Genomic DNA, 56,101 nt, shown 5'->3' with positions numbered 1-56,101 from the left:
GTGACGGCGCCGGTGAAGCTCGGGTTGGTCGGTGAGCACGGTGACGTCGAGGCCGAGACGGCGGGCGGCGGGGAGGAAGCCCTCGGAGACCGAATCGGTCGGGTTGAGAGCGAGCAGGTACATCCTCATGGGCGGAACCCCTTCCGGACCGGGGTGGGGGATGGCGATGCGGGGCGGGGCGGGCCTGGCGGCGGCCCGCCCCGACGGCTGGACTACTGCTTGGGGAGCTCGACGCCGGTGGCCTTGGCCACGTCGGCGAGCATGTGCCCGGCCGCCTGGACGCCGATGCCGGACATCCAGGTCTCGTCCGGGACGGTGTAGACCTTGTCGTTCTTGACGGCGGTCAGGCCCTTCCAGACGGGGTTGGACGTGACGTCCTTCTGCTTGGTCTTGTCGGGGGCGTCGGCGAGGGTGACGAAGATCAGGTCGGCGTCGGCCTTGTCGATCTCCTCCGGGCTGACGTCCATCATCGTGACCTCCGGGTCCTCGGAGGACTGGGACTCCGGGCGCCCCAGGCCGATGTCGTTCAGGACGATGCCGCTGTATGCGGACTTCTGGTAGAGGCGGGTCGGTCCGGCGACGAAGCGGACGACCGAGGCGGTGGGCATCTTGCCGTCATACTTCTTCTTGATGGCCTCGCCGAGCGCCTTGGCCTGGGCCTCGTAGCTCTTCAGCGCGTCGGCGGCCTCCTTCTCCATGCCCAGGGCCTCGGCGTGTACCGCCAGGTTCTGCTTCCAGGGGCCGCCCGTGGTCTCAGTGAAGACCGTTGGGGCGATGGCGTTGAGCTTGTCGTAGACCTTCTCGTGGCGGACCTTGGAGGAGAGGATGAGGTCCGGCTTGAGGGAGGCGATCTTCACGAGGTTCGGCTCCAGCAGCGGGCCGACGTCCGTGACGCCCTCGGTCTTGTTCTTGAGGTACTCCGGGAAGCCGCCCACGGTCTTGAAGTGCGGGGAGACCGCGCCGACCGGCTTGATGCCGAGCATCGTGACATTGTCCAGCTCGCCGGTGTCGAGCACGACGACCCGCTCGGGCTTGGCCGGGATCTCGGTGCTGCCCATCGCGTGCTCGATGGTGCGCGGGAACGCGGCGCTCTCGCCGGCCGCGGGCTTCTTCTTCGCGCCGTCCGCGGGCTTGTCGCTGCCGCAGGCGGTGAGGGCGGTGGCGCCGATGGCGGCGGCGAGGAGGGCGGTGCCGAGACGGCCGAATCCGCGCAGGATCGTTCTGGAGGACATAGGAGGGTTCTCTTTCTCGCGGGGCAGGGGATGGGGCCGGACGGGGTCAGGCGGCCCGGGCACTGGCGTGCCGCGCGGCGCTGCCCCGCGGAATGACCAGCGGGGTGCCGGTCTCCGGGTCGGGGATCACCCGGCAGTCCACGTCGAACACGGTCTTGACCAGGTCGGCGTCGAGCACCTCGGCCGGTGGCCCGGCCGCGGCGAGCTGCCCGTCTTTGAGGACCACCAGGTGGTCTGCGTAGCGGGCGGCCTGTCCGAGGTCGTGCAGCACCATCACGACGGTACGGCCGGCCTCGGAGTGCAACGCGGCGACCAGGTCGAGAACATCGAGCTGGTGCCGTAGATCAAGGAAGGTCGTGGGCTCGTCGAGCAACAGCAGATCGGTGTCCTGGGCCAGTGCCAGGGCGATCCACACGCGCTGCCGCTGACCGCCGGAGAGCCGGTCCACCGGCTGATCGCGCAGGGACGCGGTGCCGGTGCGCTCCAATGCAGCATGCACGGCGGCCTGGTCCGCGGGGGACCAGGGGCTGAGCAGCCGCTGGTGCGGGTAGCGGCCGAGCCGTACGAGCGCCTCGACGGTGATCGCCTCGGGGGTGACCGGCTGCTGGGGCAGCAGGCCCATCCGCAGGGCGAGCGAGCGGGCGGACATGCCGTGGATGTCGGCGCCGTCCAGGGTGACGGTGCCGCCGACGGGCGCGAGCAGCCGGGTCAGGCCGCGCAACAGGGTTGACTTGCCACAGGCGTTGGGGCCGACGATGGCGGTGACGGCGCCGCCGGGGATCACCAGATCGAGGCCGTCGATGATGGTCCGGTCGCCGTAGCGCAGGCCGAGGCCGTGGGTGGACAGCTCGTTCGGCTGGTTCGGCCGGCCGGGCTCTGCCTGCTGCATCGGCGCCTTCGTCTCCGCAGGCTGCGAGGTCTGCTTCATGTCCGCCTGCTGCGGGATCTGCTGAGTGGTCATATGGAGCTCCTGTTGACGGGCCGTCCCTGGCGGATCATCAGCACCAGCAGGAAGGGGGCGCCCAGCGTGGCGGTGACCGCCCCGACCGGTAGCCCCTCCACCGGCAGCAGGTGCTGGACCACCAGGTCGGAGGCGAGCAGCAGCACAGCGCCGGCCAGGCCGGTGAGCGCCAGGGTTCCGGGGGTCGGCGGGCCCGCGAGGAAGCGCACCACGTGCGGTACGGCGAGGGCGACGAAGCCGACCGGGCCGCTGATCGCGGCGGCCAGGGAGGCCAGTGCGACGGCGGTGACGAGGAGTTGGAGGCGGGCGGTGGAGGTGTTCATGCCGAGCGCGCCCGCCGATTCGTCGCCGAGGTCGAGCACGGCCAGCCGGCGGTGCAGACAGAAGGCGACGGCGAGGACCAGTAGCATGGCGCCCGCGGCGGCCCACACCTCGGTCCAGGTCCGGCCGTAGAGAGAGCCGGTGGTCCACTGCAATGCCGAGCTGGCGAGCTCGGCGGGGAAGCGTACGACCATGAAGTTCACCGCTGCTGCGAGGCCGGCCTGCACGGCGAGGCCGACCAGCACCAGCCGGGTGACGCCCAGTACGGAGCGCCAGGCGAACACCCCGAGGAGCAGGGCGGCGAACAGTCCGCCGACCAGCGCGCCGAGCGGGATGAGCAGCTGCGAGGCCCCGGCGGCCAGCAGCGACACGGCTCCGAAGGAGGCGCCGCCGGTGATGCCCATGACGTCGGGGGAAGCGAGCGGGTTGCGGAACAGCCGCTGCAGCAGGGAGCCCGCGACACTGAGCCCCGCTCCGGCGACGAGTGCCGCGGCCACCCGGGGCGCCAGGAACTCCTGGACCACGAGCACATCACCTGCGTCGCCCAGTCCGACGAGGGCGCGCAGCGCGACGGAGACGGACATCGGGATGTCGCTGGAGGTGAGCGAGACGGTGGCGAGCACGAGCAGGACGGCAACCGCGCCGCCGCAGAGCAGAGCGGTGCGCCGGCGCAGCCGGTCGGGCGTGCCCAGGGGCTTGGCAGGGGCGGACGGCGGGGTCCGCAGGGTGTCGGTCACCGCGCCTCCTTCCGGGCGAGCAGCGCCAGCAGCGGGGCGCCGAGGAAGGCGCTGACGATGCCGACCTGCAGTTCCGAGGGACGGATGACGACCCGTCCGAGGACATCAGCGGCGAGCAGCAGCAGCGGACCGGCGATCAGGCAGCCGGGCACGAGCACCCGGTGGTCGGAGCCGAGCAGCGTGCGCACCAGATGGGGGGCGGCGAGTCCGATGAAAGCGACCGGCCCGACCACGGCGACCGCCGAACCGGCGAGCAGGATCACGGCGATGCCGCCGGCCAGACGGATACGGGCCACCGGCACGCCGAGGGACTGGGCCGAATCATCGCCGATCGCGAGGGCGTTGAGCGCCGGGGAGATGGCCAGCGCGAGCACCAGGCCGATCACCAGCGTCGGCAGCACCGGCCACAGCACATCGAGGGAGCGCCCGGCCATCGAACCGGCCAGCCAGAACCGGGCCTCGTCCAGCGTTCGCTGACTGGCCAGCATCAGCGCCGCGGTCCAGGACAGCAGGACCAGTTGAAGCACGGTGCCGCCGAGCGCGAGCCGTACGGGGTCGATGTCGCCGCCGCGCCGGGCGAGGGCCTGGGCGAACAGCGCCGCGGCCGCCGCTCCGGCGAAGGCGAACCACATGTACTCGACGGGCTGGGTGAGATGGAACGCGTAGATCGCGACGACCACGGCGAAGCCCGCGCCCGCGTTGATGCCGAGGGTCGTCGGTGAGGCGAGCGGGTTGCGGGTGATGCCCTGGGCGACCGCCCCGGCCACTCCCAGTGCGGCGCCGACCGCGAGTCCGATGACGGTGCGGGGGAGGCGCAGTCCGGTGACCGCGACGGCATCCGCGCCGACGGCGTCGCCGAACAGGGCGTCGACGACGGTGGACAGCGGCACCGGCCGGGCTCCCAGGGCGAGGCTCAGTGCGGCGCACAGCGCCAGCGCGGCGATCCCGACGGCAAATAACGGGATCCGCTTGGCGGTTGTGGAAGCAGGGCCCTCTGCGAGGACGCCTGGCTGGTTCGTGGACACGAAAGTGCAGATTAGGTTAGGTGTACCTAAATTTGTCAACCGGCTGTGCACCTACTGTGACACGGAGCACTTCTTGATCAAGGGCTTCACGCATGCCACTAAGGTGAGGCTTGCCTTGGACTCGAACGTGCTGAAGGGTGCCCGCCGTGATGTGCTCCGACTCGCTCGCCGACACCTGTCGACGTCTGGTACGGATTTGCCCGGCACTGCAGGCGGACGTCGCGACCGAGGCGAGTTCTGCCGGCGGATGGACCGATGGCACGCGCCTGGCGGCCGACCCCGAAACGCTCGACGCCTTCGTCGACGCGGAGGCTGCCCGTATCGCGTCCGCACACGGTCACACCCCGCGGCGGGACGTCGCAGCCTCAAGGGCCCTGCACCACTACGTCTGGTCGGTGGCCCTGCTGATGAGCGGCGCCTGGTACCTGGAGCGACGGGTGCCGCACATCGGCCTGCGGGATGTGCGCATCGACCTCGGGACGGGAGACTTCGCCGTCTTGCCCGGCGGCTTCAGCTGCCTCCCCGACGACCCCGCCGCCACGTTCCCCGAGGTCCGCATCGTCCCCGACGAGGAGGCGCTGCGCGCCGAACTGCGGACCGTCGTCGTCGGGCACATGCGTCCCCTGCTCGCCGCTCTCGCGCCCCAACTGCGCCGCGGGCCACGGGTGATGTGGGGCATGGTCGGTGACGACCTCGTCTCCGGGATCTGGTACCTCGGCCGCATGCTCGACCAGGAGGACCGGTCGGTCCGCGCCGCGACCGAACTGCTCCCCGGGCCGGTCGCGCCGTTCCCCGGCGGCGCGGATTTCCGCCGCCTGCGCGACAGCGCCGGCCGGACGCATCCGACCCGCACCCGGCTCGGCTGCTGCCTCTACTACACGATCCGTCCGGAAGCGCCGTGTCTGACCTGCCCCCGGACATGCGACGAGGAGCGGCTCGAACGGCTCACGGCCGCGTAGTGTTGTGCGGCTGCGTCGACGAGTGGTCAGACCCGGTCCGCCACGATGAGCAGGTAGTGGAAGCTGCCCTACTTGTACGCCATCAGGAAGGGGACCTCGATTCCGGTGGTCGGTGCGGAATTCGCGCGCCGCTGCAGGTGGCGTCGCGGGCGCGGCCGACTGTGGGGCCCCGCTGTGGGGCCCCGTACATCGCTCGCAGGTGGGCCCTGACGCACCGGCGCGGCCCCGGAACGTCAGGGCCAGGTCGGCCGATCAGGTGTCGATGCCGTGATTCTGCGTAGTCCCTTCGAGTAATGCGTTACCCGTAAAGGGGCGAATCGGGACAATAAGGGATGGGTGTCGGAAGGGAGATCGACGGGAGAGTGGCGCATGCCCCTGCGGAGACGTAAGGCGCAGCCGCAGGCCCAGGCCGGGCGGGCGGCAGTGAGTGGATACGGCGCGGTGGATGGGCGCCTGCCTGTGAGCGAGCTGGCCGGACAGTTGCTGCGCAAGGCCTTTCCCGACCACTGGTCCTTTCTCCTCGGCGAGATCGTCCTTTACTCCTTTGTGGTCCTGCTCCTCACGGGTGTCTACCTCACGCTGTTCTTCGACCCGAGCATGACGGAGAGTGTCTACACCGGTTCCTATGTGCCCCTTCACGGCGAGAGGATGACGCAGGCCTACACCACCACCCTCGACATCAGCTTCGCCGTGCGTGGAGGCCTGCTGATGCGGCAGGTCCACCACTGGGCGGCTCTGGTGTTCGTCGCCGCGATCGCCGTCCATCTGCTGCGGATCTTCTTCACCGGCGCCTTCCGCAAACCGCGGGAGGCCAACTGGATCGTGGGCGTGACACTGTTCGTACTCGCGCTCCTCGAAGGATTCGCGGGTTACTCGCTGCCCGACGACCTGCTGTCCGGTACGGGCCTGAGGACGGCGGCCACCATCATGGGATCGATCCCCGTCGTCGGAACGTACCTGGAGATGTTCGTCTTCGGAGGACAGTTCCCGGGCCATTCCGTGATGCCCCGTCTGTACGCCGTGCATATCCTGCTCGTGCCTGGCCTGATCGTGGCGCTGATCACCGTTCATCTCATCCTGGTGGTCTATCTCAAACACACCCATTGGGCGGGGCAGGGGAAGACCAACAAGAACGCCGTCGGCTCACCGGCATTCCCTCACTTCACCGCGAAGACCACAGGTTTCCTCCTCATGGTGTTCGGTGTACTGACATTGCTGGGCGCCCTTGCCCAGATCAACCCCGTATGGAAATACGGCCCCTACCGCGCCGACCAGGTTTCCGGTAACGCGCAGCCGGACTGGTATGTCGGGTTCCTGGAGGGCGCGCTACGGCTGATGCCGCCATGGGAGACCATTATCGCGGGCCACACCATCATGTGGAATGTGTTCATTCCGGCGGTCGTGCTGCCAGGCGTGGTCTTCACGGTCCTGTTCCTCTACCCCTTCTTCGAGAAGTGGGTGACGGGCGACCGAGGGGAGCACCATCTGTGCGACCGGCCGCGCAACCGGCCGACCCGTACGGGGCTCGGTGTGGCGGCCATCGTCTTCTACGCCGTTCTCCTGGTCGCCGGCGGCAACGACGTCGTCGCCTTCTCGTTCAGGATTTCGGTCGAGGCCACGACCTGGATCCTCAGAATCGCGCTGATTGCCGCCCCCCTCCTGGCCTTCGCGCTGACCAAACGCCTCTGCCTCGCCCTTCAGATGCGGGACCGCGACCGGCTGACCGAGGGCGAGGAGACCGGTCAGGTGACTCAGGCGATGAACGGCGACCTCTTGGAGAGCCGCCGCGGCCTGAGCCCGACAGCCCGCTACCGCATCCTGATGCGTGATGTCCCGACGCCCCTGGAGCTCCCGGCGGAGGGCTCTATCTCGCGTCTGCGACGGCTTCGGACCGTACTGAGCGGCTGGTACTACGAGGACCTCGTGGAAATGCCGGCCACGGACGAGCAACGGTCCCGGATCGCGGAGCGGACGGTGCCGCCGGTGCCGGTCCGCGAGCGCGAGGACTGAGAACCGCCCTCAGGCCTGCGCACGTGCGTACTGGAAGACCATTCCGAACACCCCCGCCAGGACCACGCCCAGCCCGATCAGAAAGAGCCACAGACCGAACACCACACCGAGAGCGAGCAGGGCCGCCCCCGTGGCTGTCAGCGACGGCCAGACACTGCGCGGAGGAAAGAAGTCCACCGGACCGAACCGCTCATGAATGTCTCCGTCCTCGCGGTCCTCGGGGCGCAGTCCCTTCCTCCGGTAGTTGGTGGCGAAGAAGAATGTGACCAGCCACGCCATGAGGAACGAGACGGTGAGAGCCGCCGTGCCTGCCGGATCACGGGACCACACGGCGTAGAGAACATCCGTCACGAGAAAGAACCCCGCGACTACGGCGAAGAGAATGGCCTCGGTCTTCATTCGCCCGACTCCTCTTCAGTGCCCGAAGTGAAGAGGGGCCCGCCTCGGCCGAGGCCCGGCTTCTCCTTCTCCGGCGTCAGGGGATGGTTCAGGTCGAAGGCTGGCGAGTCGGAACGTACGCGGGGCAGCGCCCGGAAGTTGTGCCTCGGGGGTGGACAGGAGGTCGCCCACTCCAGGGAACGGCCGAACCCCCACGGGTCGTTCCCCTCGACCTTCGGCGCGTAACGGCTGGTGTGCCACACGTTGTACAGGAACGGCAGCGTCGACAGGCCGAGCAAAAATGAGCCGACGGATGAGATCGTATTGAGCACGGTAAAGCCGTCCGCCGCGAGATAGTCGGCGTAACGCCGGGGCATTCCTGCCTCCCCCAGCCAGTGCTGGACCAGGAAGGTCAGCTGAAATCCGATGAACAAGGTCCAGAAATGGACACGTCCGATGCGTTCATCCAGCATACGTCCGGTCAACTTGGGCCACCAGAAGTAGAAGCCGCCGAACATCGCGAAGACCACTGTGCCGAAGAGAACGTAATGGAGGTGAGCGACGATGAAGTATGAATCGGTGAGGTGGAAGTCCAGCGGGGGCGAGGCGATCAGCACCCCACTGAGGCCGCCGAGAAGAAATGTCACGAGAAAGCCGATCGCCCAGAGCATGGGTGTCTCGAACGTGATACTTCCGTGCCACATGGTGCCGATCCAGTTGAAGAACTTGACACCGGTGGGCACGGCGATGAGGAACGACATGGCGGAGAAGAAAGGCAGGAGAACGGCTCCGGTGACGAACATGTGATGGGCCCAGACAACCGCCGAGAGCATGGTGATGCTGACCGTGGCCATAACCATACCGAAATACCCGAACATCGGCTTCCGGCTGAACGCGGGAATGATCTCGCTCACCACTCCGAAGAAGGGCAACGCGACAATGTAGACCTCGGGATGGCCGAAGAACCAGAACATGTGCTGCCACAGCAGCGCCCCGCCGTTGGCAGAGTCATAGATGTGCGCCCCGAACTTCCGGTCGGCTTCGAGGGCGAGCAGCGCGGCAGCAAGCACTGGAAACGCGAGCAGCGCGAGGATCGAGGTGAAAAGAACGTTCCAGGTGAAGATCGGCATGCGGAACATGGTCATACCCGGGGCGCGCAGGCAGACGATCGTAGTGATGAAATTGACCGATGCCAGGGTCGTGCTGACCCCCGACAGCACCAGGCCCATGGTCCAGAGGTCTCCGCCGGCCCCGGGCGAGAAGACGGCATTGTTCAGCGGGGCGTAGGCGAACCAACCGAAGTGTGCCGCGCCGCCGGGCACCACGAATCCGGACACCACGATGATTCCGCCGAAGAGGAAGAGCCAGTAGGTGAGCGCGTTGAGGCGGGGAAAGGCGACGTCGGGCGCGCCGATCTGCAGCGGCATGATGGCGTTTGCGAAGCCGCCGAACATCGGTGTGGCGAACAGCAGCATCATCACGGTGCCGTGGATGGTGAACAACTGGTTGTACTGCTCTGCGCTGACGATCTGAACTCCCGGCCGGGCCAGCTCCGCTCGCATGAGCATGGCCATCACTCCGGCCAGCAGGAAGAACCCGAACGCGGTGACCATGTAGAGATTGCCGATGACCTTGTGGTCCGTGGTCGTCAGCCAACCCATGAGCCTCACACCGGCATTGATACGCCTGTTGGCCACCGGCTCGGCCGACGCGGATTCCTGCAGGTCCTGCGCCATCTGTTCTCCGTCCCTCCCTGTTGACTCGATGGTGGAGCCTGCGACCATGGACAGCCCGTAGAACCGGCGGTGACACCTCGAATTTCACCAGTTCACCGGTGCGCCGATCGGGTGTCCCAGGGGACCGCTGCGTCCCGGATGCTCGACGGCCATGAGCCGGACAAGTCGTCAGTTCTGGTGCGAGCGTCGGGCCGACCGGGCAACGGCAGCCGCCGGACGCTAATGGATGAACCGCGGAAGCCACTTTGCCCGGTAGTCGGGGTGGCCGGCATGTTCTGCGGCCATCTGCCGGACGGCGAAGCCGAGCCCCACGGCGCGGCCGGACGGAAAGTCGTACTCGGGGCGGTCAGTATCCTTGTCGGCGACCTCCGCGTACTCGTCGAGGAGAACCCTGCTCGTCTCGATGCGGCGACATGTACGCGCAGGGTCCTGGAAAGCAATGTGCTGGTCGAAGCCGTGACTCCGTACGCTGAACGCGATGCCGCCGGTCCCATCGTGGACTTCGCCGGGCACGTCGGCCAGGCACCGCCAGCTGTCTCCGCCCGCCGCTTGCGCGATCTGTTCTTCCTCGGCAAGGCGGGCCCGAATGAAGTCGATCATGTCGGAGTTCTCTGTCATCGGGGATTCGAATCCTTCACCTTCTTGGCTCCCTGCCGGGAACTGCACCTGCTGTCTGCTCAAATCCTGATCGTTCACCGAGGCTGCCGGACGACGATACCGAGCAGGAGGACCGGCATAAGGTGCACAACGTGATCACCCCTACCGCCGGATCGCGGAGGGACACCCCGGACGAGAGAAGCGAGGCGCCCATGACCGCCGTACGCGGAACATCCGTGGACATCCCCACACAGGACGGCACTGCCGACGCCTACCTGGCCCACCCCGACGACAGCAGCCCGCACCCCGCGGTCCTGGTGTACACGGACGCATTCGGACTCCGTCCACACTCGAAGAGGATGGCCGACCGTCTCGCCCAAGCCGGCTACACCGTCCTGGTTCCCAACGCTTTCTACCGCCATGGGCGAGCGCCGGTGGTCGAGCTGCCCGACCTCATCGATCCGGCCCGCCGCCCGGAGATCTTCGAGCGTCTCGGTCCGGTGATGCAGTCGCTGACACCCGATCTGGCTATGCGCGACGCCGACGCCCACTTGAGCCGGCTGGCCGCCTGTCCCCTGACCACGGGCGGGCAGGTCGCCATCACGGGCTACTGCATGGGCGTCGGCCTTGCCCTGCGCGCGGCCGGCACGTACCCGGAGCGGATCGCGGCCGTGGCCGGATTCCATGGCGGGCGTCTGGCCACCGACACTGCCGACAGCCCGCACCTGCTCGCGGACCGGATCGCCGCGGAGCTGTACTTCGGCCACGCCGACCAGGATCCCTCGCTGCCTCCCGAGCAGATCGACCGCCTCGACGAGGCCCTCACCGCAGCGGGCGTGCGCCACCACAGCGAGGTGTACACCGGGGCGCGCCACGGCTTCACCCAGGCCGACACCGCCGCATACGACAGCACAGCGGACGAACGCCACTGGACAGCACTGACGGCGCTCCTGAGCCGCACCATCTGACCGGCACGCGTTCGGATCGCGGCCACCGCAGCACGGACATACGGTCGGCAAGGGCACAGGCGCCCCACGCGGCCTCTGCGCGCGGCCCGCGCGTCACCAGCCCGTCGACGACCGGATCAAAGCGCGGGACAAGCCCGGATCGGAGCGTAGGACAAGCACGGATCGGAATGCAGGACAAGAGGAGGAAGCCGAGATGTCGGCCGAGAGCACCCCCACTGTCTCCCTAGGGCCCGACAGCGGCCTGGACCAGGTCTTTCAGCTGGCTCAGCAGCTGCGCGTGGACTCCGTTCGTGCCAGCACCGCCGTCGGCTCTGGCCACCCCACCTCCAGCCTGTCCGCCGCGGATCTGATGGCCGTCCTCATGACACGTCGACTGCGCTACGACTGGCAGAACCCGAAGAACCCGGCCAACGACCACCTGATCTTCTCCAAGGGGCACGCCTCCCCCTTGCTCTACGCGATGTTCCTCGCCGCCGGCGCGATCGACGAAGAGGAACTGATGACCACCTACCGCCGCAACGGCGCTCGTCTGCAGGGCCACCCCACTCCGGTCCTGCCCTGGGTGGACGCGGCCACCGGCTCCCTGGGCCAGGGCATCGCCTACGGCGTCGGCATCGCGCTTGCCGGACGGGACCTGGAACACCAGGCATACCGCGTGTGGGTGCTGTGCGGTGACAGCGAAATGACCGAAGGGTCGGTGTGGGAAGCCCTGGACAAGGCCGGCCGCCACCGGCTGGCCAACTTCATCGCGATCATCGATGTCAACCGTCTGGGCCAGAGAGGCCCCACGGAGCTGGGCTGGGACACCGCCACCTACGCCCGCCGCGCCGAGGCATTCGGCTGCCGCGCCTTGGTCGTCGACGGCCATGACCTCGTGGCCGTCGAACAAGCCCTGGCCGACGCGGACGACGGGCAGGCCCCCACCGTCATCGTCGCCAAGACTGTCAAGGGTCAGGGCGTCTTCGAGGTCGCGGACGCCGAGGGCTGGCACGGCAAGGCGCTGCCCGGCGATCTTGCCGCACGCGCCATCACCGAACTGGGCGGCGTCCGCCATCTCACCGTCCGCGGCCCCCAGCCGCCCGCAGCCATCCCCAGTGCCCCGACCGCTCCCGTGGAGGTGACGCTGCCGCGCTTCGAGGTCGGCGAAACCGTCGCCACCCGCGTCGCCTTCGGCAAGGCGCTCGCCGCGATCGGCACCCGGTCCGACATCGTCGCCCTGGACGCCGAGGTGGGCAACTCCACCCACGCGGAGGATTTCGGCAAGGCACACCCCGAGCGGTACTTCCAGATGTACATCGCCGAGCAGCAGATGATCGCCGGCGCGGTCGGTATGGCCGCACGCGGCTACCGCCCCTACGCCACCACCTTCGCCGCCTTCCTCACCCGAGCCCATGACTTCATCCGTATGGCGGCCGTCTCCCAGATCTCCATGAGCCTGTGCGGGACCCACTGCGGTGTCGAGATCGGCGCGGACGGCCCCTCCCAGATGGGCCTGGAAGACATCGCCATGATGCGCGCCGTCCATGGCTCCACCGTGCTCTACCCCAGCGACGCCACATCCGCTGCCGCGCTCACCGCCGCAATGGCCTACCTGGACGGCATCTCCTACCTTCGCACCACCCGGGGCGCCTACCCCGTCCTCTACGCACCCGAAGAAACCTTCCCCGTAGGCGGGTCCAAGACCCTGCGCGCGAGCGACAGCGACAAGGTCACCCTCATCGGCGCCGGCGTCACCCTCCACGAATGCCTCGCCGCCGCCGACCAGCTCGCCGCCGAGAACATCCCCGTCCGGGTTGTCGACCTGTATTCCGTCAAGCCCCTGGACCTCGACACGCTCGCCCGCGCCGCCCAGGAAACCGGCGCACTGGTCGTCGTCGAGGACCACCACCCCGAAGGCGGTATGGGCGAGGCCGTGCTGTCCGCACTCGCCGCACAGCGACTGGCCCCCGCAGTCGTCCACCTCGCCGTGCGCAACCTGCCGGGCTCAGGAACGCCCTCCGAACTCCTCGACGCCGCGGGCATCTCGCGCACCCACATCACCCGGACCGCCCACGACCTCGCCGGCCGCTGAGAACGGCCGCCGCAGGTGCGCGACAACGGCTGGGGCGCCACCGACCGTACGGGCCGCACCAGCGTCGCCGGCGTCCGGGCCGTCGGCGACATCATCGACCCGCGCGCCCAGGTCATCGCCGCCGTCGGCATGGCGTCAGCCGCCGCCTTCGCCATCAATACCGACCTGCTGGACGAGGAGATCGACTGCACCGTCGAACAGCGCCGCGCCAAGTCCGCCGCCACCCGATAGGCCATGAACCCGCAGCGCGGACTGCCCTGCCTCGCTCTCCATCCCGGCGGAGGCTCACCCTTGCGCGTCCTCCTCGACCAGCAGCCGGGCGCCGACCGAGCAGACCTGGCCGGAATGAAGGAACACGGCCATCAGCGTGAAGTCGACGGCCGTGTCGAAGTCGGCGTCGGTGAAGACGATGTTCGGGTTCTTTCCCCCCCGAGCTCCAGGGCGATCTTCTTCACGGTGGGGGCCGCCGCGGCCATGATGCGCCGCCCCGTGGCCAGGCCGCCGGTGAAGGACACCATGTCCCCCCGGGGATCCTCGGTGAGGGGCGCACCGGCCTCGGCGCCGGACCCCAGCAGCAGGTGGCCAGACCTGAGATGTACATCTCAGGTCTGACGTGCCGACCGATCTGCTTCTGGAGAAGGATGGGATCACGTCGCTTCTGATGATGCACTGGAACGCCGATCGCGTATGGCGTCGTTCCGGCAGCAGGATCTGTACGCCCACGCAAGGTGAAAGGCGTTTGATGAGCGGCAGGTTGACACGTCGGCCGGATCCCCTGGCGCAACCGGGTTTGGGAGCGTGTCGTCGACGTGACCGACGACTGCCGCAACTACCTCTTCTCGGCTCGCTCGACCCCATCCAGCTGAAGGAACCAACACAGTCATGCGCTCCACCCTCGTCATCACCAACGACTTCCCGCCGCGCCAGGGAGGCATAGAGACCTTTGTGCACGCCATGGCCACCCGCATACCAAACGACGACGTCGTGGTCTACACCTCGCGCGAGGCGGGAGACACCGCTTACGACGCAGCCCTTCCGTTCCCTGTCGTACGGGACACCAGCGGCATGCTGCTGCCGACCGGACGGGTCACCCGGAGGGCCGTTGAGTTAGCCAAAGCCCATGGTTGCGACCGGGTCTGGTTCGGGGCTGCGGCGCCGCTGGCCCTGATGGCACCGGCTTTGCGCCGCAACGGCATACGGCGCATCGTGGCGACCACCCACGGTCATGAGATCTGGTGGGCCAGGACCCCCGGTCCGAGTCGGATGATGCGCCGGATCGGGAAGGCGTGGACGTCGTCACCTACCTCGGTCAGTACACGCGTGCCCGGATCGAGCCCGCCCTCGGCCCGCGTGCGCGGATGAGCCGACTGGTGCCGGGGGTCGACGCGGAGGTGTACCGGCCCGACGAGGACGCCGGACACGAGCTGCGTACCGAACTCGGCCTGCACGGCAAGCGGGTGATCCTGTGTGTGGCCCGGCTGGTCCCGCGCAAGGGGCAGGACATGCTGATCCGGGCTCTGCCGCTGATCCGGCGGGAGGTCCCGGACGTGGTGCTCGTGGTGGTCGGCCAAGGGCCCGACGAAGCCCGGCTGCGCAAGCTGGCCCAGCGCCACGCCGAGGGCTCGGTCCGATTCGTGGGCGGAAAGTCGCACACCGAGACGCCGCAGTACTACGCCGCGGCGGATGTCTTCGCCATGCCGTGCCGCACCAGGAAGGCCGGTCTGGAGGCGGAGGGGCTCGGGATCGTGTTCCTGGAGGCGGCGGCAAGCGGTTTGCCGGTGGTCGTCGGCGACTCGGGCGGCGCTCCGGACACCTTGCTGGACGGCAGGACCGGCCGGGTCGTGGACGGCACCGACACCGCGGCGATTGCGGGTGCGGTGACCCGGATACTCCGCGACGCGGGCCAGGCCGCTGACATGGGCGCCGCAGCCCGCACGTGGGCCCGGGAATCCTGGTCCTGGGACGCGTCGGCCCGCCACCTGACGCAGCTGCTGAACCCCGAGACCATCCCTGCGGTCGTACCGACGCAGCAGTAGGCAGGAAAGCCGCGAGACACGACACAGGGCGTGGATGCGACAATCGACCTGCGGGATCAGCTACGCGCGATGTGACGTCAATTCTCCACGATGGGAGTGCAGTTGCTGGAGCCAGTCGAGCCGCGCCGGACGCATCGGGTTTTGGCCGATGCGGGCCCTCTTCGTTCCGCCACAGGGAAGGGCCAGGTGGGCCAGGGCATGACCCCTGCCCCTGCGTTCCGCGGATCCGCCGTCTGCCCGAGCCCGGTCGCCGACCCGTCCCTGCGTCTCTTCCTCTTCCACCACGCCGGTGGCTCACATCTCCTCTACCGGGACTGGGCAGCGGAGTTCCCGCCGGACTGGGAGCTGTGTCTGCTCAACGCACCCGGGCGTGCGCACCGGCGCGATCAGCCCGCGGTCGACTGCGTCGACGACCTGGTCGACCACTTCCACCAAGAGCTGCTGCCGCTTTTCGACCGGCCGTTCGCCTTCTTCGGGCACAGCATGGGCGGTCTGACCGCTTATGAACTGACCCTGACGCTCGTCGCACGGGGCGGACCGCTGCCGGCCTGGCTAGGGCTCTCCGCCTTCGGGCCGCCCAGGGGCGCGGAGCATCGGCTCCGCCCAGGACGGCACGAGAGCTCCGACGCCGAACTGCGCGAATGGCTGCGGTCGGTCGGCGGCACCCCGGCAGAGCTGCTCGACGACGACGATCTGTGGCAGATGTTCGAACCCGTCTTCCGTAGCGATTTCAAGCTTGTCGACACCTGGGCCCGCGCCCCCGCCACCGGCTCACTGCCGCTGCCTCTCACCGTCTTCGGCGGCGAGCAGGACCCCGTGGTGGAGCCCGCAAGGCTCAAGGCGTGGGCCGACCACTCCCCGCACCTTCAGGGAGTCCACCTCTATCCCGGCGGCCACTTCTATCTGCACGAGCACCGTGCTGCCCTGACCCGCACCGTCATCGCGTCAGTGCGCGCGGCCCGCGCCACAGCCCACTCCCGCACCGCCAAAGAGCGCATCATCACGGGGCCTGGCGCCTCGTAATTCTTCGATCAGAGCTGAAGCTCACCGTTCCGGACAACCACTCGTCCACCGGCGACCACGAGTTGCCGACGTGGAGAGCGGACGAGGGCGTCCTGGACGTTCTCGGCGTTCATGAGCTGTGGCACGGTACGCATGCGGATCGCCCTCGCCGACGACGCAGGTCGGAACCGGGGCATGCCCAGGGACCTTTGAGGAGCCTCGCCAATGGCATTCAGTGTGCAGGCGGTGTACCTGGGCCTGCGGTCGGGTCACCGCTCGACAGGGGGCGCGCAACGGCCACAACTGCCCCTGACAGGGGCGCCCTTGTCATCGAGTGAAGGTCAGGAACGCGGTTCGCCGGACTGATCGCCGCGCGCTGCGTTCTTCTCCTTGATGCGCACCGCTTCCTTACGGACCTCGGCCTGGGTGGCGCGTTCCTGCCGGAGCCAGTCGGGGCTGTCCTTCTTCAGTGCCTCGATCTGCTCCGTGGTGAGGGCGTCCGTGATTCCGCCACGGGCGAGACCCGAGATGGAGATACCCAGCTTCGCCGCGACCACCGGCCGGGGGTGCGGGCCGTTGCGTCGCAGTTCCTGCAGCCACTCGGGCGGGTCGGACTGCAGTGCGTTCAGCTCGGTGCGCGAGACAACACCCTCCTGGAACTCGGCGGGGGTGGCCTCGAGGTACACACCCAGCTTCTTTGCCGCGGTTGCGGGCTTCATGGTCTGGGTGGTCTTGTGCGACGTCATGGTGTCAAGGGTATCGAGCGTGTGCGCCACCTTTGACCAGGGCCGGTAACCTGGCGGAGTGACAAGCTCGGAAGAAACCACTCCGTTCCGGCTCGCGTATGTCCCGGGGGTGACGCCCACCAAGTGGGTGCGGACCTGGAACGAGCGGCTGCCCGACGTCCCGCTGACCCTCATCGGGGTGCCGGCCGCCGAGGCGTCCGACGTGCTGCGGGCCGGCGGCGCCGACGCGGGTCTCGTGCGGTTGCCGACCGACAGGACTGGCCTCAGTGCGATCCCGCTCTACACCGAGACGACGGTGGTCGTGATTCCGAAGGACCACATCGTGGCGGCGGTCGAGGAGATCTCCGCAGAGGATCTCGCCGACGACATCGTGCTGCATCCGCTCGACGACACCCTCGAATGGGAGCACCGGCCGGGACGGCCCGCGATCGAGCGTCCCGCCACGACGGCGGATGCCATCGAACTCGTGGCGGCGGGAGTGGGCCTCCTCGTCGTCCCGCAGTCGATCGCCCGCCTGCACCACCGCAAGGACCTCACGTACCGGCCGGTGGCGGACGCACCCGAGTCCCGCGTCGCGCTGTCATGGCTGGAGGACGAGACCACCGACCTGGTGGAGGACTTCATCGGGATCGTCCGCGGCCGGACCGTCAACAGTTCACGGGGCCGCCCCAAGGCCCCGGCGCAGCCGAAGGGCAAACGCCCCGATGCCGGCGGCGCACGGCGGAAGCCCGCAGCCGGGAAGGCGGCGGGGAAGACAGCGGGGAAGAGCCCGCGGAGCGGTTCCGGTGGTGCCAAGGGCGGCAAGCGCGGAAAGCCCCGCCGCCGGTCGTAGCTGCGCCGCGCGCGGCGACCGGCCTGCGGGCCGAAGCCTGGGGCGGCAAGGTGCCGGCGGCCCCGCGGAGAAGGGCGACCGCTGGGGCGGCCAGGTCAGGTTGACTGACCCGAACAGGGACGGCCGTTCGGACTCCTCGTCTCCGCCCCCGGTGAGAACACCGGCGACGGCGTGGTGTGGGTGCTCTCGGCCGGCCCGGGCGGGGTCACGGCCACCGGTTCGTGGACGTACGGCGGCGGCTCGCTGAGGGCTCCGTCGCTGGACGCCGCGTGCGGGGCCACGATCGACGAGTAGTGACGAGTGGTACGGACACAGCGCACCGGGGGCCTGCCGAGAGGCTTTCCCCGGTGCGCTGGTCGTGCTCCCGGCTGGGAGCCGGGGTTCAGCGCCTGCGCACCTTCGGTTCCGGTACGAGACGCACGACACCATTGAGGAGATGGTCGATCAGGTCGTGCGAGGGCTCGTCCGTGAGGTTGGTGAGCAGCCGGGCCAAGGTGTTGAGCAGAAACGGCGACCCCATGACGTAACGGTTGAGGACCGGCTGGAAGCCCGAACGGCTGAAGACGAGGTCGGCGGCCGTGTTCCCGAGACGGTAATAGCGCCCCCAGCGGCGGTTCATTTCGACGGGGTAGCCGCGCAGCACCTGCTCCCGCCGGGGCCCCCGGGGTAGAGCGAGGGCGAGGGCGGCGGTCTCGGCCGCGACCTCGCCGGCTTCCATGGCCTGGCCGATGCCCTCGCCGTTCCAGGGGCTGATCATGCCTCCGGAGTCGCCGACGAGGAGGAGCCCGCGGGCGTAGAGGGGGTGACGGTTGAAGCCCAGGGGGAGCGCCGCGCTGCGGACGGGGCCCTCGGCGTTCTCCTCACGCAGTCCCCAGGCGTGCGGGGTACGGGCCAGCCACTGGTCCAGCGTGGTGCGCAGGTCCGCGGTGCCGTGCCGTTGGTGAGGCAGGGCACCGAGACCGACATTGACGCGGCCGTCGCCCATGGGGAAGATCCAGCCGTATCCGGGCAGGTAATGATCGCTGCCCGGGAAGCGGAGGTCGGCCCACAGCTCCAGGTACTCCTCACGGGAACGCTCCGGGCTGCGGTAGTAGCGGCGGGCGGCCGTCGCGATCTGCCTGCTCCTGTCCCGCTGCAGGCCCATGGCGAGTGCGAGGCGGGCGGAGGCACCGTCGGCGGCGATGACGATCGGCGCGTGGAAGGTCAATGGCTCCTTCGCCCCCGTGGTGGCGGTGACGCCGGTGATACGGCCGGCGCGGTCGGTCAGGGGCTGGGTCACCTTCACGCCGCTGCGCAGCCGGGCTCCGGCGGCGATGGCGTGCCGGGCCAGGATGTCGTCGAAGTCGTGTCGGCTGCGCGAGAGCCCGAAATCCGGGTATCGCCCGAGCGCGGGCCAGTCGATGTGTACCTGGTGTTCCCCGGCCACCCAGCGCATCCCGCGTGAACGCGTCCACCCCGGAGCCTTGATGTCGATGCCCATCTTGATGAGCTGGTGCACGGCGCGTGGCGTCAAGCCGTCCCCGCACACCTTCTCCCGGGGGAAGTGGGACTTCTCCAGGAGCAGGACATCGACGCCCGCCCTGGCGAGATGGAAAGCCGCGGCCGAGCCTGCCGGCCCCGCCCCCACCACGATCACCTGGGCTTCCTCGTCCGAGCCGTGGACGGGCCGGTCGTCCGGCGGGGACTGGTCTGGTGTCGTTTCCCGCATTGGGAACCCCTTCCTGTTCCTGGGACAGCCGGTGCCGTACCGAGGACGGCAGCCCTGTGCGTCATCATCGATCAAGGAGGGCGGGTGCGGAACCCGGCCCGGACATCCGGCACCCGCCTGATACGGCATCAACCGCTGTGTGAGGAACGTCGATCACGGAAGCGGCCGATGTCAACACCTCCGCAGACGACGGCTCACGAGGACGAGCGGGCGGCGCCTGTCCGCGCGCCGAGATCATCCTGATGGGTGTGGAAAAACCGCGGTGTCTTATCGACGCTCCCAGCGCGAGCGTCGGCCCTACGGAATTCCAGCACATGGCCCATGCCGAAGCCCTTGTCACGCGCCGGTACGCCGGTATGCCGAGGGGGCGAGGAGGGCTGAATCTGCCGCGACCCGCACCCGCTCGGCGTTCGCGGACAGCAGCCGGACCGCGTAGGTGCGCTCCACATGCTGGGAGAGGAGAGCACCAGCACACCGACCAGCGGCCGGCGCTCGCGGGTCTCCAGTACGGCCCGCAGCCCCTCGTCGGTGTGGGTGGGAGGCATCCGGATGCCGAGTCCGCGCACCCGCCGCCCTCCAGGGCGGGCGGCTTCTCGGCCGCGGCGGGGGAGCGCTCAGTACGGCAGCGGGCGGCCGGACGGCGTGCGCAGATCGAGAGGCGGAGGCCGCGACGGCAGCTGCGGACGGCGGACGATCTTGATGCGGCCCACTGCCACCACCCCTGTCGGTCACCGGTCATATGCCCAGTGCGTGGCCCCTTCATGCGGCTCCCCGAGGACAAGAGGCGTGCTCGACCGCCTCGTTCCTTCTTGTACGCGGCGCCGAACGGGGGTGACTGCCCGTCGGTCGCGGCATGAGAGGCGCGGGAAGACGCCATCTTCCCGTCGCACGGGGACAGCGCACGCACGCGCTCGCTATCCTCCCGGTTATGGGCCATGAGCATGACATAGATCCGGCATCCGGCGGGGCTCCGCGGAGTTACGGGTGACCGAGGGCATGGGCCCCCTGTCGGATGTCCGTACCGCAGAGGTGTGGAGAGCCTTCGGAACCCGGCTACGTCAGTGGCGCAGGCGCGCCGGGTTCACCCAGGCCCAAGTGGGCGCCCGCGTCGGGTACGACCACACCGCCATCAGCAAACTGGAGCACGGCACCCGGAGGACACCGCTGCCGCTGGCCCGCAGGCTGGACGCTCTGCTGACGGCCGGCGGCGACCTCCTCGATGCCTGCGAGGCCGCGGAGGCCGAAGGGCCGGGTGGCACGGGCGCGGAGAACGGGGGCGTACGTCCCGCAACAGCCACCGCGCGGACGGGGTCCCTGCCCGGCGAGCCCGCAAGGGGTGCCCTGCTCTCGATGCTGCCGCCGGACACCGTCCTGCCCACGAGCCTGCCCGCGTACGGACTGGTGTGTCCGGTGCACGGCGGTGACGGCTGCACCGTTCCCGCACTCGCCGATGCCATCGCCCTGCATGCGGCTTTCTGCGCCCTGGGCCCGGCCACCGTTCCGCGCCCGCCGCTGGACATCGACACCGTGCACGCCCTGACAGCGCTGCTCGCCGTCTGCCTGCGGGCCGATTAGGAGCGCGCCTGGCCGGGAGCGACCGTCGTGGTCGAGCGACCCTGCACGCGATGCTGCGCTGTGCGAGCAGGACGAGACGGAGGCACCCTGGCCGTCCGTCGCCTCCGTGCGCCTGCGGGTGGAGTCCGGCGCCGCCGCCGCGCTGCGGGACCTGGCGGCGGCGACCGGAGACCGTCGACTGGCGCTCCGCGCGGTCGTGGCGACCCGTACCGCGCTGGATCTGCTGCCGCCCGGGATGCACTCGGCGCGGATGCTGTTCCTGGTACGGATGGCCGACGCCCATGCCTGCGCCCAGGACCCGCACGCGGCGATCCCCATTGCCGGACCCGTACTGGACACCACCGAAGTGACCGCATCGACACTGCTCGGCCAGGAACTGCGCGGTTTGCACGGCAGGTTGGCGACTTGGCGCGGCGGCAGGCCCGAGATCGACGAATTCACCCGTCGGCTGGCGGCCGTCGTCCGCTGAGACACCGAAAGCGGGGCGTGTGCCTGGACGCCCCGCCCGGGTGGCTGCCTGATGGTTGATCAGCTCACGTTCAGGGTCACGTCGTCCACGACGAAGCTGGTCTGCAGATAGGCGTCCTCACTGCTGGTGAACCCGAGGGTGACCGTCTGGCCGGCGAGGTCGCCGACGTCGAAGGTCTTCTGGACGTAGGAGTCCGTGGCGTCCAGATTCGAGTACGTCGCAAGCGTCCTGGTGCCGATTTTGACGGTGAATGTGTCGTACGCGGTCGGGTCGCCCGCCGACTCGTCGGTGTCGGTGCGCAGATGGAACGACAGCTTGTACGCCGAGCAGCCCGACGGAATGGTCAGCGACTGCGAGACGCTGTCGGAGTGGGTGGCTCCCCAGCCGCCGAGCCAGGCCATGTACGCGCCGCTGCGCGCGGGCTTCTCCGACGTCCGGTTGCTGATGACGCCGTCCGTCTGGGTCCACGGCGAGACGCCTTCCTCGAAGCCCCCGTTGGCAACGACCTGTCGCGCCTGGCACGTGCCGCCGCCACCGACGACGAGCGAGTACGTAGTGCCATGGGTGGCCGTGCCGGTCCCCGTCACCGTGAGGGTGTACGTACCTGCCGCGGCCTGGGCCCCGGCGGAGACCGTCATGGTCGAGGAGGAACCCGACTGCACGGAGGCGGGGTCGAACGAGACCGTGACACCGCTCGGCTCCCCGGAGACTGCCAGCCTCACGGTCTGCGCGGAGCCGCTGGTGGTCGCCGTCGACACGGTCGCCGTGACCGAACCGCCCGGCTGGACATTGCCGGAGACCGGCTTCACTGTGACGGAGAAGTCATCGGCGGGCGCGGTGGTGCCGACGGAGGTCTTCCACACCGTGTGGGCGACGCCGTCGGCGCTGCGGTCGAGTGCGGTCGCGTTGATGTTGCTCGTGGTGTCGCAGGACTGGTGGTAGCAGGGGTCGTACGACCGGCCCGCCGTACCGCCCCACTTGGCGGCCTGCGCCGACGACTTGGTGTCGCCGGCGCCCGTGGCGTAGCCGGAGGTGGGAATGCCGCCCTGTTGGAAGGAGTAGTCGTCGGACCGTCCCTGGCCCTCGACGTTCTCCTCCGGTGCCAGGTTCAGCGAGTCCCAGTATTCCTTCATCGGGGCCGAGGCGGCCGAGCTGACGTTGTTGATGAAGTAGCCGGCGTTGGTCGAGGCGACCATGTCGAAGTTGTAGTACGCCTTGATGGCGCTGCGCTGGGCGGCGGTGAGCTGGCCCACGTAGTACTTGGAACCCTGGAGACCCTGCTCCTCGCCGTTCCACCAGGCGAAGCGGACGTGCTTGGTCATCGTCGGGTTCTGCTGCGCCAGGACGAGCGCGTTCTCCAGCAGGGTGGCGGAACCCGAGCCGTTGTCATTGATGCCGGGGCCGGCCGCGACGCCGTCCAGATGGGCGCCGAACATGACGGTCTGGTCGGCCGGGCCGCCCGGCCAGTCGGCGATCAGGTTGTTGCCGCGGTAGGTGCAGCTGGTGCAGGTCTGCTCGCTGACGGTGTAGCCGGCCGCCTGCAGCTTGCTCTTCACATAGGCGACCGAGGCCGTGTAACCGGCGCTTCCGGAACGGCGGTTGCCGCCGTTCTGCGAAGCGATGGTGTTCAGCTGAGCCAGGTGGGACTGCACATTGGCGACACTGATGTCCGGAGCGCTGCCGACCCAAGGGGTCACCATCTGCCGCTCGTACCGCTCGTCGGGCCTCTTCGCCAGGGTGTCGAGACCACTGGCGGCGGCCCGGTCGGTTGCCGACACCGCGGCCGTGACCGCTGTCGGGGCGGGCGGAGACGGTTCGGCAGATGCTGACTGACCGCTGGTGACGACCAGCATTCCGGCGAGGACGGCCAGGATTGTCCCGGCCGTCATCGGTCTGCGTTTCATCGAGGCTCCTCGAGTCGGGGGGGGCCTCGATCACGGACATCGGTGTACGGTGACGCACTTGCCCCGGCCGCCATCGGCCGCCCGTGCCGCCGTCGCCCGTGATCGAGCGACCGAACACTCACATGCCGTCATGGCCTCGTCAACGATCTGCGGTGGCCGCCAAGGGACTTGGCAAGTTTGGTCAAGTCGCGGTGGTGGGATCGCACAACGACCCCGTCGTGCGCGGCGGTCACTCCAGGCCGGAGATCGTGAACACCGTACGCGCCGTCCGGCGGTCGATACGGTCGGCCATCTGTCGCAGCGCCGTCACCCCGCACCGCAGCGTCCCCCGTCGCACGCAGCCGCGGGCGTCATCGTCCAGCCGGTGCCACAGTGCCGGATTGGTGAGGAACCTGGGGGTCGATCTCGACGCGGCAACCGTCCGTGTCACGGAGCACCAGGCGCTGGGAGACCCCGTCCGACCAGCGCACCGACACCAACCGGTCGGTGCGCACGATCCGTTCGCGCAGCAGTCCGCGACAGGACAGCCACCCGGCACCCGCACGGACGCGTGGCGGCACCAGGACCACGAACAGCAGAGCGGCCAGGCCCGTCCACAGCAGCGCGCGCAGCCAGGTGAGGTGACCGGCCGTCGTATCGACGGTCAGGAGCAGCCCGAGAAGTGTCACGGCACAGCGGATCGCGAACCGCAGGTCCCCGGCCCAGCCGTGGTCGTAAGCGCTCGTATCGGGCGGCAGATGAACTCGGCCTGCGTGAGGGCCGGGCACGGCTCGGATGTCACGTCGTCCCATGGCGGCGACGATACGGATGCCGACCGGCCCGTCGGCGTCCGTTGACGAACCGCTGACGCCGCAGCCGCCGGTCCTGACAGCTGCTTGACGGGCGCTGCCCCGGCCGGAACGGTACGGGCCTCGGGCCCGTGCGGCGGAGGAAGGGGCGGTCAGTCCTCTTCGCCGTCCACGTCGTTCTCTTTGTCGCCGCTGTTCTGTGCCGACTGGGCGGGGGCCGGGGACTCGGGTCCAGTGGTCGCGGTGGGGCCGGTGTCCGGGGTTTCGGCCGAGCTGGAATCCGGGGAGAACAGGCTCATCCCCAGGTACACGGCGGCGAGGAAGGCGACCGTACCGGCAATGGCGCTCGCCACCCTGGGGCGGCGCCTGATCGCCTCGCGGGCGCCGGTGCGCCGCCGGACCGGCTCGGACCGCTCGGCCGGACGCCGTCTGTGGCCGCCGGTCTGCGGCAGCCGATACGTCGTCACACCCCCACCCTGCTGGACGGAGGCGGGCGCCGGGGCCGGGCTGAACGCGGGAGGGGGTGCTGCCGAGCCATAGGGAGCACTCTGCGCTGCCGGAGGGGGTGTGGAGGCGTACATCGGCAGCGGCTCCGGCTGTCCCTGCCACGCACCGCTCTGGAACCAGTCGGCGACCTGCTGGGCGCTGGGCCGGTCCTCGGGCTGCTTCGCGAGAAGTCCCAGCAGATAGGAGTCGAAGGCCGGGGACAGGTCGACGCCGCGCTCTCTGAGCGGCACGGGCGCCGTATCGACATGTTGGTAGAGCGTGGCGGTTGCCGTGTCGGAGCGAAAGGGCGGTTGGCCCAGGAGGAGTTGGTAGATCACACAGCCGAGGGAGTACATGTCGGAAGCCGCACCGGCCGTATGGCCAAGGGCGCGCTCCGGGGCGAGATAGAGACTCGTGCCGACGATCTGCCCCGTGGTGGTCAGCGCGGCGGAAGGGTCGTCGACGAACTGGGCGATGCCGAAGTCGCCGATCTTGACGGCCCCTTCGGCGTCCAGCATCAGGTTTCCGGGCTTGATGTCACGATGCACGATGCCCTGTCGATGGGCGGCGGCGAGGCCCGCGGCCGCCTGGCCCGCGATCCGGGCGACCTGCTCGGCGCCGAGCCGCTCCTCGGCCGCGAGCAGATCGCCCAGGCTTCTGCCCTCGACGAGCTCCATCACGAGGTAGAAGCGGTTTTCCCAGGCCCCGAAGTCGAACACGGCCACCAGATGAGGGTGGCTCAGGCGGGCCGCGGTCTGCGCCTCCAGGCGGAACCGGGCGGTGGACGACGCGTCCGCGTGGTCGCCCAGCAGCAGCTTCACGGCCACCGCCCTGCCGAGCACTTCGTCGGCGGCGCGCCACACCTCACCCATGCCGCCGCGGCCAATGGGGGACAACAAGCGGTACCGACCAGCTACCAGCACCTGTGCACCAATCTCGAATCGTGGGCCGCTTCGACTGCCACGGCGGCGCCCCGACCGGAATCGGGGCGGGGTGAGGGCGCGCGGCATGATCAGGATATCGGGCCGCCGGACCCCGACGGCACGCCGAGTGGCCGCCCCGCCGTCCACAGGTGCCCTGCGGGGCGGCAACGCCGCGGATTCCTCGCCAGGTGTCGACGAACGGACGGTGCCTGTCGGGTGAGAGTGCAGGGGCGGAAGCCTCCTCGGGGGCCCGGCCGCGATGGCGAGCCGGGCGCGGGTGGAGTCGATCGTCATGGCCATCGCGCCGAGACCGTACGCCTTGCGCGGGATCGGGGCGACCAGCGGGACGAGACCGCTGAGGCGGCCCATCTGATGAAGGGTCGCCACGTCGGGCCCCTTGGCCGCCGTGGTGTCCGTTTCCCCCCGAGGCGCCCCGGGGACACCGGCGGCGGCGTGGTCGCCACCGTGCCGGCCACCGCTCACGGCCCGGGACGCCCTTCGAGGCGTCGGCATCGCTCGGCGCGGGTCCGGACAGAGCCTGCTCGGGGCTTCGCTCCTTGGTGAGGCCCCGAAGGGTCCGGAGTGCGTGGTGAGTTCACGGCACTCAGCTTCCAGCCGGTGATCAGTTCCTGCCACCGGTCGCCATTCGGCCCACCGATTCGACCAGCGGCAGCAGCCGGTGCGGCACCCGCTCGCGCAACGCCACCTCGGTACGCGTCCTGACCACGCCGGGCAACTGGATCAACCGCTGGATCACATCCTCCAGATGCCCATTGTCGCGGGCCACCACCCGGGCCAGCAGATCGCCGCCGCCCGTGGTCGAGAAAGCCTCGACGATCTCCGGCACCGAGGCGAGTGCCTCACCGACCTCGTCCAAATGCCCCTGGGTGACCTCCAGATGAACGAAGGCCAGCACCGGGTGGCCCAGCGCGGCGGGGGACAGGACCGGTCCCGTACCGGTGATCACACCGTCCCGCTCCAGCCGGTCGATACGGGCCTGGAGGGTGCCCCGGGCGACGGAGAGAATGCGTGCGTACTCACGGACGCTGGTACGCGGCTGCTCGATGAGCAGGCGCAGGATGCGGGTGTCGAGGGCGTCCACCGCCATGGTCCGTTGGTCTCCTCCTGGTAGGTCGATCCGGGTTGCGACTGTACCAATGGCCCGGCGGTCGCCCGGCCTCCCTCGTCTGCCACTCCTACGGCTCCGTCGTCTGCGCCCGGGCCGCGCACGGACTGCGGGTCGCGGGCATTGTCCTGTACGCAAGCCCCGGCACCGGCTACGCAAACGCCGCGGCCCTGCACACCCCGGCCACCGTCCGGGCGGGCGACGGCGACGACTGGATCGCCGACGTGCCGCAACGACGGTGAACCTGTCCGCGATGACGATTTTCCCTTGCGGCGTGTTTGACGGCTGCCGGTGGTCGCCGGCCCCGGGCCGGACCGGACGGGGTTCGGCCCCGTTCCGGTCCGTTGGCATACTCATGGTGCATACCATTGGCGAATGATTGGGCCAATGGCTCAATGCTTTCGGTCTGGGTTGAGCCACAGGCCGCAGAGATGTTGTGATGTACCAGTCGATGGCGCTGCGGATCCCCGCGGCGCCTTTTTCATGCCGGTGTGCAGGGCCGGTGTGCGGAAGCGGGAGCATGCGGTGCTGAAGAGGATGTTCGTTTCCCCGGACCCGGGCCGGCGGCGGCTGCGCAGCGCTGTCCGGGCCGTCCTCGGCATCGGGCTGGCAGTCGTCGTGTGCGGTCTGGCCGGTCACTCGCTCGTCGCGGCCGTCACCGGCGGTCTTGCCGCGCTGCTGGCCCTGTTCACGGTGCTGGACACCACGGTGCGCGACCAGGCGATCACCACCGCCCTGCTGCCGGCCGTCGGCTTCCCCGTGCTCGCCCTTGCCGCAGTGCTGCACGACCATCCGTTGGCACGGGACGTGGCCTTTCTCGCAGTCATGGGCCTGGGTGTGTACGCCCGGCGATGGGGGCCGCGCGGTCACTCGCTGGGTGTCTTCGCGTTCATGGCCTTCTTCACCACGCAGTTCCTCCACACACTGCCCGGACAGCTGCCCGAGCTGTACTCCGCGGTCGCCCTTTCCCTGCTCGCCTCGTCGACCGTCCGCTTCGGACTGTGGTGCTACGAGCGGCGGCTGCCCGCCGCCGTCGTACCCGCCCCGGTGACTGGTAAGGGGCTGGCCCGCGCGACCACGCGCCAGGCACTTCAGGCGACCGTGGGCGGAGCCCTCGCGCTCACGGCGGGACTGCTCCTCTCCGAGCAGCGCTGGTACTGGGCCGTGGGCGCCACATGGTGGGTCTTCGTGAACACCGCCTCGCGCGGCGAGACGCTGGTACGTGGCTTCCGCAGGGTCCTGGGAACACTGATCGCCATCCCCATCGGCCTGGCCGCCGTCGTTCCGTTGCACGGTGCTCCCGTGCCCAGCGCGGTGCTCGTCGCGGTCGGCGTCTTCGGGATCTTCTACACCGCCGCGGTCTCGTACACCTGGATGGTGTTCTTCGTGACGGTGATGGCCGGGGCGCTCTACGGACTCCTCGGCGTGCTGGACCCGGCCCTGCTCATGCTGAGGCTCACCGAGACCGGTGCCGGAGCGCTCGGCGCGATGCTCGCGGTGCTCCTTGTGCTGCCCGTCACCACACACGCCACGACCGACGCATGGATCCAGCGGGCCCTGCGCTGCGTGCACGTCTGTACGGCGGAAGCCGCAGCGCGACTCTCCGGATCGACGACCGCCGACCCGGCGCCCCGCATCGCCGAGCTGGAGGCACTCCTCGGGCGGGTGCGGCTGTCCCTGGCCCCGCTGGTGCACCCGCTGAGCCCGCTGCGCGCCCGCAAGGCCCGTGCCCGACAAGTACTCGCCCTGCTGGACACCTGCGCGCGGGAGGTGCACGGACTGGCCTCCGTCGCCGCGGACCCGGAGGCGTCCCACGACGCCCGCTTGGCAGCCGCCTGCTGGCGTGTCGAGGCCTCCGTGGAGGCGCTGACAGCCCCGGATCTGCCGCACCGGGCGGGCGTGCCGAGCATTCCGCCGCGCCCGGCCGTCGCAGAGCCCGCGCTCGCCCATCTGCACGGCCTGGAACGGGCACTTGCCGAACTCGCCGCACCGCTGCACAGCGATCCACGCGCCCCGTTGATCGGTGTGTGAAACGGTCCCACGGAGCGATCGGCATCAGAGCCCTGGTCTAGACCTCATGGGGGGGGCGACTGCTACCGTCGCCCCGGAGATCACGACGGTACGAACGGTCGTGATCCGTCGACCCGGCGACCGGCGTCCCGCGCCGCACGGGCTCGCGGGAGGCCTCCGCCGCGGCCTGCGTCATATTCGCCTGACAGCACGCCCCCTTGCGCCACGCGCAGCCGAATCACCGGACGGGCTGGAAAGACCGAGCCCGCCCGGTGACCGGGGAAAGACGGCTGCCGGGCGTACCCGGCACCGGGTCAGTGCGCCTGAGCGCCCTGCGGCAGCGTCGGCGAGATACCGAGCGCCGTCGTGTACATCGACAGCACGAGCTTGCCGATCGCCGGATATGCGCCGAGCGGCTCGGCCGTCGCGCAGCCCGCCTCCTTAGCGGCGGCGTCCAGCAGCCCCTCGGGCACCTCGGGGCCGACGAGATACGGAGCCAGTGCGAGCTGCGCCGAGCCGGAGCCCGTCAGCTGCCCGGCGATCGACGCGACGGAACCTTCCACGTCGAGTGCGGCGGCCATCACCGGTACCGCGAGCCTGGCGGCCAGCAGCATGCCGGTGATCCCGGCGGCCTGTACGGCCTCCTCGCCACCCACCGTGACCAGCACGATGCCGTCGGCGGCCGTAGCCACGGTGAAGAGCCTGGCACGGTCGGCTCGGGCCAGACCGGCCTCGGAGAGACGTACGTGCAGTGCCTCGGCGAGCAGTGGGTGCGGGCCGAGTACATCGGTCAGCTCGACCTGCGTACCGCTCTCCATCACGGCCTGCCGTATCCGTCGGATCAGGGAGCTGTCCGGCCCCGCGAGCAGCGGCACCACGACGGCGGACGGACCCTCGGGCTCGGCGACCTCACGGCCCGCGGCCTGCGCCTGCTCGAAGCGCGCGGTGCGCTCGGCGGCGCTGTGGGTGAGTACGGACGAGAGCGTCGGGTACTCGGCATCGTCACCGTCGAGGTAGCCGATCCGGACATTGAGACCGGGCAGCTCGGAACGGGCGATGCTGATCACCTCTTTGGCCAGGCTGCGCGTGGCCGAAGAGGGGGTACCGGGAACGGCGAGAACGAGCGCGGCAGCGCCCTCGGGTGCGACCACGGGCTCCGGGCGGCGGTGCCGTCCGGACTGGCGAGGTCGCGGCATTCGTACAGGCAGGCCGGAAGCGGGCCCAGTGGGGGTGCTCATGGCGCCGCATGCTACTGGTTTTGGGTAGCCCTCTGTTCGGGGAGGGCCCAGTCGGGCGTTATCTGTCCGCTTTTATCCGATGAGAGGCTTACCGGTCGACTGCCCTGCTCTGTCGGTACCCATCCAGGCTGCTATCCAGGCTCCTGCCCAGGCCCGTAACCGGGTACGCAGAGCAGCGTCGGATGGTGGGGCAGTCGCAGATCCCCCATGGCCAACGCCTGGGCGATGGACAGCGCCCCGGTCAACGGATCACCCGAACCGGGGACCGTCCGTGCCTGCGGGAGCTGCCGGGACAGTTCCTCGCGCAGCGGTACGAGCAGCGGATCGCCCATCCGGAACAAGCCGCCCGTCAGGGCCACTTCGCACGGCTCGTCATCGGCCCCAACCTTCGGACACACCGCCGCGGCGGCCTCCGCGATATGTCCGGCGGCTTCGCGCAGAATGCCCGCGGCGACCGGATCATGCCCGGCGCAGGTGGCGACCTCGGGGGCGAACGAGGCCAGCACGGCAGGCCGGTCGGTACGCGGGTAGAGCAGTCCCGGCAGCTCCGGCACCGACCCGAACAGCGCCTCCAGCCGGGCCAGCAGCGCGGCGGACCCACCGCGCCGTCCGTCATGGGCGCGCAAGGCCGCATCGAGACCGGCCCGCCCGATCCAGGCACCGCCGCCGCTGTCACCCAGCAGATGACCCCAGCCGTCGGCCCGGCGCCAGCCCGCCAGATCCGTTCCCAGCGCGATCATGCCCGTGCCCCCCGCGACGACCGCCCCCGGGCGCTGACCGACCGCACCCGCGTACGCGGTCACCGCATCGGCGGCGAGAGCCAGCCGGCGCACCCCGAGCGCGTGCTCCAGGGCCGAAGGCAGCTCGGCGCGCAGCTGCCCGCCGAGCGTCGCCATACCGGCGGCGCCGATCGCCACGGCGGCGATCCCGGAGCCGTCGCCGCTGCCGTGCCGCTCCAGCAGGTCACGAGCGGCGGGCAGTAGTTGCTCCAGCAGATGGCCCGCATCGATCCCCGCAGGTCCGGTGCGTACCGGCTCGGCACAGACCGTTGTACCCACCGGGGCGGATGTGCCGACGACGCCCAGCGCCACCCGCAGCCCGGAACCGCCCGAGTCCACGCCGAGCACACAACGAGCACCGCTGCTTTCCGGCGAACGCCTGCGTGAGCTCATGGACCGGCTCCAGTAGGAAGAGGAATGACGGCGGCAGCCTATCCCGAGCCCCGCGCGCGGGATTTCGGGGTGCGGGAGATCGTCCGCGGAATTCGGTGCAGGGCGGGGAGCGGCTCGAGTACGCCGGTAGAGTGAAGCCTTGTGGCACCACGACCGTTGAATGAAGTAATCGAACCCGGATGGGCCGAGGCGCTGGCACCTGTGGCCGGACGCGTCGCCGCGATGGGCGATTTCCTGCGTGCGGAGGTCGCAGCCGGCCGCACCTATCTGCCGGCCGGCGCGAACGTACTGCGCGCATTCCAGCAGCCCTTCGACGAGGTACGGGTCCTGATCGTCGGTCAGGACCCCTACCCGACACCCGGGATGGCCATGGGCCTGAGCTTCTCGGTGGCCCCCGAGGTGAGTCAGGTGCCTGGCAGTCTGGAGAACATCTTCCGGGAACTGCACACGGACCTGGGGCTACCGCGGCCGTCCAACGGCGATCTGACGCCCTGGACGCGCCAGGGCGTGCTGCTGCTGAACAGGGCGCTCACCACGGCGCCCCGCAAACCGGGCGCGCACCGCGGCAAGGGCTGGGAGGAAGTGACCGAGCAGGCCATCCGGGCTCTGGTTGCGCGCGGCAAGCCCCTGGTGTCCGTGCTGTGGGGGCGTGACGCCCGTAATCTGCGGCCGTTCCTCGAAAACTTCCCGGCGATCGAGTCCGCGCACCCCTCGCCCATGTCGGCGGACCGCGGTTTCTTCGGATCGCGCCCGTTCAGCCGCACCAATGAACTCCTGCTTCGCCAGGGGGCCCAGCCGGTGGACTGGCAGCTGCCGTGAGGCACAGCCGCCGCCGGTCCGGGACCGGCGGCGGCAAGGGCGTGACTTCCTCGCCCGCGTGCCGGGACGCGACGCGTGTGCTCCGGTCGTTCAGCCACCGGTATCGATCACCTCGTCGTCCAGGCGGATCGCCGCCCTGTCCGCCCGCACCGCGGCGGTGCGGGCGATGGTGTCGGCGGTCGCGCTCCACCGCTGATACGACCGGACCGGTCAATTACCGATGACCGCGGCCCGGACGCAGAGGACATCCGGCAGCTGTGAGGCGAGCCGGAGCCAGCTGTCCCCGTCGTCCGCGCTCGCGTACAACTCGCCGTTGCGATTGCCGAAGTAGACGCCCGCCGGGTCGGCGTCGTCCGTACAGAGCGCGTCGCGCAGCACCGTACCGTAGTGCTCCTTCTCGGGCAGGCCCGCTGACAGGGGCTCCCAGGTGCTGCCCGCGTCGCCGGTGCGGAAGACCCGGCAGCGGTGCTCGGCCGGCACGCGGTCGGCATCGGCGTTGATCGGGAAAACATACGCAGTGTCCGCTCGGTGCGGGTGCGCGGCCACCGCGAAACCGAAATCGGAAGGCAGGCCCCGGCCGATATCCGTCCAGTTGTCCCCGGAGTCGTCGCTCCGGAACACTCCCCAGTGGTTCTGGAGATAGAGCCGGTCGGGATCGACCGCGTCCCGCGCCACCTTATGGACGCACTGGCCGAACTCCGGATCGGGGTCGGGGAGGAAGACCGCCGACACTCCCTTGTTCGCCGGAGTCCAGCTCGCACCGCCGTCCTTGGTGCGGAACACCCCGGCAGCGGAGACCGCGACCGTCACGGCCCGGGCGTCCCTCGAATCCGTGAGGACGGTGTGCAGGCCCTCACCGCCCCCGCCCGGCACCCACTTCGAACGCGTCGGATGCTCCCACAGCGGGCGGACCAGCTCGAAGGAAACCCCGCCGTCCTGAGAACGGAACAAAGCGGCCGGCTCCGTCCCCGCGTACACGACATCGGGTGCCTCGGGGCCCGCCGGGTGCAACTGCCAGACCCGCTCCAGCGACGCCCCGGTGAACTGGGGGAACTTCACGGCCGGTTGCTGTGGCTCGACCCAGGTGCTGCCCAGGTCGTCGGAGCGGAAGACCGAAGGGCCCCAGTGCGCGCTGTCGCCGCCCACCAGCAGTCGGGGGACCTGCCTGCGGGTGTCGATGGCGATCGAATAGATCGCCTGGGCATTGAAATGCGGGCCGTCGAACTCCCACGCGCCACCGCGCCTGCGGCCGATGAAGAGTCCCTTGCGGGTGCCCACGGTAAGTAGAACGTCGGTCATGGCCGAACCTCCCGAAACGCCGTTGTATCGGATATGGGCCAGTCTGCACCCCGCCACTGACAGAGACCCGTAGGGCGGCTCAGGAGTCCGGACCCTGTTGCTTCCACGGTCGGCGAGGGTACGGCGCAGCAGAAGTGGAAAGCGCTCGCTGAACGTCATGGCAGAGAGACCGAGGAGCACTTGTGCCGACCGTCGAGGGCTGCCCGGCGGCGTCGCCGTCTCCCACCTGCGGGTCTACGACTGGCCCACCGCGGACGGCCTGCGCGGAGGGACGCCCCATCCCCACCTCACCTGCTCCGAGGGGGATGTGGTGGTAGGGGGCACGGGCTCGGTGCGGACCCTCACCGCGTCAGGGTTCCGGCAGACACCGCCGGCCCGGGGCGCTGGTCTGGTTCACGCCGGGCGCGATCCACCGCCTCGTCAACGAGGACGGGCTGCGCATCGTCGTCCTCATGGAGCAGAGCGGGCTGCCCGAGGCCGGTGACGCCGTACTCACTCTGCCGCCGTGCCACCCGGCGGACCCCGACGGCACGCTGTACGTCCAGTGGGCCCGCAACACCCCTCGGACAACGTCAACGGCACCAGTACGGGCAACGTCGACGGCACCAGTACGGTGCACCGGATCGGCCGGTCCGGTGCGCATGTGCTGAAATTCTGGATGGTAGACCCGACGGTGGTGCTGCAGAAACCCGGTGGTCGACACCGGCGGCCTCAAGCCCAGCTACCTGGGCCCGCCGGAGAGCCTGCGGCCGCACTGAGCCGCAGGGTGCACGGGCAAGGGGAGAGCAGAGCGATGACGAGTGGGATCGAGGACCGCGACGGACACGTTGCGACCCTGGAGGTGACCCCCGTTGGGGCGAGGGTCGAGGTCCGGGGCGCGACATCGTCGGGGGAGCTCGCGCTGATCTGCACCCCTGCCCGTGCCCGGGAACTGGCGGCGGCTTTTGCCCTCGCGGCGGACGAGGCCGAGAGCGCGCAGTCGGCGGAGCCCGTGACCGTCAAGGCGCGCGAACTGCGTCGAGGGGATGTACGGGACGGCGACCGGGCCATGACGGTGGAGGGCGTCAGGATCGACGGCACCACCGCCCATGTCACCTGGAAGTCGGGCGCCGGACGCAGCTGGACCCAGGGTTACGACGAGGACGCCGACATCACATTGAGGCGTCGCGGCTAGCCGGCATACGGCCGCTGAGCGGCGCGTGAGGCCCCCGGATCACGGACTTCCTCAAGGAGCAGGCATCGGTTCCGGGCATACAGCTCGTGCATGCCGGTCGCATGGCGCCGACGTCTGCCCCCTGGCTGGGCGGCGGTCCCGTCGGTCCCGACGCGCACGGGTGGACGCCCGAGAGGCAGGGGTGCCCCGGTCGAGTGGTCCAGCCGCCCCCTTCGTTCACCGCTCATTCATCAGGTATGTCGCTCGCAGCATTCCCTCCCACATCGTGGGCATCTAGGCTCGGCCGCGATTCGATCACCGTTGTTCCGGCTGTTCCTCGGCTTCGACAACGTTGTCCAAACTCCCGGAAGGTCTGCGACATGTCCCCAAGACCGTTGCCCGCAGCGAGGCGCTTCGGTGCGCGAATGGCTGCTGTGATCGTCACCGGCGCGCTGGCCGCCGCGGTCATGCCCCCGGCCGCCGAGGCGACCGCAGGCCTCGTCACGCGCCCCACCACCTACGTCGACCCGCTGATCGGCTCCTCGAACGGCGGCAATACCTACCCGGGCGCCACACTCCCGTACGGCATGATCGGCTGGTCGCCGACGAGCACCAGAGGGGACCAGACCAGTACCGGCGCCGCCAACGGTTACGACTACGGCACCACCCGGCTGCGTGGACTGAGCCTCACCCATGTCAACGGTGCCGGATGCCACCCGGGAGCCGCCGGTGACGTACCGATCATGCCGTTCGTCGGGGATATCACCTCCTCGCCGTCCGCCGACACCAAGGACGCCGTCTACGCCGCCAACTTCTCGCACGACAACGAGCGTGCCGTACCGGGCCGTTACACCGTCGGGCTGGACAACGGCGCCACCGCCGACCTGGCTGTGAGCCGGCGCGCGGGCGTGGCCGATTTCAGCTTCCCGGCCGGTAAGCCCGCCAACCTGCTCTTCCGCGTCTCCAACTCGCTCAACGGCAGCGAGGACGCCCAGGTCGACATCGACACCGCGCACCGCAAGGTCACCGGATCGGTCCTCACCGGAGCCTTCTGCGGGCGCCGCGCAAACGGCGGCACCAACAACCGTAAGAGTTACTACAGGTTGTACTTCAGCGCCTCCTTCGACCGTGACTTCTCCTCCACCGGCACCTGGAAGGACGGAACGCTCGCCCCGGGCGCGACCACGGGAAGCGGTGGCGAGGGCTACGCCACCGGCGCCGACCGGGCCGGCAGGGGATCAGGTGGCTGGGTCGGATTCGACACCGGTACCGACACCGATGTCCACATGCGCATCGGCATCTCGTACGTCAGCCAGGCCGGGGCGGAGGCCAACCTCAGGGAGGAAGTGGCCCCGCACGCCGGTGTCGACGAGGTCGCGGCTGCCGCGAGCCGTACCTGGGATCGCGAGCTGCGATCCGTACGCATCGGCGGCGGCAGCACCGCACAGCGCACCACCTTCTACACCGCGCTGTACCACTCCCTCATGCAGCCCAACCTGATCAGCGACACCGACGGCCGCTATCCCGGCATGGACGGCGCACCGCACCGGGTGAAGAGGGGCCAGGGGGCGCAGTACAGCAACTTCTCCGGGTGGGACCAGTACCGGGCCCAGATCCAGCTGCTCGCACTGCTCAAGCCGAAGATCGCCGGTGACTTCGCCCAGTCGCTGTACAACTTCGCGCAGCAGAACGGCGGGGTGTGGGACCGCTGGGTGCACATCAACGGCGCCACGCACGTCATGACCGGAGACCCGACGGCGGCCACTCTGGCCACCTTCTACGCGATGGGCGTACGGAACTTCGACTATGAAGGGGCCTACGAATCCCTGGCCCGCCAGGCGACCGTCCCCGTCGATGACGGTCTCTCGGACGCGGGGTGCCCCGGCCAGTGCACCGGCCAGCGGCCCAATCTGGCGCAGTACCTGAAGTCGCACTACGCACCCCACGACGTGTGCCACTGCTGGGGCGGCGCGGCAGAGACACTGGAGGACGCGGTGGCCGATGCGGCGCTCGGCCGTTGGGCCGAACTGCTCGGGCGTGACGAGGAGGCCAAGTCCTTCAAGGAGCGCGGAGGCTGGTGGCGCAACGTGTTCAACTTCGCGGCCACCGACGGCGCCGGAACCACCGGCTACATCCAGGCACGCAACCTCGACGGCTCATGGGTGACCCCGTTCGCCCCGGGCAGCGAACGCGGGTTCGCGCAGGGCACCAGCGCCACGTACACCTGGATGGTTCCGCAGGACGTCCAGGGGCTGGCCGATGCCATGGGCGGCCGGGACACCGCGGCGAAGCGGCTCGACGGCTTCTTCCACAAGTCCGACGGATCCTGGTCGGTGAAGGGCGGCGACGCCCTGCGCTACGACCCGACCAACGAGCCCGGCATCCATGCTCCGTGGCTCTACAACGCGCTGGGTCAGCCGTGGAAGACGCAGGCGACGGTCCACGAGATCCTCGACACCGTGTACGGGACGGGCCCCGGCGGCCTGCCCGGCAACGACGACCTGGGCACCATGTCCGCGTGGTACGTCTTCTCGGCGCTGGGCCTGTATCCGCAGACGCCGGGCAGCGCCACGATGCTGCTGGGCGCCCCGCTCTTCCCGAACGCGGTGATCGACCGGCCGCGCGGAAAGGACATCACGATCAGCGCCCCGGACGCCGACGCCACGCATCCGTACATCGACGCGGTAGAGGTCAACGGCCGTACCACTGACCGGTCCTGGACGGATGCGCGCCTGGTCACCAGCGGAGGCTCGCTGACCTACCACTTGTCCGGGGAGCCCAACACCGTGTGGGCCACCGAGCCTTCGGGACTGCCGCAGTAGGCGGCTCGCGCGACGGAGCTACTCAGTTCCTCGGCAGGCAGGCAGGCTGGTGAGCCGCGCATGTCTGTCTGCCGAACGGCCCCGGCAGCCAACGGTGCAGGTGCTCATGGGCCACGGGCGTGGCGGGGATGCTCGACCCGACGGCCCGCAGACTGATCGCCGATCCGGCCGGGCACCTTGCCTCACTCGCCGAGAACCCGGGCCTGCTCAGCGGCTGAACGACCGCCGCGCGGCTATGCGCATCCTTGATGCCGCGAACCGTCAGGTGCAGAGCATCGGCGAGGACCGATAGCCTCACGATCCGCCCCGGTCGCCACCCTCCGCGGCGCTCAGCAGCCCCGCCCAGTCCGGGATCTTCACCGGCCCCCGGCCCAGCGACCGGCCCAGCGCAGCCTCCGCGCGCTCGATGGACAGCCAGCCGTCCCATCCCACCGGCCGCAGCCCCCAGGCCCGCAGCGCAGCCACCGGATCCGGTGCCGCCGGGCGCCGGGCGAGCAGCGGGGCGTCATCGAGCAACGATGCCACCGTCTCCTTCGCACACGACCGGTTCGAACCGATCACCCCGGTCGGCCCCCGCTTGATCCATCCGGCGACGTACTCCCCGGGCGACGGCACCCCGTCCCGCAGCACCCGCCCCGCCAGATGCGGCACCGTCCCGCGCGCCGGGTCGAACGGCAGACCGGGCAGCGGCAGCCCGCGGTAGCCGACGGCCCGCAGTACGAGCTGGGCGTCGATGTCCTCGTACGTACCGGAGTCGCGTACGCCCCCGCTGCCGTCCGGCACGGTACGGGCGAACCGCACCCCGGCCACCCGGCCGCCCCGCTCCAGCAGCTCGACGGGGCGCAGGAAGAAGCGCAGGCGGATGGTGCGCACCGCGTTCCCTCCCGCGCCCGCGCCTGTGGGGCCGGCCGTGGCCCATCCGCGCAGTACCTCGATATTGCGCCGCGCCGCCGCCGTCAGGGGCGGCGCGTTCGGCGGTGAGGACAGGGCCGACGCCGACCGGGAGGACGGATCGACGTACGCCGGGTCGAGGGCCAGCTCCGCCTCGTCCACCACGACCCGCGCCCGGGGCAGCCCGGCCAGCTCCCGCAGCTCCTTGGTGGTGAACCTGGCCTGCGAAGGTCCGCGCCTGCCCGCCATGTGGACCTCGCGCACCCGGCTTCCGGCCAGCGCGCCGAGCGCCCCGTGCGGTACGTCGGTGGGGCGCAGCTCCTCCGCGCTCCGCGCGAGAATCCGCGCCACATCCACCGCCACATTGCCGACCCCGATCACCACGACCGAACGGGCCTGCAACGCGAAGTTGGCGGCGGCGTCGGGGTGTGCGCTGTACCAGGCGACGAACTCGGTCGCGGAGCAGCTGCCAGGCAGGTCATCGCCGGGGACGGCGAGGCCGCGGTCGGTCGCCGCCCCGATGCAGTAGACCACGGCATGGTAGAGCTCGCCGATCCGTTCGGGCGGGATCCCGTCGCCGCCCACCTCGACATTACCGAGGAAGGTGATCCGCTCGTGTTCCAGGACAGTCCGCAGACTGTTCTGCAGCGACTTGATCTTCTCGTGGTCGGGGGCGACGCCGTAGCGCACCAGGCCGTACGGGCAGGGGAGCCGGTCCAGTACATGGACCCGGACATCGGGCACCCGGTCCTGGTCGACCAGGGCCTGGGCGGTGTAGACCCCGCTGGGGCCGGAGCCGACGACAGCGACACGGAGCACGGCGCACCTCTTCCCGCAGGATGCCTCCAGCATGGCACCGGTGGCCGGGGTGGGGGAGAGGCGCGCCCGGGCGTGGTCAGGACGACATCGCGCGCATTCTGTCGATCTCCACCGTCTGCTGGGCGACGACGTCCCCGGCCATCTCCTCGACCTGGACGTTGTTCCCCTGCGAAAGCACCTCCGTCGCCATCGTGATCGCTCCCTGATGGTGGGTGATCATCAGCTTCAGGAAGAGCTTGTCGAAGACCGCGCCGTCCGCCTCCCGCAGCTGTTTCAGCTGTGCCGGCGTCGCCATTCCGGGCATCACCGTGTGATCGTGGCCGCTCATGCGATTGTCTCCACCGTTATGTCCGAGCCATCCTTCCATGGCGCCGATCTCCGGCTTCTGGCTTGCGGTGATGCGTTCGGCGAGCCGTTCGACCGCGGTGGAGTCGGAGCGGCCGGGGACGAGACCGGTCAACTCCAGTGCCTGGGTGTGGTGTTGGATCATCATCTGCACGTAGCGGAAGTCGGCGGAGTTGGGGGTGTCGTCCCCGGCGGCCTTCGCGGCCTCCTCGGCGGACAGGGTCCGCGCGGGCTCTCCCGGTTTTCCGGGCGCCACCACCGAAGGCTCCCCGCCCGCCTGTGCCTTCGTACGGCTGTCACCGTCTCGTGCATCGCATGCACCCAGGGTGAGAACGGCACACATGACGGCCGCGACGAGAACGGATCTGCGCACACACTTGGTCCGACGGCGAATCAACAAGTGGACCTCCATTGCCGTATGGGGTGGTTCCGAACCGTCCTCACACGCTTCCGCACGACGGCGGTCAGAAAACTTCATTACGTCTCTGTCGCCATCTGTCGGGGCACCGATGCGAAGGACGATACTGCCAGTGCCCGTGAAACGTTCAACTATGTACGGATGCATGGGAGGACGCAGTGATTTCGTTGCACACGAGCCCGGTACGGCGCAGACGGCTGGGTGTGGCTGCGGCGGCCACTGGGCTGCTGGCCACGCTTCTGATGGCCGGCCCCGCGGCCGCGACGCCCGATCCCGGCGGTACGGCCACCGCCCGTACCGATGTATCCGCCACCCAGGAGGCCGAAGCCGCGGCCGCCATCAGCAGCGGCGAGATACCCGGCGTGGACGAGATAGTCCACAGCAGCAACATCACCCATCTGGCCAACGTCCCGAAGGACGCACTCAAGGGGCTGAACACGGACCTGGCCTTCCAGGGGAAGTACGCCTTCGCAGGAAACTACGACGGCTTCCGGATCTACGACATCAGCAATTCGAGGTCCCCGAAGACGGTCGCCCAGGTCCTTTGCCCCGGATCGCAGAACGACGTCTCGGTCTCAGGAAACCTGCTCTTCCTGTCCACCGACTCCTCGCGCAGCGACGACTCCTGCACCAGCACCACCCAGCCCGCCACGGAGAAGTCCTCCTGGGAGGGCATGAAGGTCTTCGACATCAGCGACAAGCGCAACCCGAAGTATGTCGCTGCCGTCGAGACCGCCTGCGGATCGCACACCCACACGCTGGTCCCAGAAGGCAAGAACGTATACGTGTACGTCTCCTCGTACGCGCCGAGCGAGACGTTCCCCGACTGCCGGCCGCCGCACGACGGGATTTCCGTCATCAAGGTGCCGCGCGGCGCACCCGAGAAGGCCGCGATCGTGAACTTCCCGGTGCTCTTCCCGGACGGCGGCAACCCGGGTGCTCCGACCAACCCGGGCGTCTCCAGGACCACCGGCTGCCACGACATCACCGTGCTGCCCTCGAAGGACCTGGCCGCCGGTGCCTGCATGGGCGACGGTCTGCTGTTCTCCATCGAGGACCCGGAGAACCCGAAGATCATCGACCGGGTGCAGGACAACGTGAACTTCGCGTTCTGGCACTCCGCGACGTTCAACCAGAAGGCCGACAAGGTCGTCTTCACCGATGAGCTCGGCGGCGGTGGCGCAGCCACCTGCAACGAGGAGATCGGCCCCAAGCGCGGCGCCGACGGCATCTACGACATCGTCGGCAGGGGAGACCATCGCAAGTTGGTCTTCCGCAGCTATTTCAAGATCGACCGTCCGCAGGCCGACACGGAGGTCTGTGTCGCCCACAACGGCTCGATCATCCCGGTCAAGGGCCGCGACCTGATGGTCCAGGCCTGGTACCAGGGCGGAGTCTCGGTGTGGGACTTCACCGACTCCTCGAAGCCGAAGGAGATCGGCTACTTCGAGCGCGGCCCCGTCAGCACGGACGCGGTCACCACGGCCGGCCCCTGGTCGGCGTACTACTACAACGGCTACATCTACTCCAACGACATCGCCAAGGGCTTCGACGTCCTGAAGCTCGACGACCGGCGGACCGACCCGGCGAAGCGGGTGCGGCTGGACGAGCTCAATGTGCAGACGCAGCCGAAGTACTTCGACCGCTGATCCCGGCCGGTTCATCCGCTCGACCGACACCATCCCGCTCCACCGCGTACCGAGTGCGTCCCGCCGGGCGGATCCCCCGCCCGGCGGGACGCCGCGCCGACGGCGCCGACGCGCTCAGGCCGCTTCGTACCGGTGCGCCCGACCGCTTCGCCACTACACCGACTCGGGACTGTCCAGGATCCGCACCCGCCCGTCACGCTGCACGGTGACGCGGTGACCGCCGGACGAGGACGGCCGGAAAATCACGATCGGGGAGAAGCCACGCCTCAAGGGGCGACGCACCGGTCATCGCCACACAACGGACCGGAAACCCGGCCGAAGAGCAGATCATGGCCCGGTCCCGGCACGGCATCACTTGATGGACGTCCGCGTCAGGCGGCGGACCTGGCGCTCCCGCCGGTCGCCGCGGCCCACTCCACCAGCAGCCGCTGGTACTGCTCCTCGTCCTCCGGGGACAGGCAGCCGCCCGAGCGGTGCCACAGGTCACGAATCTCTTTGTTCACCACGGCGGCGGTACGCACGGAATCGGAGGAGCACGGAGAACGGGACATGGGTACAGGCTAAGGCCCCGATGTGACAATCCGACCCATTGCGCGTCAGGGACATCTCTCACATGTCTCTCAGTACCAGTCCGAGCATCCGCAGCCCATCGGGCCGTTCCTCTACCGGTAGGCGGTGCACAAAACGCACGTCACAGCCCAGTGCCGCCGCGCCTCCGTCCGCGCGTCGGTCGTCGCCGACCATCACCACATCCGTCGGATCCTGCCCGAGGAGTGTGCAGGTCATGTGGAAGAGTCGTGTGTCCGGCTTCTGGATGCCATGCTCGTACGACAGAACGTAGGCGTCGATCAGGGCGTCCAGGCCGTGCGCCCGGAAGACCGGACGCACGTCCCAAGAGAGTTCCGGAGAAGTCGAAGAGCACACCCTTGATCTGCATGGACGTGATCCTTCCCGGTTCAGGAGCGCCGCGGCAAGGTCGGTGTGCCGCGCCCCTCGTACCGGGCGAACCCGGCGATCGAGAACCCGACCAGTGCCGCCCCCAGCAGCCATCCGCCCAGTACGTCGCTCAGCCAGTGCACCCCCAGATAGAGCCGGGTGAAGCCCACCCCGATCACTGAAACCCATGCCACCGCCAGCGCCACCCGCCACAGCAGGGCCCCCGTGCCGTGCCGGTGCAGCAGCCAGAGCAGCAGACCGCAACTCACCGTCGCCGTCATCGCGTGACCGGAGGGGAACGCCGCGTAATGGGCATAATCCACTGGGTCCGGCCACTGCGGCCGCTCCCGCCCGACCGCGGACTTCAGTCCCTGCTGCAGGAGAGTGGACAGCACGCTCGTCACCGCCACCCACGCCGCGAGCGCCCGCGCGCCCCGCCACCACAGCACCACCACGGCCACCGCGATCAGGACGCGCATGGTCCATGGATCCCATACCCAGTCGGTCAGGATCCGGTTCGCGTGGACGAGACCGGGTTCGGTGACCGCCCTTCGGTGCAGGGCGTCCGCGACCGTACGGTCCAGCGTCATCAGCGGCGACCAGCGCACGGCGACCAGGATCAGCACGACCAGGGCGCCCGACGCGCAGACCAGGGCCGTGCCGAAAGGCGTGAAGCGGCAACGGGCGCGGGCCGGTGGGGCGAGCGGCGGGGAGGGCATGGGGCGATCTTCGCGGAAGATCGGCGCACCCGGCTATCCCATCGCGCTGAGTCCCGGAATGAACGCCACCAGAAGGGGAACCACCGGAACCAGCGCGGCCGCCGCGGTCAGCCGGAGCCGACGGCCCGCGGTGAGCCGCTCCACCGGGGTCAGCAGCCGGTTCACCCGCAGCGGCAGCTGAGCGTCCGGCGTCGGGCAGGGGCCGAACACACCCCGGTCCTCGTTGAGTTCCACCAGGGCCAGAGCGGTCGTCAGCCGCCCGAAGCGCCTCGACGCCACATCGTCCGCGGCCAGTTCGATCAGCCGGTGCATCTCATCGCGGAAGGCCGCGAACACCGGCACCTGCGGAAATCCGATCGCGAGCGCGCCGGAACAGTGCAGCAGCCAGTCGTGCCGTGCCTGCGCGTGTCCCTGCTCATGGGCCAGCACCGCATCCAGCTGACGGCCCTTCAGGCGGCCGAGTGCCGCGGTGGTGAGAACCAGTTGAGGCGCGGCGCCCGGCAGCCACCAGGCGTCCGGACGCTCTCCCTCCAGCACGACGAGCCGGCTGCTGCCGGGCTCCTCCCCGGGCATCAGCGGGGAACGCACCAGCAATTCGGCCCGTCGCTGCCTGCGACGCACCTGCGCCCGGTGTATCTCCCGGGTCAGCATCGCCGCTGTCCACAGCCCGCCGAGCGCCAGCAGCACGGCCATGGCCGCGGACCACTGCCCGTGCCCGCCCAGCGCATACGCCTCCACCACGGCACGCGGCGCCGGTGCGAACACCTGCCCGCGCACCGCCTGCCAGGCCGCGGCCGCACTGAACGTCATGGACAGTGCGAAGGAGAGCAGTACCCCGGCCACCACGCATTGCCATACCCACAGCGCAACGACGGGCTCGCGCTCCGGCCATCGAGCCCGCGCCATCAGACGCGGGGTCACGACGGCGGTCAGTGCACCGAGCAGCAGCAGCGCGAGAGAGACCAACATGCCGTCAGCCTATGAGCGGGCGGCATCCACGGGTACGGTTGCGCAAGGCAAGTGATGTACGCCACGGTTTGGCCCGCTCCCCGTCTCACAGGGTGAGCAGCATCGCGAACATGGCGATCCCCATCGTCAGCCGACAGGCAAGTGCCAGCTCGGGCCGTGCGCCCCAACCACCCCCGCCCGGTCCACCCCCGGCCGTCATGGCAGCTACCGGTATCAACCGGGCCCCCGACCACAGCACATACGCCGCGTAGTAGGCAAGCAGCAGTCCGGTCAGCAGGGGTATGCCCCCGGCCGTCGCTGCGACGCCATGGTCCGCGTGCTCGCCGTGCGCCCCGCCACTGCCCGGTGCCATCGCCACCGCCATGTACACCATCGCCGCCGACCCGACCAGGTGGTGAAGATGGTGACTGTTGCGGCGGGAGAACCACAGCGCGCGCAGCGAGGCCACGCCGAACAGGACCGCGTACACCGCCCACCCCCACACGGGTGGTGTCACGACGGCAGCGGGCACCGCCATGGCGGCCATGCCGAAGCCCATCAGCGCCTCCGCACGCGCCGTCCTGCGCCCCTCCCCGGTCTCGCCGCGCGTGCGCAGCAGGCAGTACGCGCCCGTCACCCCGCACAACACCATCAGCAGCCAGCCGGACATCGCCGGTCCGTGCACAGCGCACCTCCCCCTGGGCGTACGACGTCGGTCCCTCCTGGTCGATGCCCGGGATGGGATCGTCGTACGCGGCGCACGGAGGTACACGGGGAGCGCGCGCAGGGGTATTCCCTGCCGCGCGCCGTGTGCTCCGGCCGGCGCGGTCAGCCGAGTGCGAGGGACGTGAAGGCGCGTGCGGAGAGAAGCCGCGTCGCGCAGTGACAGCGCACCGGCACTTCTACGGGCGGTAGCGCAGAGGATGGTCCGCCGGTACTTCCACCACGACGATCCTGTGTCCGTCCGGGTCGCGGATCCACATCTCGACGAGCCCCCACGGCTCGCGCACCGGCGGCCTCAGCACCTCGACGCCGCGGGCCGACACCTCCTCGTGCGCCGCCCGGACGTCCGCGACCTGCATCCACAGTTCGAGACCTGGTACCGGCGGTGCGGCGGCGCGCCCGGAGACCTCCAGGAAGCCCCCGCCGAGGAAGTAGACCGTGCCCCGCTCGGGACCGGTGCCGAACTCCCGGTAGACGGGCAGACCGAGGGACTGCCCGTAGAAGACCCGTGACCGTTCGGGATCGGCCGGACGCAACAGGATCCGGCTGCTCAGCACATGAACCATGTACCGAACTCTAGGTCCGCAACACCCGGGTTACGCTGCTTCGGCACGGCCGCAGCAGAGAAATGGAGAGCCACCGTCATGGACATAGCCCCTGCTCAGGACCCAGGACAGCTGATCTTCCGCGACGCGGCCGACGGCGATGTGCCCACGCTCGTGACGCTGATCGAGTCGGCGTACCGCGGGGACTCCAGCCGGGCCGGATGGACCACCGAGGCGGACATCCTGCAGGGGCAGCGGACCGACCCGGACGGTGTCCGGCAGGTCGTCGAAGCGCCCGGCAGCCGACTGCTCGTGGTGGAACGCGAGGGTGCGCTCATTGCCTGCTGCCAGCTCGAGCACCGCGGTGATGCCGCCTACTTCGGGATGTTCGCGGTCCACCCCGAGCTGCAGGGAGCCGGCCTCGGCAAGGTGATCATCGCCGAGGCCGAGCGCATCGTCCGGGAGAGCTGGGGGGTGACCGAGATGCACATGACCGTGATCTCGGTGCGCGAGGAGCTGATCGCCTGGTACGAGCGCCGCGGCTACCGTCGTACGGGAGAGCTCAGCCCGTTCCCGTACGGCGACGATCGCTTCGGTATTCCGCAGCGCGACGATCTCGCGTTCGAGTTGCTGGTCAAGGACCTGCTCTGACCGGGCCGACAGTCAAGCGGTGAAGCGGCCGGCGCGGCGGATCTCCGGGTAGTCGGTGGTCGCGCCGTCCAGCCGCAGGGCGCGTACCAGCCGCAGATGGTCCTGGGTGTTCACCACCCAGCCGATGACCTTCAGCCCTTCGGCATGCGCCTGCTCGACCACTTCCAGGGTGAGGCGGCGGATGTTCAGCGCCAGCGTCGCCGCTCCTACGGCCTTCGCCCGGTCCACCACATCGCCGCGCCAGCGGCTCGCGATGAGCACGGTCCGTGTCCCCGGCACCAGTTGGGCGATCTCGGCGACCGCCTCGTCGTGGAACGACGACACCTCGACCCGGTCGACGAGACCGCGCCGCAGTATCACTTCGGCCAGGGCGCGGGCCGCGGCCACATCCTTGATCTCGGCCTGCACGGGGGACCGCACGGTGTCGAGGACCTCCTCGAAGACCGGCACCCGCTCGCCCTGCCCGGCGTCGAGCTCACGCAGCTCGGACAGGGTCTTCTCGGCAATCGGACCACTGCCGTCCGTCGTGCGGTCCACATCGGCGTCGTGCATGACGGCCAGCGCGCCGTCCTTGCTCAGATGAAGGTCCAGCTCGATGGCGTCCATTCCGGCCCGTTCCGCGTGGATGAACGACCTCAGGGTGTTCTCCGGCTCGACACCCATGACTCCGCGATGTCCGATGGTGAGAAAAGACAAGGCAACCCACTTCCGTCGACGGCGTCTCCCCGCGTGCGGCTCCTACCCAATACCCGCGAGGCATCACGGCAATTCGGCGGCCCGATGGCCCATGCGTCCGTCCTACCGGCAGGAGGCGGTGTCCGGCGAGCTGTGCACTCATGTGGGGGCGCGCCCTGCACGGCCTGACCGCTCATGCGTGCGAGACCGGCTGGGTCGATAGCCGCCGGAAGGCGTCCGGCCGATGAAAGTGGTCGCCACAGAGATTCCGCACAGGAAAAATCGCGGTGACCGCGGGGGTGGACAGGATAATTTTCTGGTGCCGACTTGTCCGAAGGAACCGCAAATGGATACGGTTGCTTGACGCGAGGTTCTCCTGTGGAGGAAGTGTTATGACGGAAATTCTTGTGCACGACGTGGCCGCAGGCGGCATAGCTACGTATCAGCGGGTGGTCGATCACCCCGCCTGGCCCGTGCTGAAGAATGCTGTGGAGGAGATCCGCCCCTGGCAGTCGAAGGACGGTTCCATCGACCTCGACGCCGAGAGCGCGCCCACGGAGGCAACCGTCCGGGTGGCGCTCGACCGCGTGATCGCCGCGGTCGAGGAGCTCTCCCCGCTGCTTCCGCACGACGCCGCATACCACCGTGCTCTTGTCATGGACCTGCGTCGCTGGGCCGCGGACGGCTTCGGCGTACCGGACTTCCTCGACTCGCTGCTCGCCTTCCAGCCGTCCCGGGACCGTGCCGACGGGCGCCAGCACCTGGCCGTCTTCGCGATGTACACGCAGAACGGCAACCCGGATCGCAACCTCGAAGCGGTCGTGCTGCGGATGGTCTGGCCCGAGTGGCTGGCCGACCTCGAAGCCACCCGTTACGACAACCCGCTGTTCTGCGGCATCACCTTCGAGGACTTCACCTCGGGTTACGACACCAACTCCGCGGTGCTCTTCCCGGAGACCGTCGCCGTGCGCGAGGCCCCCGAGCGCTTCAGCTGGGGCGGTATTTTCTGCGACCGCGAGGCCGCCCGCTTCCGTCGGGTCACCGAGGCGTCGGTCGAGCTGCTCGGCGTCGAGCTGCCCGACGACATCCGCGACATGGTCGCTGACCAGCAGCGCTGCGAGCAGGCCTTCGTGCTCTGGGACATGGTCCACGACCGGACGCACAGCCACGGCGACCTGCCGTTCGACCCCTTCATGATCAAGCAGCGCCAGCCGTTCTGGATGTACGGGCTCGAGGAGCTGCGCTGTGACCTCACGGCCTTCAAGGAGGCCGTGAAACTGGAGGCCGACGGCTTCCCCCAGGGCCGCGACGTGCAGTACGCGGTGCTGTTCGACCGGATGTTCCGCTTCCCCGTCACGGGCGAGCGCGTCCGCAACTACGACGGCCTCGGCGGCCAGCTGCTCTTCGCGTACCTCCACAAGCACGATGTGATCCGCTGGACCGACAACACGCTGAGGATCGACTGGGAGCGTGCCCCGCAGGTCACCAACCAGCTCTGCGCCGAGATCGAGAGGCTCTACCGCGACGGCATCGACCGTCCCAAGCTCGTCCACTGGTTCGCCGCGTACGACCTGGTCTCCACCTACCTCGCCCCGCACCCGGGCTCCCGCTGGGCCAAGGGCCCGGACGCGCTGGATCTGTCGCAGCCGCCCCGGAAGCTCGTCGACGACGTGCTTCCGGACGAGTTTCCCCTGAGCATGTTCTATGAGGCGCTTTCCAAGAAGCTGAAGAACGTGATCGCCTCGACCAAGGGGATCACCGCCGCGGATGCCGAGCAGGTAGCCGCGTGAGCGCCGGGCTTAAGGAGGCGGTGGTCGTGAACGGGAACGGCAAGGGCAACGGGAGCGGTGCTCTCGAAGGTGCCGTGGTCGCGGTCGCCGGAGCCGCGGGCCCGGCCGGCCGGGCCACGCTGCTGAGGCTCGCAGAGGCAGGGGCGACCGTCGTCGCCTCCGACGCCGATGCCACCCGCCTGGCCGAGGCGGTCGACGCGGCGCGCTACGCCCATGGCGGTGCCACCGTCACCGGTGACACCGTCGATCTGCTGGACCTCGGTGCCGCCCGTGAATGGGCGGACAAGACGGAGAAGGAATTCGGCCGGATCGACGGCCTGGTCCACCTCGTCGGCGGCTGGCGCGGCAGCGCCACCTTCGCCGAGACCGACCTCGCCGACTGGAACCTGCTGGAGAAGCTGCTGATTCGCACGGTCCAGCACACCTCGCTGGCCTTCCAGGAGGGTCTGCAGCGCAGCGACCGGGGTCGCTATGTGCTGATCAGCGCGGCCGGGGCGAGCAAGCCCACCGCGGGAAACGCAGCCTATGCCGCGTCGAAGGCGGCGGCCGAGGCCTGGACGCTCGCGCTCGCGGACTCCTTCCGCAAAGCGGGGGGCGACGAAGGGCCCAGGACCGCGGCTGCGATCCTGATCGTCAAGGCACTGGTGCACGACGCGATGCGCGCCGAGCGCCCCAATGCGAAATTTGCGGGCTTCACCGACGTCAAGGAGCTGGCCGATGCCATCGCCGGCGTCTGGGACCGGCCCGCCCCGGAAGTGAACGGAAAGCGCCTGTGGCTGACCCCACAACCGTAAGGACCGACGCGCGACGCCACCACGACCCGCAGGTACGCGGCTTCGCCAGTGACAACTACGCCGGCACGCACCCGGAGATCCTCGCGGCCATCGCCCTTGCCAACGGCGGTCACCAGATCGCCTACGGCGAGGACGACTACACCGAGCACCTCCAGCGTGTCATGCACAGTCACTTCGGCCCCACCGCCGAAGCCTTTCCGGTCTTCAACGGAACCGGCGCCAACGTCGTCTCCCTCCAGGCGATGACCGACCGCTGGGGCGCCGTGATCTGCGCCGAGTCCGCCCATATCAACGTCGACGAGGGCGGCGCCCCGGAGCGAGTGGGCGGCCTCAAGCTGCTCACCGTGCCCACCCCGGACGGCAAGCTCACGCCCGAGCTCATCGACCGGCAGGCGTACGGCTGGGACGACGAGCACCGAGCCATGCCGCAGGTCGTCTCGATCACCCAGAACACCGAGCTGGGCACGGTCTACACACCCGATGAGATCCGTGCCATCTGTGACCACGCCCATGGCCACGGCATGAAGGTCCATCTGGACGGGGCCCGGATAGCCAACGCCGCGGCGTCGCTGGACGTACCGCTGCGTACGTTCACCAACACCGTCGGCGTCGACGTCCTCTCCTTCGGCGGCACGAAGAACGGGGCGATCTTCGGCGAGGCCGTGGTCGTCCTGAATCCGGACGCCGTCCGTGCCATGAAGCACCTGCGCAAGCTGTCGATGCAACTGGCCTCGAAGATGCGCTTCGTCTCCGTGCAACTGGAGGCGCTGCTCGCCGGAGACCTCTGGCTGCGCAACGCCCGGCACGCCAACGCCATGGCCCAGCGGCTCGCGGAGGGCGTGCGTGCGGTGGACCGGGTGGAGATCCTCCACCCGGTCCAGGCCAATGCCGTCTTCGCCCGGCTGCCGCACAAGGTGAGCGAGCGACTGCAGAAGCGCTTCCGCTTCTACTTCTGGGACGAGGCCGCCGGCGATGTGCGCTGGATGTGCTCCTTCGACACCACGGAGGACGATGTCGACGCATTCGTCCTTGCGCTGAAGGAAGAGATGGCGAAGTAGCAGAAGTAGCCACATGACTGAATAGGTATGCGGTCGACCGGAAAATCATTGAAGCCCGGTCGGCCGCTTGCCTGCGCTGGGTGGCCATGGAGCCGATCCAGCAAGCCTCCGGTCCGCCGAGGACCGCCTGCAGCTGTGGCGCACTCTCCCCACACCGCTTTGAGATCCCGTCCCGAGGCAAGGTGGCCGATGACCCTGACGTTCATCGTCTCCGACGACGTACGTACCCTCGCCCCCGGCTTCAGCCACCTCGCCGTCGAAGCGCGCGGCCTGGTCAACGGGCCCAGCAACGACGACAGCTCGGCCCTGCTGGACGAGGCGGCCCGCCGCCTGGCCGGGCGGCTCGAGTCACCGTCCGTCGATCCGGCCACGATGATCGAAGACGCGGCGGCGTTCAGTGCGGCGTCACCCAGCCAGGCGTCCATGTCCCGGCGGCGTCGTGGTCGGCCGCTGTGGCGGCGAGGTGGGCGCGGAGGGTGGCCAGCGCTGGGTGGGGGTTGTCGCGGTGCCAGAGGAGCGAGTGCGGGTAGACGGGCATCGGGTCGGTCACCGGGATGCGGCGCAGGCCGTGGTCGGCGGGCCAGACAAGGCGGGTCTGCCCTCCCATGAAGGTGGCGAGGGCCGGCGTGTCGGCGACAGTGTCGAGGAGCGCGTCGGAGCCGAAGTTGGGGCCGGTCGCCTCGATGGTGAGGCCGAACTCGGCGACGAGGTCGTCGTAGTAGGCGGCCCACTCGGTGCCGGGGACGATGCCGGGCATCCAGATCCGGTGCCCGGCGAGCTGAGCGACGGTCACCGACCGGGCGCCCGCCAGTGCGTGGGCAGGGCCGGTGAGGAGCTGGAGCGGCTCGTCGAGCACCCGGACGGACTCGATGTCCTTGGGAAGGGGCCGGCCGGGCACGGCGACGGCGCGGAAGGACGCGTCGATCGCACCGGACCGGATGGCGGCGACGGCCGTCTCGATGTCGAACAGCATCACCACGTCGAGCTCGATGTCGGGGTGCGCGCGGTGGAAGCCGCGCATCAGGCCCGACGCCGCGCCGCGCGAGGCGATCACGTCGACGCGCAGCGGACGGCGGCCGGTGCACACAGACGCGACCGCGCGCTCGGCGACGCGCAGCAGCTCGCGCGCGTGGGGCAGGAACGCCTGCCCGTCGATGGTGAGTTCGGCGCCGCGCGCAGTGCGGGTGAACAGCCGCACGCCGAGGTTGCGCTCCAGCGCGGCGATGCGCTTGGAGACGGCCTGCTGGGTGACCGCCAGCTCGGCGGCGGCCTCCTGGAACTGCCCCGCGTCGGCGGAGGCGACGAAGGTCCGGACGGTATCGAGGTCCATGTCGACACCCTATGGGCACAACCGTTGGTTGTGGTCAGGCGGTCCTGCGGTTGTTTGATCCCCAAGTACGGAGCCCGCTTTGATGCTTCCGATCGCGGATCGGTTGTGCGAGTGAGTAGCGAGGGCGTGGGGCGCATGAGGAACGGGCACCGGCTGGGACATCTACTCGGACATCGGCTGGGACATCTGCTCGGGCATGGGCTGGGGCGGCAATTCGGGTGGCTTTGGGGAGCGTACGGAACCAGCGCGCTCGGCACGTGGCTCGCCTTCGGCGCGTTCCCGTTGATCGCCATCCAGGTGCTGCACGCCGGACCGGCCGAGGTCGCCGTGCTCTCCTCCGCGGGGGCCGCGGTGGGCGCGGCCGTCGCGGTGCCGCTCGGCCCGTGGGTGGAGTTCCGCCGCAAGCGGCCGGTGCTGATCACGATGGACCTGATGCGGTTCGCGGCGCTGCTGACGATCCCCGTCGCGTACGCGCTCGGCACGCTCACCTTCCTTCAGCTCCTGCTGGTCTCGCTCGTCGTCGCGGCGGCCGATATCACCTTCCGCGCCGCCTCCGGCGCGTACCTGAAGACGCTGCTGCCGGCCGAGGACCTGCTCGTCGCCAACGCCCGGTTCGAGTCCACGGCCTGGACGACCACGATTATCGGACCGCCGCTGGGCGGCGCCGCGATCGGGCTCCTCGGTCCGGTGGCGACGGTGGTGGCCGACGCGGTCAGCTACCTGCTCTCGGCTCTGGGCATCCGCGCGATGGGCGGGCACGAGCCGCGGCCCGAGCGCCGGGAGGCCGCGCGCATGCGGGCCGGGGACCTGCTCGACGGCTGGCGTTACATCCTCGCCGACGCGACGCTGCGTCCGCTTTTCTTCAACACCGCCTTGTTCAACGGCCTGGTGATGGCCACCCAGCCGCTGCTGGCCGTCCTGATGCTCGGCCGACTCGGGTTCGCACCGTGGCAGTACTGCCTCGCCTTCGCCGCGCCCTCGATCGGCGGGCTGCTCGGTTCGCGGCTGGCCCGACCGCTCGTCACCCGGTTCGGGCAGCACCAGGTCCTGGTCGTGGCCGGGGTCCTGCGCGCGATCTGGCCCGTCGGCCTGGCCTTCCTCGGGCCGGGCACCGGTGGTCTGCTGCTGGTGATGGGCGTCGAGCTCGGGCTCATCTGCTGCTGCGGGGTCTTCAACCCCGTCTACACCACCTACCGCCTCAAGCGCACCGCGACCGACCGGGTCACCCGCACGCTGACCGCCTGGGCGGTGACGACCAAGGCCTCGACCGCACTTCTGACGGCCGTCTGGGGCGTGCTGGGCGGCCTACTCGGCCCGCGCACGGCCATCGGCCTGGCCGGCGTGCTCCTGCTGGCGACCCCGCTGCTGCTTCCCCGACACGACCACACGCCACAGCACGAGCAGGAACTGGCCCGTAGCCACACATGACACACCGCAACTCGCCACTGAAGCCCGCGGGCCGCCGCTGGTCCGCCGATTTGTGTCCACGCCGACCAGGCACCACCGAGCAAGGAGAACACTCGCGTGAGCACTGCCCCCGCATTCGACCCCGCGCACACCGCTCTTCTCGTCATGGACTACCAGCCCGCGATCCTGGCTCTTCTGCCTGAAGACGGGGACTGCGAAGCCCTGCTCGACCGCGTGGAAGGGGCCATCGCCGACGTTCGCGCCAACGGCGGCACCATCGCCTACGTCCGCGTCGGCTTCACTGAGGCCGACTGGGACGCGATCCCGGCCACCAACAAGTCCTTCGCCCCGGTGGCCCAGCACCGTGTCATGCACCACGCGGACCCTGCCGCTGCCATCCACGAGCGCCTGGCTCCCCAAGACGGCGACATCATGGTGCGCAAGATCCGCTACGGCGGCATTTCCACCACCGACCTCGACCAGCAGTTGCGCGAGCGCGGCATCACCACTCTGGTCGTCTCCGGCATCAGTACCAGCGGCGTCGTCCTGTCCACCGTCATCGACGCGGCCGACCGCGACTACCAGCTCTACGTCCTGTCCGACGGCGTCGCCGACCCCGACTCCGAAGTCCACAACGTCCTGCTCCATCAAGTCTTCCCCTCACGGGCCCACATCATCGACACCGCCGAGCTGCACACCCTGCTCCGGGCCGACTGACTCGAATCGCCGAGCCGATCCCGCCCACGGGCGCCCGCACCCCAGTACCCGGCCCAGCAGCAGCCCAGAGCTCTCACAAGCCCCCTACCGCGCCCGACGCCGCGCGAAGCGGGTACGCGAAGCCGTCACGCCCTCCGCCGGTGTTCGGCTCCGTCGGCTGCGGGGCGCACACGATCCCGGCCGGGGTGAGGCGACGAGCCCGCCACCCCACGCCTGCGCCGGTCCCAACGTCCTGGTGGCCGCCCACTTCACGCGGGCCGGTGCGCACCGGGGCGCGGATGACCGTCGGCACCCCGGTGTGACGTCTCGGTCGCGGCCGTGACCGGCCGTGTCAGCTCTTCTCGCGCACTTCCGCGGGCGTCGGAGCGGTACCGCCGAGGTGCGTGGGCACCCACCAGGTGTCGCTCGCGTCCTTCGGGTGTACGGGATAGGCGCGCTGAGCCGCTTCGAGGAGATCCTGGACCCGCTCCCGCAGCCTCCGGGTGATCGCGCCCGCGTACTGGTCGGCTGGGGCCTCCACCGGCTCGCCGACCCGGATCGTCACCGGAATGTGGTTGCGCTTGAAATTGCGCGGCCGGCCCTTGGTCCACAGCCGCTGCGTCCCCCATAGCGCCATCGGGATCAGCGGTACGCCGGCCTCCTGGGCCAGCCGGGCGGCACCCGACTTGAAGCTCTTCAGCGTGAACGACTCCGAGATGGTGGCCTCGGGGAACACGCCGACGATCTGGCCGGAGCGCAGCGAGGCGAGCGCGTGCGCATAGGCGTCCTCGCCCTGCTTGCGGTCGACGGGGATGTGCTTCATGCCGCGCATCAGCGGTCCGGAGACCTTGTGACGGAAGACCGATTCCTTCGCCATGAAGCGGACCAGCCGCTTCTGCGGCAGCGCCGCGAGCCCGGTGAAGATGAAGTCCAGATAGCTGATGTGGTTGCTTACCAGTACCGCGCCACCGGTCTTCGGGATGTGCTCGGAACCCTGAGTGTCGATCTTCAGGTCCAGCGCCTTGAAAAACGTACGAGCGGCGCCGATGACCGGCCGATAGACGAGTTCTGCCATCTGGGGAAGACCCTTCTTCAGCGCCTGAGGAGGGTTCTCCCGGCGGAAGTTACGCAGCCGTAGGTTTTCGGCATCGGGCCGATCGTGCCCCATGCGCGACGCGGTGGCCAGTCTCCGGGTGCGCGGGGCGCGAGATTCTCGTCACGTGGAACCACCGGGAATGTCTCGGTGCCCGGTGGCGCTGACCTTCTGCGGAGGCTGTGACAGGAGGCCGAAGGTGAACGGACGGACACGTGTGGGAACGCTGGACGCGGCCCAACTCGGCGCGGAATTGGGGGAGAGGGCCACTCTCGTGCAGTTCTCCAGTGCGTTCTGTCAGCCCTGCCGAGCCACCCGCCGCACTCTCATCGAGGTGGCGCGCATGGTGGACGGGGTTGCCCATGTCGAGATCGATGCCGAGGCGCATCTCACTCTCGTGCGCGAGCTGGAGATCAGCCGGACGCCGACCGTACTGGTCCTCGACGCCGTCGGCCGGATCGTCCGCCGGGCCGTCGGGCAGCCGCGCACCGTCGACATCGTCGCCGCACTGGGACGGGCGATGTGACGGACCGTGATGCATCTCCCACATCGCGGAACGCTCTTGACTGCACTCAGCACGAATCGTCAGTCTGACGCTATGCCGCCAGAACTCCTTCTCCATGGCCGGGTCGATGTGGATCTCGCTCGCCACGCGAGTGCGCGCTGTCCGGGTGCCTGAGCAACCACGGCCCCGTACGCCTCTTCCGCAGAAGGACATCTCCATGACGGCTTCGCCCGAGCTCGGCACCTCCCGCACGGCATCTCCCGAACTCTTCCGCTCGGTCTTCCGGCAGCACGCCGCCGGTGTGGCAGTGATCACCGCCGCAGGTGACCGGCCGGTCGGCTTCACCGCCACCTCCCTCAATTCCGTCGCCGCCGAGCCGCCGCTGATCTCCTTCGGTGTGGGGGCCTCGTCCTCCAGCTGGCCGGTCGTGGCCGAGGCCGCGCACATCGGCGTCCACATACTCGGTGAGCACCAGCAGGGACTGGCTGCCACCTTTGCCCGCAGTGGCGCCGACCGGTTCGGCCCGTCCACCTATTGGCGCAGTGGGCCCGAAGGCGTGCCGGTGCTCGACGGTGTGCTGGCGTGGCTGGTGTGCCGCGTGGTGGCCCGTATCCCGGCGGGGGACCACTGGATCGTGATCGCGGAGGCCGTGGTCGGCGACCTGGCCGGGGTCGGTCGCCCGCTGCTGTATCACCAGGGCCGTTTCACCGCTCTGCGAGACTGAGAACTCCCAAGCGGCACATGGGCGCCGCACGTTGGCCAGATCACAGTTCCAAGCGCTTGCTCATGCGTGGAACAATGGGTCTACTGGCTAGTAATATTTCCTTCGGAGCGTCGGTCGCCCCGACCGGAAACCGCTCCATCAGGCGCCTATGCTGCGTGCAACAAGGCAGCTTAGAAATGACGATGCAGTAGGAGAGCCGGCGTGAGCTTGAGGATCGTTGTCTGTGTGAAGTACGTGCCCGACGCCACCGGCGACCGGCACTTCGCTGATGACCTGACGCTG

At 69.6% G+C, this 56,101-nt stretch carries 49 protein-coding genes and 10 pseudogenes (1 of these 59 cut by a window edge); 29 read left to right on the top strand and 30 right to left on the bottom strand.

Going from position 1 to position 56,101, the window contains the following annotated elements:
- From ACZ3IC_RS19320 to ACZ3IC_RS19300, 5 genes are all read right to left on the bottom strand, one after another.
- On the bottom strand, positions 1–129 hold the 5' portion of the coding sequence (locus ACZ3IC_RS19320) for an ATP-grasp domain-containing protein (protein WP_467417657.1). 1,062 nt of this gene lie to the left of the window's left edge; 129 of the gene's 1,191 nt are visible here — the first part of the coding sequence; it begins with the start codon at positions 127–129; its stop codon lies beyond the left edge, outside the window.
- A gap of 83 nt (positions 130–212) precedes the next feature.
- Positions 213–1,232: an ABC transporter substrate-binding protein gene (locus ACZ3IC_RS19315; RefSeq protein WP_467417656.1), complete on the bottom strand. Its 1,020-nt coding sequence runs from the start codon at positions 1,230–1,232 to the stop codon at positions 213–215.
- A gap of 46 nt (positions 1,233–1,278) precedes the next feature.
- Positions 1,279–2,121: an ABC transporter ATP-binding protein gene (locus ACZ3IC_RS19310; protein WP_467417914.1), complete on the bottom strand. Its 843-nt coding sequence runs from the start codon at positions 2,119–2,121 to the stop codon at positions 1,279–1,281.
- A gap of 68 nt (positions 2,122–2,189) precedes the next feature.
- Positions 2,190–3,251, bottom strand: coding sequence for a FecCD family ABC transporter permease (locus ACZ3IC_RS19305; protein WP_467417654.1), 1,062 nt, complete (start codon positions 3,249–3,251; stop codon positions 2,190–2,192).
- Positions 3,248–4,216, bottom strand: coding sequence for a FecCD family ABC transporter permease (locus ACZ3IC_RS19300; protein WP_467417912.1), 969 nt, complete (start codon positions 4,214–4,216; stop codon positions 3,248–3,250). Before ACZ3IC_RS19300 ends, ACZ3IC_RS19305 begins: the two co-directional genes overlap by 4 nt.
- A 209-nt stretch (positions 4,217–4,425) precedes the next feature.
- Here ACZ3IC_RS19300 and ACZ3IC_RS19295 point away from each other — a divergent pair, with 209 nt between their 5' ends.
- Entirely contained in the window at positions 4,426–5,235 is an 810-nt protein-coding gene (locus ACZ3IC_RS19295; RefSeq protein ID WP_467417910.1) for an iron-sulfur protein, read from the top strand.
- 369 nt (positions 5,236–5,604) lie between these two features.
- Positions 5,605–7,245 carry a cytochrome bc1 complex cytochrome b subunit gene (gene qcrB / locus ACZ3IC_RS19290; protein ID WP_467417652.1) on the top strand — a complete coding sequence of 547 codons (1,641 nt, stop codon included), beginning with the start codon at positions 5,605–5,607 and terminating at the stop codon, positions 7,243–7,245.
- A 9-nt stretch (positions 7,246–7,254) separates the two neighbouring features.
- Here the strand turns inward: qcrB and ACZ3IC_RS19285 are convergent, their stop codons facing one another.
- The 3 genes from ACZ3IC_RS19285 to ACZ3IC_RS19275 form a co-directional block, all read right to left on the bottom strand.
- The gene (locus ACZ3IC_RS19285) at positions 7,255–7,644 is read right to left on the bottom strand and encodes a cytochrome c oxidase subunit 4 (RefSeq protein WP_467417651.1); all 390 of its coding nucleotides are present in this window, start codon (positions 7,642–7,644) and stop codon (positions 7,255–7,257) included.
- A complete protein-coding gene (gene ctaD, locus ACZ3IC_RS19280; protein ID WP_467417650.1) occupies positions 7,641–9,359 on the bottom strand; it encodes an aa3-type cytochrome oxidase subunit I in 1,719 nt (572 codons plus the stop codon). Before ctaD ends, ACZ3IC_RS19285 begins: the two co-directional genes overlap by 4 nt.
- A gap of 219 nt (positions 9,360–9,578) precedes the next feature.
- Entirely contained in the window at positions 9,579–9,977 is a 399-nt protein-coding gene (locus ACZ3IC_RS19275; RefSeq protein WP_467417649.1) for a DUF6221 family protein, read from the bottom strand.
- A 191-nt stretch (positions 9,978–10,168) separates the two neighbouring features.
- On the opposite strand from ACZ3IC_RS19275, the gene ACZ3IC_RS19270 reads away from it, so the two are divergent.
- The 3 genes from ACZ3IC_RS19270 to ACZ3IC_RS19260 all read left to right on the top strand — a co-directional run bounded on the left by ACZ3IC_RS19270 (position 10,169) and on the right by ACZ3IC_RS19260 (position 13,226).
- Positions 10,169–10,924 carry a dienelactone hydrolase family protein gene (locus ACZ3IC_RS19270; protein ID WP_467417909.1) on the top strand — a complete coding sequence of 252 codons (756 nt, stop codon included), beginning with the start codon at positions 10,169–10,171 and terminating at the stop codon, positions 10,922–10,924.
- Between the two features lie 193 nt (positions 10,925–11,117).
- On the top strand, positions 11,118–12,995 hold the full coding sequence (locus ACZ3IC_RS19265; protein ID WP_467417648.1) for a transketolase: 1,878 nt from the start codon (positions 11,118–11,120) through the stop codon (positions 12,993–12,995).
- A 15-nt stretch (positions 12,996–13,010) separates the two neighbouring features.
- A complete protein-coding gene (locus ACZ3IC_RS19260; RefSeq protein WP_467417646.1) occupies positions 13,011–13,226 on the top strand; it encodes a hypothetical protein in 216 nt (71 codons plus the stop codon).
- Positions 13,227–13,295: 69 nt separating this feature from the next.
- Here the strand turns inward: ACZ3IC_RS19260 and ACZ3IC_RS19255 are convergent.
- Positions 13,296–13,582 (bottom strand): annotated as a pseudogene (locus ACZ3IC_RS19255) (aldehyde dehydrogenase family protein); the annotation flags it as partial.
- 295 nt (positions 13,583–13,877) lie between these two features.
- Between ACZ3IC_RS19255 and ACZ3IC_RS19250 the strand changes: the two are divergent.
- Positions 13,878–15,031, top strand: a pseudogene (locus tag ACZ3IC_RS19250) (glycosyltransferase family 4 protein).
- A gap of 198 nt (positions 15,032–15,229) precedes the next feature.
- On the top strand, positions 15,230–16,054 hold the full coding sequence (locus ACZ3IC_RS19245) for a thioesterase II family protein (RefSeq protein WP_467417645.1): 825 nt from the start codon (positions 15,230–15,232) through the stop codon (positions 16,052–16,054).
- A 320-nt stretch (positions 16,055–16,374) separates the two neighbouring features.
- Here ACZ3IC_RS19245 and ACZ3IC_RS19240 read toward each other — a convergent pair whose 3' ends face one another.
- Entirely contained in the window at positions 16,375–16,779 is a 405-nt protein-coding gene (locus ACZ3IC_RS19240) for a DUF5997 family protein (protein ID WP_467417643.1), read from the bottom strand.
- A 58-nt stretch (positions 16,780–16,837) separates the two neighbouring features.
- On the opposite strand from ACZ3IC_RS19240, the gene ACZ3IC_RS19235 reads away from it, so the two are divergent.
- Positions 16,838–17,611, top strand: coding sequence for a LysR family substrate-binding domain-containing protein (locus tag ACZ3IC_RS19235; protein WP_467417642.1), 774 nt, complete (start codon positions 16,838–16,840; stop codon positions 17,609–17,611).
- A gap of 58 nt (positions 17,612–17,669) precedes the next feature.
- Positions 17,670–17,905 (top strand): annotated as a pseudogene (locus ACZ3IC_RS19230) (esterase); the annotation flags it as partial.
- Between the two features lie 88 nt (positions 17,906–17,993).
- Here the strand turns inward: ACZ3IC_RS19230 and ACZ3IC_RS19225 are convergent.
- Together ACZ3IC_RS19225 and ACZ3IC_RS19220 are read right to left on the bottom strand one after the other, a co-directional pair.
- Positions 17,994–19,319, bottom strand: coding sequence for a geranylgeranyl reductase family protein (locus ACZ3IC_RS19225; RefSeq protein WP_467417640.1), 1,326 nt, complete (start codon positions 19,317–19,319; stop codon positions 17,994–17,996).
- 396 nt (positions 19,320–19,715) lie between these two features.
- Positions 19,716–19,870 (bottom strand): annotated as a pseudogene (locus ACZ3IC_RS19220) (DNA-binding response regulator); the annotation flags it as partial.
- Positions 19,871–20,303: 433 nt separating this feature from the next.
- Between ACZ3IC_RS19220 and ACZ3IC_RS19215 the strand changes: the two are divergent.
- Positions 20,304–20,894 carry a helix-turn-helix domain-containing protein gene (locus ACZ3IC_RS19215; RefSeq protein WP_467417639.1) on the top strand — a complete coding sequence of 197 codons (591 nt, stop codon included), beginning with the start codon at positions 20,304–20,306 and terminating at the stop codon, positions 20,892–20,894.
- Positions 20,895–21,000: 106 nt separating this feature from the next.
- Positions 21,001–21,363 (top strand): hypothetical protein, encoded by a 363-nt coding sequence (locus ACZ3IC_RS19210; RefSeq protein ID WP_467417638.1) that lies wholly within the window; start codon positions 21,001–21,003, stop codon positions 21,361–21,363.
- A 59-nt stretch (positions 21,364–21,422) separates the two neighbouring features.
- Here ACZ3IC_RS19210 and ACZ3IC_RS19205 read toward each other — a convergent pair.
- The 4 genes and pseudogenes from ACZ3IC_RS19205 to ACZ3IC_RS19190 all read right to left on the bottom strand — a co-directional run.
- Positions 21,423–23,045: pseudogene (locus ACZ3IC_RS19205) on the bottom strand (M28 family metallopeptidase); the annotation flags it as partial.
- A 572-nt stretch (positions 23,046–23,617) separates the two neighbouring features.
- Positions 23,618–24,058, bottom strand: a complete 441-nt coding sequence (locus tag ACZ3IC_RS19200) for a hypothetical protein (RefSeq protein ID WP_467417637.1) — start codon at positions 24,056–24,058, stop codon at positions 23,618–23,620.
- Between the two features lie 149 nt (positions 24,059–24,207).
- Complete coding sequence (locus ACZ3IC_RS19195; protein WP_467417908.1) at positions 24,208–25,413, bottom strand: serine/threonine-protein kinase; 1,206 nt, start codon at positions 25,411–25,413, stop codon at positions 24,208–24,210.
- A 673-nt stretch (positions 25,414–26,086) separates the two neighbouring features.
- On the bottom strand, positions 26,087–26,572 hold the full coding sequence (locus ACZ3IC_RS19190; protein WP_467417636.1) for an Lrp/AsnC family transcriptional regulator: 486 nt from the start codon (positions 26,570–26,572) through the stop codon (positions 26,087–26,089).
- A 35-nt stretch (positions 26,573–26,607) separates the two neighbouring features.
- On the opposite strand from ACZ3IC_RS19190, the gene ACZ3IC_RS19185 reads away from it, so the two are divergent.
- Both ACZ3IC_RS19185 and ACZ3IC_RS19180 read left to right on the top strand, forming a co-directional pair.
- Positions 26,608–26,832: an alpha/beta hydrolase gene (locus ACZ3IC_RS19185; protein ID WP_467417634.1), complete on the top strand. Its 225-nt coding sequence runs from the start codon at positions 26,608–26,610 to the stop codon at positions 26,830–26,832.
- Positions 26,833–27,115: 283 nt separating this feature from the next.
- Complete coding sequence (locus ACZ3IC_RS19180) at positions 27,116–28,621, top strand: FUSC family protein (protein ID WP_467417632.1); 1,506 nt, start codon at positions 27,116–27,118, stop codon at positions 28,619–28,621.
- A 293-nt stretch (positions 28,622–28,914) separates the two neighbouring features.
- Here the strand turns inward: ACZ3IC_RS19180 and ACZ3IC_RS19175 are convergent, their stop codons facing one another.
- Together ACZ3IC_RS19175 and ACZ3IC_RS19170 are read right to left on the bottom strand one after the other, a co-directional pair.
- The gene (locus tag ACZ3IC_RS19175; protein WP_467417631.1) at positions 28,915–29,838 is read right to left on the bottom strand and encodes a sirohydrochlorin chelatase; all 924 of its coding nucleotides are present in this window, start codon (positions 29,836–29,838) and stop codon (positions 28,915–28,917) included.
- Between the two features lie 131 nt (positions 29,839–29,969).
- Positions 29,970–31,010: an N-acetylglucosamine kinase gene (locus ACZ3IC_RS19170; protein ID WP_467417629.1), complete on the bottom strand. Its 1,041-nt coding sequence runs from the start codon at positions 31,008–31,010 to the stop codon at positions 29,970–29,972.
- A gap of 141 nt (positions 31,011–31,151) precedes the next feature.
- Here ACZ3IC_RS19170 and ACZ3IC_RS19165 point away from each other — a divergent pair, with 141 nt between their 5' ends.
- Entirely contained in the window at positions 31,152–31,829 is a 678-nt protein-coding gene (locus ACZ3IC_RS19165; protein ID WP_467417628.1) for a uracil-DNA glycosylase, read from the top strand.
- Positions 31,830–32,039: 210 nt separating this feature from the next.
- Here the strand turns inward: ACZ3IC_RS19165 and ACZ3IC_RS19160 are convergent, their stop codons facing one another.
- A complete protein-coding gene (locus ACZ3IC_RS19160; protein ID WP_467417627.1) occupies positions 32,040–33,128 on the bottom strand; it encodes a WD40/YVTN/BNR-like repeat-containing protein in 1,089 nt (362 codons plus the stop codon).
- A 157-nt stretch (positions 33,129–33,285) separates the two neighbouring features.
- Here ACZ3IC_RS19160 and ACZ3IC_RS19155 point away from each other — a divergent pair.
- The 4 genes and pseudogenes from ACZ3IC_RS19155 to ACZ3IC_RS19140 all read left to right on the top strand — a co-directional run.
- Positions 33,286–33,655: pseudogene (locus ACZ3IC_RS19155) on the top strand (cupin); the annotation flags it as partial.
- Positions 33,653–33,886, top strand: a pseudogene (locus ACZ3IC_RS19150) (hypothetical protein); the annotation flags it as partial. The pseudogenes ACZ3IC_RS19155 and ACZ3IC_RS19150, both read left to right, overlap by 3 nt.
- A gap of 35 nt (positions 33,887–33,921) precedes the next feature.
- On the top strand, positions 33,922–34,302 hold the full coding sequence (locus ACZ3IC_RS19145) for a hypothetical protein (RefSeq protein WP_467417626.1): 381 nt from the start codon (positions 33,922–33,924) through the stop codon (positions 34,300–34,302).
- A gap of 359 nt (positions 34,303–34,661) precedes the next feature.
- Entirely contained in the window at positions 34,662–37,103 is a 2,442-nt protein-coding gene (locus ACZ3IC_RS19140) for a GH92 family glycosyl hydrolase (RefSeq protein WP_467417625.1), read from the top strand.
- 294 nt (positions 37,104–37,397) lie between these two features.
- Here ACZ3IC_RS19140 and ACZ3IC_RS19135 read toward each other — a convergent pair whose 3' ends face one another.
- Positions 37,398–38,813 (bottom strand): FAD-dependent oxidoreductase, encoded by a 1,416-nt coding sequence (locus ACZ3IC_RS19135; RefSeq protein ID WP_467417623.1) that lies wholly within the window; start codon positions 38,811–38,813, stop codon positions 37,398–37,400.
- A gap of 76 nt (positions 38,814–38,889) precedes the next feature.
- On the bottom strand, positions 38,890–39,570 hold the full coding sequence (locus tag ACZ3IC_RS19130; protein WP_467417622.1) for a DUF305 domain-containing protein: 681 nt from the start codon (positions 39,568–39,570) through the stop codon (positions 38,890–38,892).
- A gap of 164 nt (positions 39,571–39,734) precedes the next feature.
- Between ACZ3IC_RS19130 and ACZ3IC_RS19125 the strand changes: the two genes are divergently transcribed.
- Positions 39,735–41,225: an LVIVD repeat-containing protein gene (locus ACZ3IC_RS19125; protein ID WP_467417620.1), complete on the top strand. Its 1,491-nt coding sequence runs from the start codon at positions 39,735–39,737 to the stop codon at positions 41,223–41,225.
- Positions 41,226–41,596: 371 nt separating this feature from the next.
- On the opposite strand, the gene ACZ3IC_RS19120 is transcribed toward ACZ3IC_RS19125, so the two are convergent.
- The 6 genes and pseudogenes from ACZ3IC_RS19120 to ACZ3IC_RS19095 all read right to left on the bottom strand — a co-directional run bounded on the left by ACZ3IC_RS19120 (position 41,597) and on the right by ACZ3IC_RS19095 (position 45,117).
- Complete coding sequence (locus tag ACZ3IC_RS19120; RefSeq protein ID WP_467417618.1) at positions 41,597–41,776, bottom strand: hypothetical protein; 180 nt, start codon at positions 41,774–41,776, stop codon at positions 41,597–41,599.
- A gap of 58 nt (positions 41,777–41,834) precedes the next feature.
- A pseudogene (locus ACZ3IC_RS19115) lies at positions 41,835–42,119 on the bottom strand (HAD family hydrolase); the annotation flags it as partial.
- Positions 42,120–42,181: 62 nt separating this feature from the next.
- Positions 42,182–42,880, bottom strand: coding sequence for a phosphatase PAP2 family protein (locus tag ACZ3IC_RS19110; RefSeq protein ID WP_467417616.1), 699 nt, complete (start codon positions 42,878–42,880; stop codon positions 42,182–42,184).
- Between the two features lie 33 nt (positions 42,881–42,913).
- The gene (locus ACZ3IC_RS19105) at positions 42,914–43,849 is read right to left on the bottom strand and encodes a M56 family metallopeptidase (RefSeq protein WP_467417614.1); all 936 of its coding nucleotides are present in this window, start codon (positions 43,847–43,849) and stop codon (positions 42,914–42,916) included.
- Positions 43,850–43,934: 85 nt separating this feature from the next.
- Positions 43,935–44,513: a DUF5134 domain-containing protein gene (locus tag ACZ3IC_RS19100; protein WP_467417613.1), complete on the bottom strand. Its 579-nt coding sequence runs from the start codon at positions 44,511–44,513 to the stop codon at positions 43,935–43,937.
- Between the two features lie 217 nt (positions 44,514–44,730).
- Positions 44,731–45,117: a VOC family protein gene (locus ACZ3IC_RS19095; protein ID WP_467417612.1), complete on the bottom strand. Its 387-nt coding sequence runs from the start codon at positions 45,115–45,117 to the stop codon at positions 44,731–44,733.
- A 78-nt stretch (positions 45,118–45,195) separates the two neighbouring features.
- On the opposite strand from ACZ3IC_RS19095, the gene ACZ3IC_RS19090 reads away from it, so the two are divergent.
- A complete protein-coding gene (locus ACZ3IC_RS19090; protein ID WP_467417610.1) occupies positions 45,196–45,747 on the top strand; it encodes a GNAT family N-acetyltransferase in 552 nt (183 codons plus the stop codon).
- 12 nt (positions 45,748–45,759) lie between these two features.
- Here ACZ3IC_RS19090 and ACZ3IC_RS19085 read toward each other — a convergent pair whose 3' ends face one another.
- Positions 45,760–46,410 carry a glycerophosphodiester phosphodiesterase gene (locus ACZ3IC_RS19085; protein ID WP_467417609.1) on the bottom strand — a complete coding sequence of 217 codons (651 nt, stop codon included), beginning with the start codon at positions 46,408–46,410 and terminating at the stop codon, positions 45,760–45,762.
- A 404-nt stretch (positions 46,411–46,814) separates the two neighbouring features.
- On the opposite strand from ACZ3IC_RS19085, the gene ACZ3IC_RS19080 reads away from it, so the two are divergent.
- The 4 genes and pseudogenes from ACZ3IC_RS19080 to ACZ3IC_RS19065 all read left to right on the top strand — a co-directional run.
- The gene (locus ACZ3IC_RS19080; protein WP_467417607.1) at positions 46,815–48,212 is read left to right on the top strand and encodes a DUF6421 family protein; all 1,398 of its coding nucleotides are present in this window, start codon (positions 46,815–46,817) and stop codon (positions 48,210–48,212) included.
- Between the two features lie 26 nt (positions 48,213–48,238).
- Positions 48,239–49,006 carry an SDR family NAD(P)-dependent oxidoreductase gene (locus ACZ3IC_RS19075; RefSeq protein ID WP_467417907.1) on the top strand — a complete coding sequence of 256 codons (768 nt, stop codon included), beginning with the start codon at positions 48,239–48,241 and terminating at the stop codon, positions 49,004–49,006.
- A complete protein-coding gene (locus ACZ3IC_RS19070) occupies positions 48,985–50,064 on the top strand; it encodes a threonine aldolase family protein (RefSeq protein ID WP_467417606.1) in 1,080 nt (359 codons plus the stop codon). Before ACZ3IC_RS19075 ends, ACZ3IC_RS19070 begins: the two co-directional genes overlap by 22 nt.
- A gap of 189 nt (positions 50,065–50,253) precedes the next feature.
- Positions 50,254–50,430 (top strand): annotated as a pseudogene (locus tag ACZ3IC_RS19065) (cytoplasmic protein); the annotation flags it as partial.
- Between the two features lie 28 nt (positions 50,431–50,458).
- On the opposite strand, the gene ACZ3IC_RS19060 reads toward ACZ3IC_RS19065, so the two are convergent.
- A complete protein-coding gene (locus tag ACZ3IC_RS19060) occupies positions 50,459–51,394 on the bottom strand; it encodes a LysR family transcriptional regulator (RefSeq protein ID WP_467417604.1) in 936 nt (311 codons plus the stop codon).
- Positions 51,395–51,529: 135 nt separating this feature from the next.
- On the opposite strand from ACZ3IC_RS19060, the gene ACZ3IC_RS19055 reads away from it, so the two are divergent.
- Both ACZ3IC_RS19055 and ACZ3IC_RS19050 read left to right on the top strand, forming a co-directional pair.
- Complete coding sequence (locus ACZ3IC_RS19055; protein WP_467417602.1) at positions 51,530–52,822, top strand: MFS transporter; 1,293 nt, start codon at positions 51,530–51,532, stop codon at positions 52,820–52,822.
- 96 nt (positions 52,823–52,918) lie between these two features.
- A complete protein-coding gene (locus tag ACZ3IC_RS19050) occupies positions 52,919–53,518 on the top strand; it encodes a cysteine hydrolase family protein (protein ID WP_467417600.1) in 600 nt (199 codons plus the stop codon).
- Between the two features lie 331 nt (positions 53,519–53,849).
- Here the strand turns inward: ACZ3IC_RS19050 and ACZ3IC_RS19045 are convergent, their stop codons facing one another.
- On the bottom strand, positions 53,850–54,572 hold the full coding sequence (locus ACZ3IC_RS19045; protein ID WP_467417905.1) for a lysophospholipid acyltransferase family protein: 723 nt from the start codon (positions 54,570–54,572) through the stop codon (positions 53,850–53,852).
- 217 nt (positions 54,573–54,789) lie between these two features.
- Between ACZ3IC_RS19045 and ACZ3IC_RS19040 the strand changes: the two genes are divergently transcribed.
- From ACZ3IC_RS19040 to ACZ3IC_RS19030, 3 genes and pseudogenes are all read left to right on the top strand, one after another.
- Positions 54,790–55,116 carry a TlpA family protein disulfide reductase gene (locus ACZ3IC_RS19040; RefSeq protein ID WP_467417598.1) on the top strand — a complete coding sequence of 109 codons (327 nt, stop codon included), beginning with the start codon at positions 54,790–54,792 and terminating at the stop codon, positions 55,114–55,116.
- 196 nt (positions 55,117–55,312) lie between these two features.
- Entirely contained in the window at positions 55,313–55,819 is a 507-nt protein-coding gene (locus ACZ3IC_RS19035; protein WP_467417596.1) for a flavin reductase family protein, read from the top strand.
- Positions 55,820–56,020: 201 nt separating this feature from the next.
- A pseudogene (locus tag ACZ3IC_RS19030) lies at positions 56,021–56,101 on the top strand (electron transfer flavoprotein subunit beta); the annotation flags it as partial.

It is taken from the genome of Streptomyces sp. NPDC002958, assembly GCF_055563255.1.
Note: the sequence above shows the minus strand (reverse complement) of the source record. Positions and strands in the feature narration are given on the sequence as shown.

What these genes read in the sequence shown, in the direction of transcription:
- ACZ3IC_RS19295 (WP_467417910.1), top strand. Translation starts at nt 4,426, where the DNA reads ATGTGCTCCGACTCGCTCGCCGACACCTGTCGACGTCTGGTACGGATT.
- ACZ3IC_RS19130 (WP_467417622.1), bottom strand. Translation starts at nt 39,570, where the DNA reads ATGGAGGTCCACTTGTTGATTCGCCGTCGGACCAAGTGTGTGCGCAGA.
- ACZ3IC_RS19200 (WP_467417637.1), bottom strand. Translation starts at nt 24,058, where the DNA reads ATGGGACGACGTGACATCCGAGCCGTGCCCGGCCCTCACGCAGGCCGA.
- ACZ3IC_RS19190 (WP_467417636.1), bottom strand. Translation starts at nt 26,572, where the DNA reads ATGGCGGTGGACGCCCTCGACACCCGCATCCTGCGCCTGCTCATCGAG.
- ACZ3IC_RS19170 (WP_467417629.1), bottom strand. Translation starts at nt 31,010, where the DNA reads ATGAGCTCACGCAGGCGTTCGCCGGAAAGCAGCGGTGCTCGTTGTGTG.
- ACZ3IC_RS19310 (WP_467417914.1), bottom strand. Translation starts at nt 2,121, where the DNA reads ATGCAGCAGGCAGAGCCCGGCCGGCCGAACCAGCCGAACGAGCTGTCC.
- ACZ3IC_RS19245 (WP_467417645.1), top strand. Translation starts at nt 15,230, where the DNA reads ATGACCCCTGCCCCTGCGTTCCGCGGATCCGCCGTCTGCCCGAGCCCG.
- ACZ3IC_RS19105 (WP_467417614.1), bottom strand. Translation starts at nt 43,849, where the DNA reads ATGTTGGTCTCTCTCGCGCTGCTGCTGCTCGGTGCACTGACCGCCGTC.
- ACZ3IC_RS19045 (WP_467417905.1), bottom strand. Translation starts at nt 54,572, where the DNA reads ATGGCAGAACTCGTCTATCGGCCGGTCATCGGCGCCGCTCGTACGTTT.
- ACZ3IC_RS19110 (WP_467417616.1), bottom strand. Translation starts at nt 42,880, where the DNA reads ATGCCCTCCCCGCCGCTCGCCCCACCGGCCCGCGCCCGTTGCCGCTTC.
- ctaD (WP_467417650.1), bottom strand. Translation starts at nt 9,359, where the DNA reads ATGGCGCAGGACCTGCAGGAATCCGCGTCGGCCGAGCCGGTGGCCAAC.
- ACZ3IC_RS19270 (WP_467417909.1), top strand. Translation starts at nt 10,169, where the DNA reads ATGACCGCCGTACGCGGAACATCCGTGGACATCCCCACACAGGACGGC.
- ACZ3IC_RS19285 (WP_467417651.1), bottom strand. Translation starts at nt 7,644, where the DNA reads ATGAAGACCGAGGCCATTCTCTTCGCCGTAGTCGCGGGGTTCTTTCTC.
- ACZ3IC_RS19145 (WP_467417626.1), top strand. Translation starts at nt 33,922, where the DNA reads ATGACGAGTGGGATCGAGGACCGCGACGGACACGTTGCGACCCTGGAG.
- ACZ3IC_RS19085 (WP_467417609.1), bottom strand. Translation starts at nt 46,410, where the DNA reads ATGGGTGTCGAGCCGGAGAACACCCTGAGGTCGTTCATCCACGCGGAA.
- ACZ3IC_RS19060 (WP_467417604.1), bottom strand. Translation starts at nt 51,394, where the DNA reads ATGGACCTCGATACCGTCCGGACCTTCGTCGCCTCCGCCGACGCGGGG.
- ACZ3IC_RS19160 (WP_467417627.1), bottom strand. Translation starts at nt 33,128, where the DNA reads ATGACCGACGTTCTACTTACCGTGGGCACCCGCAAGGGACTCTTCATC.
- qcrB (WP_467417652.1), top strand. Translation starts at nt 5,605, where the DNA reads ATGCCCCTGCGGAGACGTAAGGCGCAGCCGCAGGCCCAGGCCGGGCGG.
- ACZ3IC_RS19240 (WP_467417643.1), bottom strand. Translation starts at nt 16,779, where the DNA reads ATGACGTCGCACAAGACCACCCAGACCATGAAGCCCGCAACCGCGGCA.
- ACZ3IC_RS19080 (WP_467417607.1), top strand. Translation starts at nt 46,815, where the DNA reads ATGACGGAAATTCTTGTGCACGACGTGGCCGCAGGCGGCATAGCTACG.
- ACZ3IC_RS19195 (WP_467417908.1), bottom strand. Translation starts at nt 25,413, where the DNA reads ATGGGTGAGGTGTGGCGCGCCGCCGACGAAGTGCTCGGCAGGGCGGTG.
- ACZ3IC_RS19095 (WP_467417612.1), bottom strand. Translation starts at nt 45,117, where the DNA reads ATGGTTCATGTGCTGAGCAGCCGGATCCTGTTGCGTCCGGCCGATCCC.
- ACZ3IC_RS19315 (WP_467417656.1), bottom strand. Translation starts at nt 1,232, where the DNA reads ATGTCCTCCAGAACGATCCTGCGCGGATTCGGCCGTCTCGGCACCGCC.
- ACZ3IC_RS19055 (WP_467417602.1), top strand. Translation starts at nt 51,530, where the DNA reads ATGAGGAACGGGCACCGGCTGGGACATCTACTCGGACATCGGCTGGGA.
- ACZ3IC_RS19175 (WP_467417631.1), bottom strand. Translation starts at nt 29,838, where the DNA reads ATGAGCACCCCCACTGGGCCCGCTTCCGGCCTGCCTGTACGAATGCCG.
- ACZ3IC_RS19140 (WP_467417625.1), top strand. Translation starts at nt 34,662, where the DNA reads ATGTCCCCAAGACCGTTGCCCGCAGCGAGGCGCTTCGGTGCGCGAATG.
- ACZ3IC_RS19090 (WP_467417610.1), top strand. Translation starts at nt 45,196, where the DNA reads ATGGACATAGCCCCTGCTCAGGACCCAGGACAGCTGATCTTCCGCGAC.
- ACZ3IC_RS19120 (WP_467417618.1), bottom strand. Translation starts at nt 41,776, where the DNA reads ATGTCCCGTTCTCCGTGCTCCTCCGATTCCGTGCGTACCGCCGCCGTG.
- ACZ3IC_RS19225 (WP_467417640.1), bottom strand. Translation starts at nt 19,319, where the DNA reads ATGCGGGAAACGACACCAGACCAGTCCCCGCCGGACGACCGGCCCGTC.
- ACZ3IC_RS19035 (WP_467417596.1), top strand. Translation starts at nt 55,313, where the DNA reads ATGACGGCTTCGCCCGAGCTCGGCACCTCCCGCACGGCATCTCCCGAA.
- ACZ3IC_RS19275 (WP_467417649.1), bottom strand. Translation starts at nt 9,977, where the DNA reads ATGACAGAGAACTCCGACATGATCGACTTCATTCGGGCCCGCCTTGCC.
- ACZ3IC_RS19265 (WP_467417648.1), top strand. Translation starts at nt 11,118, where the DNA reads ATGTCGGCCGAGAGCACCCCCACTGTCTCCCTAGGGCCCGACAGCGGC.